Below are 55,910 nucleotides of genomic sequence, written 5' to 3' on the forward strand. Positions count from 1 at the left end.
GGCTGTCCGGGGGCCCGCCGTCGTGTCCGGGATCTCTCGCGGGGAGTCCGGCCGCTTCCGTGCCCGGTCCGGGCCTCGTCAATGGACGATGGACACGATCTCGCAGACGGCCTCCGCGAGTCGGCGCTCTCCTCGGATCCCGGCCCGGGCGAGGGCCGTCGCCGGGTCGATGCCGCGGGTGCACAGGCGCCAGGCGGTCTCCGCCGTCAGCCGCACGGACGCGGCCGGGCGCCCGTCCGGCGGTGCGGCCGGCGACCAGCCGTCCGTGCCGTCCGTTCCCGCGGTGACAGCGGCGCCGGCGGTGACGGTCCACGTGCCGCCGGCCGGCCCCTCCACGCTCACCTCGATCTGCGTCCCCTCCGGCGCGGGCGTGTGCCGCAGGGTGTGCGGCAGCGCCCGCATGAAGGTGTCCAGGACGGTGGACAGGGCGCGCGGTTCCGGGTCGGTTCCCCGGCCGAGCGCGTGGCGGATCTGCTGCCGGTGCGTCCAGTGCTCGGTGAACTCCCGGGCGGTGTCCAGCCAACCGGGCGCCGGGTCGACCCCCGCCCACGAGACCCCCAGCGCCGGCGCCTGTGGATCGGTGGCGGCGAAGTGCCGGGCGAGCCGTGTCCCGGCCGCCTCCAGGGCGTCGACGAGCGAGGCGGGGCTGTCCTCGGCGTGGAGATCGACCCACTCCTGGTTGGTGCGGTGGATGAACGCCTCCAGCGTCCCCCCGGGCGCGAAGACCCGCCGGTATCCGTCCGGTGCCTGCCCGAGCCGCCCGTAGCAGTCGCCGAGGAGGTGGACGGCGACGTCGTGCACGGACCAGCGCGGAAGCGCCGGCGCACGCCAGTCCGCGGGCCGCAGACCGCGCAGCGTGCCGAGCAGGGCCTCCAGCTCCGGGCGGAAGAGCGGACGCGCGTCGATCGGCTCGCCCAGCCAGGAAGTGCCGGGCGCACCGGGGGCCTTGGAACTCATGGCCGAAGCCTGCCAGCCGGGGCCGGAACCGGCCACGCCGTATCGGGCGGGCAGCCGCCGCACGCGGTTCCGCCCCCGCTCCGAAGACTGGCAGCCCGACTGTGAGCGCCCGCATGCTCAAGGTGTGTGGCAGCGCAGGAACCCGTCCCGGCTCGGCCGCCCGCGGACCCGGGCGGAGCGGGGGCCGGGGAGTGCTCGGACCTCGGTCAGTCCGGGGTCCGTTCCCGGAGGAGGTAGGTCGCGGTCAGGGCGACCGTGCGGTGCTCGTCGTGGGTCAGCCCGACCAGCGCCCGGGTCGCCGTCGGGCCGGGCACGGCGGCCAGTGCCTGGGCGAGCCGGCTGCGGACGGGCGGAGCTGCGGCGCCGTGGGCGAGACGGTCGAGGAGCCGGGCCACGATCCGTTCCGCCGTCGCCGGGTCGCTCGCCGGCACGCTCAGCGCGTCGGCCGCGTCGGTGTCCTGCGTTCCCTCCACGATCATGTCGATGAGCGTCGGCACGGCCTCGGGCGCTCCGCGTGCTCCCAGTTCCAGCGCCGCACACGCGCGGACCACGGCGTCGGGGTGTGCCAGGGCCCGGCGCAATTGGGCGGTGGCCTCGGGGCCGGGCAGTTCGGCGAGGGCGCGGACGGCGCGCTCCCGCACGGCGGCAGCGGGGGAGTCGAGGCCCTCGGCCAGCAGGGCAGGAGCACCGTCGCCCGACCGCGCCAGCGCCCACCGCAGCGCCCCGGCGACATTCGGCTCCGTCTCGTTCAACACCGCCTCGACCAGGGCGTCCACCGGCACCGGAACCTCCACCGGAACCTCGTCGGCCGGGGACGCCGGAGATGCCGGGGGAGCCGGGGAAGCCGAGGACGCAGACGACGCCGCCGACGACGAAGGGGCCGCCGACGCCGAAGGGGCCGCCGAGGACGACGGGCCCGCCGAGGACGCCGAGAGCAGGGCCGCGTGCTGGCGGGCGCCGGGGCTGGGGGAGCCGAGGGCCTGGAGGAGCGCGACGATCCGGAGGACGTCCTCCCAGCCGGCCGGGTCCACGGCGTCGATGCGGCGCAGCCGGGTGAGCAACTCGGTCTCGGCCGCGAGGCGTTCACGGGTCTGCCGGATGAGGTCGCCGACCAGCGCCGAGGGCGTGCAGCCGGGCTCGTCCAGCGCGCGGCGGATCTCCCGTAGCGACAGGCCCAGCGAGCGCAGGCTCTCGACGTGGAAGATCCGCCGGATGTCCGCCCCGGAGTACTCCCGGTAGCCGGAGCCCGTACGGCCCGAGGGGCGCACCAGGCCGAGCGCCTCGTAGTGCCGGAGCATGCGTGCGCTGACCCCCGACCGCCGCGCCACCTCACCGATCAACACACGCCCTCACCTTCCCTCTCGGCTCCCCCGGCCGTCCCCGAACCGGCTGGACTTCACTTCTCCTGATGCTCGTGCCCGCCGAGGGCCACGATCCGTTTCGCCTCCTCGATCGCCGGCTCGAAGCCCGCGTCCGGGTCGCGCAGCAGCCACTGGGTGGCGAGGGCGTGGGCCCGTACCCGTGCGTCGGGGAGCGCCGCCGCTGACCGCAGCGCGGGCAGGGCCGCCGCACCCAGCGCGACCAGCGCCCGGCTGAGGCTCAACTGCGTCTTCCGTCCCCCGCGCCCGAGCCGGGTCGCCAACGTCGCGGCCAGTGCGGGCTCCTCGCCTTCCGGTACGAGGACGACCGCGGCCCGCCAGGCGCTCCGTGCCACCTCGTCGTCGGCGTCGCACAGCAGTGCGCGGGTGATCGCCGGCCATGCCTGCCGGTCCCCGATCTTGGACAGGGTGTGCAGCGCCTGGCTGCGTGCCCGGGTGTGCCCCTCGCGGACTGCGCGGAGCAGCCCGGGGAGCGTCCTGGATGCCGGGTGGCGGGTGAGCGCCCAGGTCAGCATGTCCCGGACGAAGAACTCGGGTTCGACCGCGCACCGTGCGATGAGTGTGTCGACGTGGTGCGGCTCCGGCGTCGTGCCGAGCGTCAGCGCGGCGCTCAGCCGCACGGACACCCGGCCGTCCTCCAGCCCGTCGAGCGCCCGCCGCTCCGCCGCGTCCGGGGTGCCCCGCTCCTGGGGCGCCGCGTGCCGCGGGCCGGGTGCGTCCTGCGTGTGCTGCTGTGCGTGCTGTTGTGTGTGCTGCTGTGTGTTCTGCCACGGCCTTGCCATCGAGACCACCTCCTCGGCCCGCAGTGAAGCCCTTGTCACCGTGTCAAGGTCAACGCGGACCCGCACACGCACGCACCTCGCGCCCCCGCCTGTCCCGCTTCGAGGAGCGCCCGGCCTCGTCCGAGGAGCGCCCGGCCCTTCGGCGAGCCGGGAGGCACCCGCTCAGTGTTCGAGGTGGAGCCCGACCATGGGCAACGGGGTGTTCCGCTCGGTGACCGGGGCGCCGAGCGTCGTCTCCAGGATGGACTTGAACCGCTGCCACGCGCGGGGGTGCCGGGAGACGTAGTGGGCGAGGGCCTCGTCGGCCTCGTCCTGCGGGAGCAGGCGTGCGGTGGCCGCCGCCGGGCCGTGCCGTCCGACGGCGACGCGGACGCGGGGGTCGGCCCGGATGTTGCGGAACCACTGGGCCCGGTCGCCGAAGCCGGAGGTCACCACGTAGACGTCCGGCGTCGGATGGTCGATGACCTCCAGGACGACATGACGCCGGGCGCCGGTCTTCCGCCCGGTGTGTTCCAGCATCAGCGTCCGCGACCCGAACAGGAAGCCGAGCCTGGCCCGGTACAGGTGGATGGGGGCGCGCATCAGCCAGCGGGTGCGCAGGATGCGGGAGCCGTGCCGGGCGATCGCGCCGGAGGGTGCGGGGGGCTGGGACATGGGTCTCTCCTGGTGCGGATGTCAGGTGTGGTCCGGGCCGCCGCTCAGCCCGGTGCGGTAGATCGACAGCGTCTCGCCGGCCCAGCGCTCCAGGCCGTCGCCGGAGAGGGGGTCGACGCCGAGCACCTCGCGCAGCTGGTGGCGCAGCATCAGCACGGCGAGGTCGTTGACCAGCAGGACCGCCGCACGCACCTCGGGGTCGGCTCCGGCGTCGGCGGCGCCGGCCTGCACCAGCGTGGCCAGCGCGTCCTTGCTCGCCGTGTGCAGCCGGCGGAACAGCGCGGTGCCCACCGACCCGGGGGCCAGCAGGAGCCGGCCGAGATAGCCGGGGACGGGGGAGTCGGCCGGCAGGAACTCCGCCATCGCCTCGGCCAGGCTGGGCAGGCGTGTCGGGTCCAGCGCGCTGCTGTCCCCCTCCTCCCGCACGACCCGCGTCAGCATCGCTTCGAAGACGTCGGCCACGTGCGCGTCGACCGCCTCGCGCAACCCGTCCTTGGACTTGTAGTGCCGGATGACGAGCGCGGCGGAGACGCCGGCGGCCGCCGCGATGTCGCGGACGGTGACGGCGTCGGGGCCGCGCTCGGCGAACAGCCGCAGCGCCTCGTCACGGATCTTCGCGCGCGCTGTCCGGTCGTCGGGGAGTGAACGCATGTTTAGTAGGGTAAACAAACATTCACTCGCGTCAAGGCGCCCGCTCGGCCGGACGTCCTCGGGTGCCTCCGCTCCCGTTTCCGCTCGTGTCTACGGCTCGTCCGGCGGTCGTCTCCGCAGGGCCGGGCGCCAGCCGGGGCTCGTCGGGAGCTGCCAGCCCCGGTGGCGTGCGAGCAGGACGAGCGCGGCCCCCACGAAGGTCGCGCTGATCGAGCCGGCCATGGGGTGGCCCGCGCGCTCCAGCCCGGCCATCACGCCGCCGGCCACCAACGCGCAGGTCGCGTAGAGGGTGTTGCCGCCGAAGATGCGCGGCGCGCGCCGTATGACGATGTCGCGGACGAAGCCGCCCCCGACGGCGGTGATGACGCCCAGCAGGACGGCGGGCAGCCAGCCGAGGCCCAGCGCGAGGGTCTTCTGCGCGCCTGCCGCGGCCCAGCAGCCGAGGGCGAGGGCGTCGAGGAGGGGGAAGAGCCGGTCCCACAGCTTTCCCTCGACGCGCAGGACGAACACGAGGGCCGCGCCGCCCACGGCGGTGAGCAGGTAGGTGTAGTCGGTCAGCGCGATCGGCGTCCCGTGCTGGAGCAGTGTGTCGCGGATCAGCCCGCCGCCGAGCCCGGGCAGGATCGCCAGGCCCACGAACCCGACCAGGTCGAAGCGTTCGGCGCGGGCGATCACGCCGCCCAGCACCGCGTTGGCGAAGACGCCGGTCAGATCGAGCGCGCGCAGCAGGTCGGTCAGATGAGCCGTCGTGGTCACCGGCTCATTGTCCCCTTCGTGGGGATGCGCCCGGATGCGGGCGTCCGGTGGGCGCCGGGGCGGCCGGGGCCCGGGGCCGTCAGCGCCCGGCGGAGGCCGGGGCCGCTTCGTGCGCGGGGGTGTCGCGCAGGCCGAGACGCAGATGTTCCACGTGGTAGAGGGCCTGTTCGAGGAGTTCGGCGACGTGGTTGTCGTAGAGGGCGTAGACGATCGAGCGTCCGTGGCGTTCGCCGGTGACCAGGCCGAGGTTGCGCAGCAGCCGCAGTTGGTGGGAGCAGGCGGAGGCTTCCATGCCGACGGCCTCGGCGAGATCGCCGACGGCGCAGGGTCCTTCCTGGAGGCGGGCCAGGATGTGCAGCCGGGAGGGGGTGGCGAGGGCCTGGAGGGTGGCGGCGACATCCGCCGTGCCGACAGCGTCGAGGCGTTCGCGGCTGGTGGCGCCGCTGGTGGTGTCGCGTCCGTGGCCCATGCGTCCATCATACCGACGACACCTGAAGACCTGTTCAGGTATTCCTCTATAGTGGGGCCGTTGCCCTCGTCCCACCCGCGAAGGGGTGTCCTGCCATGTCTTCTTCCGTCCTCGACCAACGGGCGGCGCCGCCCGCCGACGGGCCGCGCCCGGCCGCCCCGCCGCCGCGCCGCACCCGCGTCCTGGCCCTCCCCGAGGCCCGGTGGGCGCTCGCGGCCCTGCTGCTGTTCCTCGCCGCGCTGCCCGTCCAACTGCTGGACGGGCCGGTGTGGTTGAGCGGGCCGCTGTTCGCCGCCGTCTACGTCGCCGGCGGCTGGGAGCCGGGCCTCGAAGGGCTGAAGGCCCTGCGGGAGAAGACGCTGGACGTGGATCTGCTGATGGTCGTCGCCGCGCTCGGGGCCGCCGCCATCGGCCAGGTGCTCGACGGCGCGCTGCTGATCGTCATCTTCGCCACCTCCGGCGCCCTGGAGGCCGTCGCCACCGCCCGCACGGCGGACTCCGTGCGCGGCCTGCTCGACCTCGCCCCGGCCACCGCCGCCCGGATCCTGCCGGACGGCACCGAGGAACGCGTCGGCACCGACCGACTCGCCGTGGGGGACACCGTGCTGGTCCGGCCCGGCGAGCGGATCGGTGCCGACGGCCGGGTGGTCGACGGGGCGAGCGACGTCGACCAGGCCACCATCACCGGCGAGCCGCTGCCGGTGGCCAAACTGCCCGGCGACGAGGTGTTCGCCGGCACCGTCAACGGCGCCGGGGCGCTGCGCGTACGCGTCGGGCGGGACCCGGCGGACTCGGTGATCGCCCGTATCGTGCGGCGGGTCGAGGAGGCCCGCGCGACCAAGGCGCCCACCCAGCTGTTCATCGAGAAGGTCGAACAGCGCTACTCGGTCGGCATGGTCGTCGCGACCCTCGCCGTCTTCGCCGTGCCGCTGGCCTTCGGCGACGCGCTGCGACCGGCGCTGCTGCGGGCCATGACGTTCATGATCGTCGCCTCGCCGTGCGCGGTCGTGCTCTCCACCATGCCGCCGCTGCTGGCCGCCATCGCCAACGCCGGGCGCCGCGGCGTGCTCGCCAAGTCCGCCGTCGTCATGGAACGCCTCGGCCGTGTCGACGCCGTCGCCCTGGACAAGACGGGCACCCTCACCGAAGGCGCACCGCACGTCACCGATGTGCGCCCGCTGCCCGGCAGCGGCCTGGACGACGACGCGCTCCTGGCGCTGGCGGCGTCCGCCGAGCACCTCAGCGAACACCCGCTCGCCCGCGCCGTGGTGGCCGCCGCCCGCGACCGCGGCCTGCCCCTCGCCGACGCCGCCGACTTCACCGCCGTCCCCGGGCAGGGCGTCACCGCCACCGTCGACGGCCGCACCGTGCGGGTCGGTGCGCCCGGCCGGCTGCCCGCGCCCGCCGCCCGCGCGCCGCAGCACGCGGTGGTGGCCGCGTTGGAGGACGCCGGGCGCACCGCGGTGCTCGTGCTGCGGGACGGGGCGCCCGTCGGGGTGCTCGGCCTGACCGACCGGCTGCGGCCGGACGCCGCGGCCACCGTCGCCGCACTCGGCCGGCTGACCGGCCGCCCCCCGGTGCTGCTGACCGGCGACAACGAGCGCGCCGCACGGCAGTTGGCCGCCGAGGCCGGGGTCACCGAGGTGCGCGCCGGGATGCTGCCCGAGGACAAGGCCGCCTTCGTCGAGGAGGCGCAGGCCCGAGGGCGGCGGATGCTGGTCGTCGGCGACGGCGTCAACGACGCACCCGCGCTGGCCGCCGCGCACGCGGGGATCGCGATGGGCACGGCGGGCTCCGATCTCGCCCTGGAGACCGCCGACGCCGTCGTCGTCCGCGACGAACTGGCCACCATTCCCTCGCTCGTGCAGCTCTCGCGCACCGCCCGCCGCCTGGTCGTGCAGAACCTGGTCGTCGCCGGGACGTTCCTGACCGTCCTGGCCGCCTGGGACCTCATCGGCACGCTGCCGCTGCCCCTGGGCGTCGCCGGGCACGAGGGCTCCACCGTCCTCGTCGTCCTCAACGGCCTGCGCCTGCTGCGCGAGGCCGCCTGGCCCCGGCCCGCCCGGGACGCCGCGTAGACGGACCCGACCCGCCGCGCCGGACCCTCACCGCAGGACGACGAGCGGTTGTTCGCGTCCGGTGTGCAGCCGCCACAACTCCCCTGCCACGTCGTCCGGTTCGTGCCGGGCGCCGGGGCCGACGGGGCCGACGATCGTCAGCTGCGCGACGTGCACGCCGCCGTCGGCGAGCGCGTCGTGGAGCATGCGCGTGTAGGCCGACTCGGCCGCGTAGGCCACGCCCGACACCGCACGGTCGCGGTGCGGTTCGACGGCGGCGCCGCCCGTGGTGAACAGCAGGGTGCCGCGGCCCCGGCGGCGCATGTCCGGCACGACCGCGCGGACGACCGTGGCGGCGGCCACCACGCTCAGCGCCAGCGCGCTCCGCACGTCGGACGGCGCGGTCTCCAGGACGGGCCTGATCCAGCCCAGGTCCGGCCGGGGGCTGAACAGCACCGCCTCGATCGGGCCGAGCCGCTCGCGCAGTGCGGCCAGCGCCCCGGTGAGCGCCTCCTCGTCGGTGACGTCCGCGGCTTCGGCCGCCGTGGTGAGACCCTCGGAGGCCGACGCGGCGGCGAGGCCCGCCAGGCGGTCGGTGTCGCGTGCGATCAGCCCGACCGGATGTCCCGCGCGGCCGAACCGCCGGGCCGCCGCGGCGCCCAGGCCGGGCCCGGCGCCGACCACGACGAACGCGCCCGCGCCGCTCACCGCGCCGCCCCGTCGACGCTCACCGTCAGCGCCTCGTGGGCGTCGATCTCCTCGCGCAGCCGCTCCAGCCGGGCGCGGGCACCGGCGAGCGCGTCGGAGCCGAGCAGCAGCCGCAGCGGCGGCGCGTCGCTGTCCACGGCCGTGGCGAGGGCCGCGGCGGCGCGGTCCGGATCGCCGGGCTGCCGGCCGGAGACGGCGAGTGTGGCGTCGCGGCGCTTGCCGGCGGTCTGCTCGTAGTCGTCCAGGCGTACCGGCGACTGCCGCATGGACGTGCCCGCCCACTGGGTGCGCAGACCGCCCGGCTCGGCGATCGTCACCGCGATGCCCAGCGGGGCGAGTTCGGCGGCCAGCGACTCCGACAGCCCCTCCAGGGCGAACTTCGTGGCGTGGTAGTGGCCGGTCGCGGGGAAGGCGGCCAGGCCGCCGAAGGAGGAGATGTTGACGACGTGTCCCGAGCGGCGCGCCCGCATACCGGGCAGCGCGGCCTTCAGGACCGTCACCACGCCGTGCACGTTGGTGTCGTACAGCGCGCGGACCGCCGCGTCCTCGCCCTCCTCGACGGCGGCCAGATAGCCGTAGCCGGCGTTGTTGACCAGGACGTCGATGTGCCCGAAGGTCTGCTCGCACGCGTGGACAGCGGCCGTCACCGACGCCGGGTCGGTGACGTCCAGGCGCAGAGCCAGTGCGCGGTCACCGTGCGCGGCGGCGAGATCGCGCACCGCCGCGCGGTCCCGGGCGGTGACGGCGACGCGGTCGCCCCGCTCCAGTGCGTGTGCGGCCAGGGCGCGGCCCAGCCCCTGGGAACAGCCGGTGATCAGCCAGGTGCGTGCCCCGTTCCTGCCGTGGCGCACGTCGTGCTGCATCTCGTCGTGCGCGTCGCTGTGCATGTCGTTGTGCTGGTCGCTGTGCCGGTCGTTGTGCATGCCTCCATGACAGTTCCGGTCCGGGGGACGTGCCACACCCTGCTGAGGGTGGCCCTCGCAGGGCCTGCCTCGCCGGGGGACCGCCGCGGAGGGCACGGCGGTGCGCAGTACCGTGTGACCGGATGGCACACGACGACAATCAGCTCGGTTCCTACCTGCGCAGCCGCAGGGAGAAGGTCGACGCCGCCTCCGCCGGCGTCGTCGGCCACACCCGGCGGCGGGTGAAGGGCCTGCGCCGCGAGGAACTGGCCCTGCTCGCCGGGCTCAGCCCCTCCTACTACGCCCGGATCGAGCAGGGCCGCGACCGGCGCCCCTCCCGCGAGATCCTCCAGGCGCTGGCCCAGGTGCTGCGCCTGGACGACACCGAGCGCGCCTATCTGTGGTCCCTGGCGATGCCCTCGCTGGCCCCTGCGGAGGACGACCCGGAGGCCGTCCGCACCGTGCGGCCCGGGGTGCTGCACCTGCTGGAGAGGTGGGCCGATCTGCCCGCCTTCGTCGTCGGCCCCGGCCGGGACGTGCTGGCCGGCACCGCGCTCGCCGCCCGGGTCAACCCCGCGTGGAGCCCGGGGCACAACCTCGTCCGCTTCACCTTCCTCGATCCGCGTGCCCGCACGGTGTACCCGGAGTGGGACGCGATCGCCCTCCAGGCCGTCGCCGGTCTGCGCACCACCGCCGCCGCACGCCCCGGCGAACTCGACGCTCTGGTGGCGGAACTGCGTGAGCACAGCGGGACGTTCCGGTCCCTGTGGGACTCCCACGACGTGTACGAGCGCACGACGGGTGAGAAGCAGCTGCGCGTCGACGGCGTCGGCGTCCTCCGGCTCCGGTTCGAGACCTTCGCGCTCACCGGCCCCGAGGGGCACGTCCTGTATGTGTACTTCGCCCGGCCCGGCAGCCCGGACGACGAAGCCCTGCGCGGTCTCATCTGAGAGCGTCCCCGAGCACCTGAGAGCCGTGGAGCGGGCCCGGCGGGCGGCCACGGACCGAACCGGCCCCGCCTCCTTGTGCGTTGACCACCCAATGTAGCGAATCATGCTGATCAACTGTGGAGAGTCGGCTGCGCGTGGGCCAAGGTGGGACGCGTTCGCGGGGCCCGGCCCCGCTCTCCAATTTCCCTCCCGAGGTGCCGATTTGATGCTGCCTCAGCGTGCCGAGGCGCGGCGGAACCGCCACGGAACCCCGCGGCGCACCGGCCCCGGCGCACCCCCTCCCGGTCACGTTGCGTATGTGTACGGGCAGGGCTGACGCCCGCGGCGCCTTGCTGTCCCACTCCTCTCCTCCGATGCGGACAACCCTCCGCGATTCCAAGGGAGTTTCGTGAACACTTCCCTCGCTGCGGTGGCCGGCGACCACATCGTCGAGCCGTACAGCCCCAACTGCGAGCGGCTGCTCGAAGCGGCCGATCACCTGCTGATCGGGGTCAGTCCGGGGAACAGCTACTTCGGGATTCCCACCCTCACCCGGATACTGACCTGGGCACACGCCACGTTCCGGCGGATCGACGTCATCGTCCCCGACCGTTCCCTGGCGGCCAACTACCGCGCCCAGGGCTACTCGGAACAGGTGGCGCACAAGAAGGCACGCACCGAGATCTCCAGCGTGCGGCGGCGGATCCGGCGTGCCTGGGAGCGCAGCGGCATCCCCGAGCACGAGCAGCGCACCCATCTGCTGTCCGAGCTGGCCCTGCTGCCCGCCTACGAGAAGCTGCACCGGCGGGTGCGGGAAGCGCTCGCCTCCGACGAGCAGGTCTTCGACGTCTGCCAACGGACGACCTCGCGGGCCGTGCCCGTCGCGGAGCAGACCGGCGAGGGCACGGGATCCGCGGCCGTCCCGGCCCCGGGCCCCCACCTCGCGCTGGACTATCTGATCGACGAGATGCCCTTCTTCATCGACACCCCGAGCATCCTCGGCGTCCCCTCCTCGCTGGTGAACTACCACATGCCGGTGCCGTTCGCCGGACTGCTCTACACCGGCGACGGCCCGCTGCGCGCGCCCTCCCACCAGGGCCTCATCCTGCTGCGGGACCGGGCGGCCGAACGCTGACGCGGCACGCCGACGCCCCTGCACCACGGCTCCGCGCCCGGCCTCCGGCGGGCGCGGAGCCGTCCCCGCCGCCCACGAAGGAGCCCACGCCGTGACCACCACCGCCACGCTGACCTACCCCTTCCACGACTGGAGCCAGGAACTCTCCCCGCGCTACGCGCAGTTGCGGGCGAGTGACGCCCCGGTCTGCCCCGTCGTCTCGGAGGGCACCGGCGACCCGCTCTGGCTCGTGACCCGTTACGCCACCGCCGTCAAGCTCCTGGAGGACTCGCGGTTCAGCTCGGAGGCCGCACAGGCGTCCGGCGCGCCCCGCCAGGAACCGGTCGAGCTGCGGGCGCCCGGCACCCGGGGCGACGCCATCGCGATGCTCCGCGAGGCCGGGCTGCGGTCCGTACTCGCCGACGGGCTCGGCCCCCGCGCCGTCCGCCGCCACCAGAAGTGGATCCACGAGTACGCCGAGACGCTGATCGGTGAACTGGTCGACCGCGAGGGGACGTTCGACCTCGCGCGCGAGTTCGCCGAGCCGCTCTCCTCGGCGGTGGTCTCCCGCACCCTGCTGGGAGAGCTGACATCCGACGAACGAGCCCGGCTCGTGGGCTGGGCCGACACCGGACTGCGGTTCTGCGGAGCCACACACGAGGAACAGGTGCGCGCCTTCACCGAGATGCACCGGTTCTTCCTGGAGCATGCGCGACGACTGGCCGCCGGGCCGGGCGAGCACCTGCTCAAGCACATCGCCGAAGCACCCACCCCCGCGGGACCCCTCAGCGACGAGGCGCTGGCCGAGGCCGCCGAACTCCTCGTCGTCGCCGGCTTCCCGACCTCGTCCGGATTCCTGTGCGGCGCGCTGATCACCCTGCTGCGGCACCCCGAGAGCGTCCAGGAACTGCACACGCACCCGGACCGGGTCCCCTCCGCCGTGGAGGAACTGCTGCGGCACACCCCCCTCGCCACCGGCGCGGCCAAGCGGATGGCCACCGAGGACCTGGAGCTCGACGGAGTGCGGATCGGGGCCGGGGAGGTGGTGATGGTCTCCTTCGAGGCCGTCAACCGCGACCCGGACGCCTTCGAGGACCCGGACCGCTTCCGGCCGGGACGCGAGGGACCGATGCACTTCGGGTTCGGCCGCGGCCGTCACACCTGCCCCGGCAACCGGCTGGCCCGCTGCCTCATCGAGGCGACGGTGCGCGCCGTGGCGTGCCACCCCGGGCTGCGGCTCGCCGTCGCCCCCGAGGAGATCCGCTGGCACGAAGGGCTCTTCTTCCGCCGTCCGCGGGCGCTTCCCGCCACCTGGTGAACCGCCCCGAGGAGAACCATGTCGACGAAACCCCCTGCCGGGCAGCCCGCGACGGCGGAGGTGTCCGCCCCCGCTCGGCTGTCCAGGGACCGGGCGCTGCTCCTGGCCGTCCTGGTGACCGCCACATTCACCATGATCCTCAACGAGACGATCATGAGCACGGCGCTGCCCCGGCTGATGGCCGACCTCCATCTCACCGCGTCCACCGCCCAGTGGCTGACGACCGGGTTCACCCTCGTCATGGCGATCGTGGCGCCCACGACCGGCTTCCTGCTCCAACGCCTCGGCTCCCGTACGGTCTTCCTCGCCGGAACCGGCGCGTTCGCCGCCGGCACCCTGCTGGCCCTGCTGGCCCCGGGGTTCGAGGTGCTGATGGCCGCACGGGTGACACAGGCGTGCGGCACGGCCGTGATGCTGCCGCTGCTGACGACGACCATCGCCCGGATCGTGCCCGCCGCCCGGCTGGGCCAGTACCTGGGACTCGCCACGATCGCGGTGAGCTTCGCCCCCGCCGTGGGCCCGCCGTTGTCCGGGCTCATCGTCGACGCGCTCGGCTGGCGCGGCATCTTCCTGGTGCTGCTGCCGGTCGGGCTCGCGGCCCTCGTGCTCGGCGCCGCGAAGCTCCGCGACCACGACGCCCCGGAGCGGGTCGGGCTCGACGGCTGGTCGATCCCCCTGTGCGCCCTCGCCTTCGGCGGTCTGGTGCACGGGGCGGCCGCGCTCGGCGAGGGCCACGCCGTCGCTCCGCCGTGGCTCCTGGTGGCGGTCGGCGCGGTCGCGCTGGCCGCGTTCGTCGCACGGCAGGTCGCCCGCGAACGACGCGGCCACAGCCCGCTGTTGAACCTGCGCCCCTTCGCCCGCCGCCCGTTCGCGCTCGCCACGGCACTGCTGAGCCTGAGCGTGCTGGGGCAGGCCGGCTCGATGATGCTGCTGCCGCTCCATCTCCAGGAGTCGCTCGGCGTCAGCACCCGCACGGCCGGGCTCCTGCTGCTGCCGGGGGGCCTCGCCCTGGCCCTTCTCGCGCCGCCCGTGGGCCGCCTCTGCGACCGGTTCGGCCCCCGCCCCCTGCTGCTGAGCGGCAGCGGGGTGCTCACCGCCTCGCTCGCCGGTCTCGGAGTGCTCGCCGGGCACGAGGTGTCGCTGCCCACCGTCGCTGCCGTCTATCTGGCGGTCAACACCGGCGTCATCTGCATCACGGGTGCGGCGATGTCGGCCGCCATGGGATCCCTGCCCCCGTCCCTCCACCCGTACGGCAGTGCGACGTTGAGCACGCTGCAACCCCTCGTCGCCGCCCTCGCCACCGCCCTGTACATCAGCGTCATGTCGCGGGCCCGCGCCGCCGGGCTCGGCGACGGACTGGGCCCGGCGGCGGCCGGAGCCGCGGGCGCCCGGGCCGCGTTCCTCCTCGGCGCCCTCATCTCGTCCCTCGGTATCGCCCTGGCCTGCCTCTTCCGGCGCCCCGCGCCCACCACGGCGTCCGCCCCGGCGCACTGACCGCACCGGCCGCCGGCTCCCCGGTCGCGTTCCCCGGGGAGCCGGCGCGGCCGGCCGTTCGGAGCCGCCCGGCAGGCCGTGCCCGGCGGACGGTCCCTCCCACCGACCGGGATCCGGGGCGGCACCGCCCCCGCCCGGCGCCGTATGTGTGGAGGCCGGCAGCCGTCGAGCACCCCGCCGGGTGCGGGAACCGGAGGGAACCGGATGACCACTGCTCCGCACGCCGTACCGCCGCTCCGGCGGGACCTCGGGCTGGGGACGACGCCGCGGGTGGCCGAGACGGCCGTGGCCGCCGAACGGCGCGGCGTGGACAGGATCCTCGTGCCGGAGACCGCCCAGGACCCCTTTCCCCCGCTGGCCGTCGCCGCCTCCCGCACAGAGACCGTCGAGGTGGCCACCGGCGTGGCCGTCGCCTTCGCACGTACGCCCATGACCCTCGCCTCCAGCGCCTGGACGCTCCAGCAGCTCTCCGGGGGCCGGGCCGTGATCGGCCTGGGCTCGCAGGTGAAGGCGCACATCACCCGGCGGTTCTCCATGCCGTGGTCGAGCCGGGCCGCCCGGATGCGGGAGTTCGTCACCGCCGTCCGCACCATCTGGCACAGCTGGCAGACCGGTGAAGAGCTCGACTTCCGGGGCGAGTTCTACACCCACACGCTGATGAACCCGGCGTTCGACCCGGGGCCGCTGGAGCACGGCGCGCCCCGCGTCCTCGTCGCGGCCGTCGGAGCGCGGATGGCGGCCACGGCGGGGGCGGTCGGCGACGGTGTGATCTGCCATCCGTTCAATACCGTCCCGTACGTCACCGAACGGGTCGCGCCCGGCGTGCTGGCGGCCCGCGCCGCCGCGGAGGCCGACGGGATGCCGTGGACGGGCCCGTCCGCCCGGCCCTTCGAACGCGTCGGCACCGTGTTCACGGTGACCGGCCGCACCGAGGAGGAGTACCGGCACAGCCTCGCGGGCATCCGTGCGCGCCTCGCCTTCTACGGCTCGACCCCGGCGTACCGGCCGGTGCTGGAGCATCACGGATGGGGCGCGCTCCAGGGCGAGTTGGGCACGCTCGCGCGGCAGGGGCGCTGGCCGGAGATGGGGCGGCTGATCGACGACGAGGTGCTGAACGCCTTCGCCGTGGTCGCGGAGGACCCCGCCGAGGCGGGCCGCCGGGTCCGGGAGCGCTGCACCGGCGTCTACCACCGGGTGTCGGTGTCGCTCGCGGACGGCGCGGATCCGGCGCTCGCGCTGGACGTCCTCGACGGCGTCCGCGCCGACGGCTGAACGGCCGCCGCCCGACGCCGTCCCCGGGGGATGAGGGGACTGATCCGGCCCGGTCCGAGGGCCGGATCGCGGCGGACCCCCGGCCGCCTATACTGGGCCGGGTAAAGAGTGCTCTCTATCGGGACAGTTGCCGAGGGCGGCCGGGAGCGGCCCCGGACTGCCGAGAGCAACGCGCCTCCCCGGACAGGACAGAGCCCGCCCATGACAAGCGACCGGAAGAGCGCCTCCGCGCCCGCGGGGCAGGGGAGCCGGCGGCTCGCCGAGACGGTGGCGGGGCTGATCGAGAAGGACATCGTGAAGGAGGGGCTGCCTGCCGGGGCGGTCCTCGGGTCCGAGCGGGAGCTGATCGAGCGCTACGGCGTGAGCCGTGCCGTCTTCCGCGAGGCCGTGCGGCTCGTCGAGCGCCACCAGATGGCGCGTATGCGGCGCGGGCCGGGCGGCGGCCTCGTCGTCACCGAACCGGACCCGGGCATCGTCCGGGACGCCGCCCGGGTCTATCTCCGGCACGCGGCCGTCAGCCGCCGCCAGTTGCTGGAGACGCGGACGGCCCTGGAGCTGGCGGGGGTCGCCACGGCGACGGAGCGGCTGACCGAGTCCGGCATCGCCCGGCTGACGGAGGCGCTCGACACCGAGCAGCGGCTCATGGAGCAGGGCGTGACGCTCGGGCACGCGCGGAACCTGCACAGCGTGATCGCCGAACTGGCCGGGAATCCGGCCGTGTTGCTCTTCGTCGAGGTGCTCGCGCAGCTCGATCAGGACATGGTGCAGGAGGAGTGGGAGGCGGGCGGGCCCCCGGAGGAGGGGGGCCGCGAGGCCGCCGAGCGGTCCCATGAGGCGCACCGGGCGATCGTGGCGGCCATCGTCGCCGGTGACGCCCCGCTGGCGCAGCACCGGATGCGGCGCCATCTCCAGGCCATCGCGGAGCTGTTGCCCGACGAGGCGTCCGAGTAGCTCCCCCTAGGGGCCGGGCCCGGCAGCCGCGGACCTCAAGAGGGCACTCTTTGCCGGGTGTTGCTCCTCCGATCGGTTCGGTGAGTCTTCCCCTGCTGGTGTGAGGTGCTTCGGCGCTGCACAGCCCTGGGCGTGCGGTCGGGTAATGAGTACACTGAATTGGTGTTGAGCTGCCGCTGAGCCGGCGTCATCCGATCGACGGCAACACCGGCGAACGCCGGGGCGCTCACCGCGACTCCTGAAAGGGACGTCCTCATGACCTCACAGACCCGGCAGACCCGGCCGCCCCACGGCCCGTACGCCCCGGACGGTCTTCTGCACCACCTCGGTCTCCCCGCCAGGGGCGCCGTCTACGATCTCTCCTCCGGCTGGTGGCGGCACATGCCCACCTTCGACGGCTATCCGCGCTTCGAGGTCGTCACCTACAACTCCCCGCACGGCGAACGGGTCTCCGAACGCTTCCCGTTCGACGAACCCGAGGAGAACCAGGTCCAGATGGGCTATGTCTCCGAGCTGATGTCGGGCAGCCTGCACACCGGCACCCATATCGACGCACTGTGCCATGTGACCTGCGGCGCGTACGACGAGTGGCACGGCGGCGTCCGGGCCGGCGACGCGCTGGGCGACCACGGCGCCGAACGCGACGACGCCGCGCAGCTGGCACCCGTCGTCGGCCGCGGCGTACTGCTCGACATACCCGCGGCCCTCGGAACCGACGTCCTGCCACCGCACTTCGCCGTGGGCGAGGAGCATCTGCGGCAGGCGGCGGACGCCGCCGGCGTCGTCGTCCACGACGGCGACATCGTGCTGGTACGCACCGGCCAGATGCGGTTCTGGCCCGACATGGAGCGGATCCGGGAGCGCAGCGGCGGCAGCGGCGTCGGGCTGGACGGGGCGCGGTGGCTCGTCGCGCAGGGCGCGCGGTACGTGGGCGCCGACACCATGTCGTTCGAGGTCCGGCCGTCGGCCGTGCCCGGCAACCAGCTCCCGGTGCATCTGTATCTGCTCCACGAACAGGGCATCCACATCATGGAATGGGTCGACTGCGAGGGCCTCGCGGCCGACGGGATCGCCGCATTCCTCTTCGTGGCCCTCCCGTTGACGATCCGCGGCGGCACGGGCTCCCCGATCCGCCCGATCGCCGTGGCGTGACCGGGCGGAGCAGCACCGGCGGACAGCCGGCCGGCACGAACGGACGGCCGACGGACAGCGGACGGACAGCGGACGGACACGGGAGACGGGGGCGCGATGCACCACGGGATGGCCTTCTCCGCACTGACACCGGTGGCGTTCGCCGCGCGCGCCGCCAAGGTGTACGCCGACCGGCCCGCGGTCGTCGACGGCGCGCTGCGCTACTCGTACGCCGAACTCTGGTCGCGGGCCCGGAGACTGGCCGGTGTGCTGGCCGGGCACGGCGTGCGGCCGGGCGACCGGGTGGCCGTCCTCGCGCCCAACACCCATGTGCTGCTGGAGGCGCACTACGGGGTACCGCTGGCCGGCGCGGTACTGGTCGCGCTCAACACCCGGCTGGCCCCCGCGGAGATCGGCTACATCCTGGAGCACTCCGGCGCCCGGCTGGTGCTCGTGGACGCCGCGTGCGGCGGCGCGCTCACCGAGACGCTGGGCAGGTGCGCGGCCCGGCCGCGGGTGATCGAAGCGGGCGGAGAACCCGAGGACGCGTACGAGTCGTTGCTCGCCGGCGCCGACGAGCACGCGGTGGAGGTCGCCGACGAGCGGTCCCTGCTGTCGATCAACTACACCAGCGGGACGACCGGCCGGCCCAAGGGCGTGATGTACCACCACCGCGGCGCCTACCTCCAGGCGCTGGCGATGGCGTACCACGCCAAGCTGGACACCTCGTCCCGGTATCTGTGGACGCTGCCGATGTTCCACACCAACGGCTGGTGCTTCCCGTGGGCGGTGACGGCGGCCGGTGCCGTGCACCACTGTCTGCGCGGGGTGAGCCCTCCGGAGATCTGGCGGGCCCTCCGCCGCGACGGCGTCACCCACTTCTGCGCCGCGCCCACCGTGCTGGCCATGCTGGCCGAGGACCCCGCGGCCCGGGTACCGCTGTCCCGGCCGGTGCGGGTGTTCGCCGGGGGCGCGCCGCCGTGGCCGTCGCTGCTGGCGCGTACCGCCGCGCTCGGTATCGAGGTGAGCCATCTCTACGGGCTCACCGAGACGTTCGGGCCGGCCGTCGTGTGCGAGCCGAAGCCCGAGTGGCGCGAGCTGCCGGCCGAGCAGCGGGCACCGCTGATGGCGCGCCAGGGCATCGCCAACGTCGTCGCCGAACCGCTGCGTGTGGCCGGGCCCGACGGCGCCGACGTGCCGGCCGACGGCGAGACGCTCGGCGAGATCCTGCTGCGCGGCAACGACGTGATGCTCGGCTACTACCGCGACGAGGAGGCGACCGCAGCGGCCACCACCGCCGACGGCTGGTTCAGGACCGGCGACCTGGGCGTCCTGCACCCGGACGGCTACGTCGAGCTGCGGGACCGGGCCAAGGACCTCATCATCTCCGGCGGCGAGAACATCACCTGCGTCGAGGTGGAGAGCGCGCTCGCGGAACACCCGGCGGTGCTGGAGGCCGCCGTCGTCGGCGCGCCGCATCCGCGGTGGGGCGAGGTGCCCGTGGCCTACGTCGTGCCGCGCACGGCCGTCCCGCCCGGCGAGCGCGAACTGGTCGCGTTCGTACGGGAACGCCTCGCGGGCTTCAAGGCGCCCCGTCGCATCGTCTTCGGCGAGCTGCCCAAGACCTCGACGGGGAAGATCCAGAAGAGCCGGCTGCGCGAGGCGGCCGCCCACCTCGCACTGGACCAGCCGGTCACAGGGCCGGAGGCATAGCGGCCGGACGGCCGGCTGACGGCCGCCGAGCCGGGGTGTAATGGGTGCACCCGGTGAGTGCTCCTATACTCGGACCCATGCAGTCCACGACGATCAGGCGTGCCGTCGCACGGGACGCCGAGTGCCTCACCTCGCTGATCCGGCAGTCCGGTGCCTACCGGGGGCGGTACGCCTCGATCGTCTCGGGCCACCGGGTCACGGCGGAGTACCTCGCCCGGCACCGGGTGTTCGCGGCCGTCGACGGGAGCGAGCGGATACGGGGCTTCTACTCCCTCGTACTGGAACCGCCGGAGCTGGACCTCGCGTTCGTCGCGGACGACGCGCAGGGGCTGGGCATCGGACGGCAGCTGATCGAGCACATGGTCGGCCAGGCCGGGGAGGCCGGGCTGACGAGCGTGCGTGTGGTGGCCCATCCGCCGGCGGAGGAGTTCTACCGGCGGATGGGCGCGGAGCGCGTGGGCACCGTCGCCCCGTCGCCGCCGAAGATCACCTGGGAGCGCCCGGAGCTGCGGTTCGCCGTCCCCGCGGGGGCGCGGGCCGGTGCGGGCGGGCCTCGGTGACGTCGAACGGGCGTCAGGGGCAGGGGAGTCGGGCCGTCACGCGCCGGGGCCTTCGGCCGTACGGGCAGCGGTGGACGTGCCGGGTGCCGCGCGGGTACCGGCCGGGTCCGTCCGCTGCGGCAGGTCGGCCAGGGCCGCGGCGCGTACCGCGCGGCGGTCGGGCTTGTTGTTGGCGGTGAGCGGGATCGCGTCGAGGAGCCGGAGCGTTTTGGGGATCTTGTAGCCGGCCAGGTCCGTCCGGCAGAAGGCGCGCAGTTCGGCCAGCTCGACCGTCGTGCCCCCGGCCGCCACGACGGCGACCTCGACCCGTTCGCCCCAGCGCTCGTCGGGCAGCCCGTAGACCACGGCGTCGGCGACGTGCGGATGGCTCAGGACGACCTCCTCCACCTCCCTGGGGTAGACGTTCTCGCCGCCGCTGGTGATCATCTCCTTCTTCCGGCCGGCGATGAACACCCAGCCGTCCTCCGTGCGGGAGGCGCGGTCACCGATGTGCACACCGTCGGCGCGGAACGTCTCCCGGGTCTCCTCCGGCAGCCCGTAGTAACCGCGGGTCCGCCAGGGGCAGTCGATCACCAGATCGCCGACGGCCCCGGCGGGCACCTCGTTCCCGTCCGCGCCGAGGATGCGGACTCTGGCGCCGGGCAGCGGCCGGCCCACCCCGGTGAACCGGCCCGCCAGCAGGTCCTCGTGGTCGAAGCCCAGGACGGAGCCGAACTCGGTGGCGCCGAACCCGGCACGGATCCTCGCCCGGGGGAAGTCGTGCAGCAGACCGCGTACGAAGCCGTCCGTGGACGGGGCGGAGCCGAAGCGGATGGCCGTCACGTTCTCGCGGCGGGCGGTGGCGAAGGACGGGTGTGCGCGCAGCGCGGTGAACATCGTCGGGGCGCCCATCAGCCGGCTGGCGCCCTCGTCGATGGCGGCGAGGGCCGCACCGGCGTCGAACCGCCGCTGGATCCACACCTCGCCGCCGGCGAGGAGCGGGGCCAGCAGGTTCGTGCCGAGCGTGATGTGGAAGAAGGGCGAGAAGAACAGCTCGATGTCGGCCGGGGTGCGCGGGTTGCCGTGCGCGCAGGTGTTCAGCCACAGCCACAGGCTCCGGTGGGTGTGGTAGGCGCCCTTGGGGGTCCCGGTCGTGCCGCCGGTCGCGAAGACGACGGCGAGGTCGTCCTCCGCCAGGGGCGGCAGGGGGCGGCGGTCGCCGCTGAGCGGCGCCGTCCGGTGTGCGACGGGCGCGGGTTCGGCGGCGGCGGGGAGTTCGACGACGCGGTGGCCCGTCTCGTGTGCGAGGGGCGCGTGGGCGGGGTCGGCGACCACGAGGCGCGGGCGCAGCGCGGTGAGGTAGGAGCGGGCCTCCGTCCCGGTCAGCCGGGCGTTGAGCGGTGCGGCCACCAGTCCGGCGGCGAGGGCGCCGAGGATCACCACGGTGTGCGGTATCGATGGTTCCATGGCGGTCACGACGCGGTCGCCGGGCTCCAGTCCGGCGTCCCGCAGCCCGGTGGCGACGGTGTCCATCGCGTCCGCCAGCCCGGCGAAGGTCAGTTCGCCGGAGTCGTCGCGCAGGGCGCGGCGGTGTGCTCCGTGCGGTTGGGCGCCGGTCGTGCGCAGCCAGTCCGGCAGTGTCAGTGCGTCGGCCACGAGGGTGCTCCCTTGCTCGTCAACTGCTCGTCGGTCGGTCGGTCGTCAGTCGGTCCTCGGGTGGTCGTCAGGTGGTCGTCGGCCGGTGCGCTCCGGGCGGGGAGCCCTCGGCAGATTAGCGGCTCGCACGGGAATTGAGTGCAAGCATCTGCTCATTGAGTGGACGCCCTTCTCTTCGGAGAGCCGCGGGGTGACCGGTCGGCGGGCGCGGTCGGTGTGCGGACCCTTCCGGCCTGTGGGACACGAGGTGTTCGGCGGGCGGCGGGTGGCGCAGGGTGGGGGAGCCGGGGTGCCGCCGGGCAGGCGGAGGCCCTTGTAGGCGATCGAATAAAGTGTACTCTTTTCAAAAATGAACCTCTCGCTCTCCTGCACGGGAGCGACCCGAGAACGGGGAGGGTGGATGGAGTTCGCCTTCGACGAAGCGGACGCGGCGTTCCGACGTGACCTCGTCGACTTCCTGGACCGCGAACTGGCCGACGGATGGGAGCGGTCCGAGTTCGGCCTCGGCAGCGCGGTCCACACCGACTTCTCCCGGAAGTTCGTGCGGACGCTCGCCGGCCGCGGATGGCTCACCCCGCACTGGCCCGAGCGCTACGGCGGTGGCGGCCAGGGAGCGTGGCAGCACTTCGTGCTCGGCGAGGAGATGTGGAAGCGGGGCGAGCCGCGCGGACCGCAGTACATGAACGTCAACTGGGTCGGCCCGTCCCTCATCAAGTACGGCACGGAGGAACAGAAGAGGACACTGCTGCCGCCGATCGCCCGGGGCGAGGTCTTCTGGTGCCAGGGCTTCTCCGAACCGGAGGCCGGAACCGACCTCGCAGCGCTGCGCACCCGCGCCGTACGGGACGGCGACGGCTATCTCCTCAACGGGCAGAAGATCTGGACGTCGTACGCCGACGGCGCCGACCACTGCTTCCTCCTCGCCCGCACCGGCACGGTCGCGGACGGCCGGAGAGGGATCTCCGTCTTCCTGCTGCCGCTGGACACACCCGGCGTCGAGGTCCGCCCGATCGACGGCTTCGTCGGCGACCACTCCTTCAACGAGGTGTTCCTGAAGGACGTGTGGGTGCCCCGCAGCCGTCTGCTCGGGGAGGAGAACAAGGGCTGGGACATCGTGCGCCGGACCCTCGCCTACGAGCGGGTCGGCGCCCCCCGGTACGCGCGCGCCGCCCTCGTGCTCGACGGGCTCGCCGACTGGAGCCGCACCCGCGGCCTGCTCCACGACCCCGGAGTCCAGGAGCAGTTCGGTGAGGCCCGGGCGCTCTGCGAGGCCGCGCGCCTCCTCGTCTACCGCGTCATCGACGAGCGGGCCAAGGACAAGGAGCCCTCGCCCAGGGCCAATCAGGCCCGCGCCGCCATGGTGCAGGCCGAGCGGGCCGTCGGCGATCTCGCGCTCGACGTCATGGGGAGCGAGGCCCTGGCCGAGGGCTCGCGGGGCGACGCGCAGTTCCGCAACTCGCTCGGCGCCGGCATCGCCGCGGGGAGCTACGAGGTCCAGCTCAACCTGATCACCCGCCTGATCCTGAAGCTGCCGAAGGAATAGCCGTGGATTTCGAACGATCCGACACCCAGCGCGCGCTGCTGGACGCGCTGGACACCCTGCTCGGCCGGTACGCCGGCACCGGGCGCAGCCGGGAGCCGGCCGCACGCGGCGCCTACGACCACGCACTGGAGTCCGAGCTGCGCACGGCCGGGTTCCTCGACCTGTTCGGCGACGACGGCGCCGGGCCGCTGGAGGCCACCCTGGCCGTCGAGCGGATCAGCGCGGCGCTCGGCGCCGTCACGCCGGTACCGCACCTCCTCGTGCTGCCCGCACTCGGACTGCCCGCGCACACCGGCCCCGTCGCCCTCGCGGCCCCGCCCGCGGGGGAGGAGCCGGGGCCCGTGCGGTACGGCGCCGAGGCCGGGCTGATCCTGCTCGCCGGGGCCGACCGGTGCGTGGCCGCCCCGCTCGACCCGGGGCAGGCCGAGCCCGTGCCCTCGGCGTACGGCTTCCCGCTGGCCCGGGTGGCCCCGGTCGCCTCCGGGCAGGGCGCGGAACTCCCGCCCGGCACGGCCGCGACCGTACGCGGCTGGTGGCGCGTCGGGGCCAGTGCCGAGGCCCTCGGCATGATGCGGCAGGCGTTCGACCTCACCGTGCGGTACGCCAAGGACCGCACCGTCTTCGGCCGCGCCCTCGGCTCGTTCCAGGCGCTGCAACACCGGCTGGCGGAGCTGAGCGTGCTCCTCGAAGGGGCCCGCTGGCTCGTCTACGAGGCGGCCTTCCTGGGCGCGCCCGCCGAGGCGTCGGCCGTCGCCGCGGCGCACACGACGGCGGCGCTGCGCCGGCTGACCCGCGAGACCCACCAGATCATGGGCGCCGTCGGGCTGACCCGGGAACACGATCTGCACCTGTGGACGCTGCGCCTCCAGGCGCTCCGGGCCGAACTGGGCGGGATGCGCGCACATCGGCGTGCCGCCTCGGCCGCGCGGTGGGGAGCGGCGGCGGCATGAGCGATCCGCTGGTTCTCACCCCGGAGCAGGAAGCGCTGGCCGACTCCGTGGGGCGCTACTGCGCCGACCACTGCACCGAGGAGGTGCAGCGGGCGGGCTCGGACGCGTTCCCGCTGCCCTTCTGGCGGGGACTGGCCGAACTCGGCGTCCTGGGCCTGACGTCGCCCTCGGAGGGCGGCGGCGCCGGCGAGGTCTGCGCCGTCGCCATGGAGCTGGGCCGGGCCTGCGCGCCGGGGCCGTGGGAGGGGACGGTCTTCGCGGCGCGGACGCTGCCGGACGCGGTCGCCTCGGCCGTCGCGTCCGGCAGCCGTCTGGTGTCGTTCGGGTCCCCGCCGCTGATGCCCTGGGCGCCGCTCGCCGGAGTCTTCGTCGAGACCGACGGCGTACAGGCGTGGCTGGCCCGGCCGGCCGGCGAGGTGACACCCGAGGAGACCCTGGGCAACGAGCCCTGGGGCCGGGTGGCGCTGGAACGCGTCGTCCCGCTGGACCGCGTCCGGGAAGCCACCGATCTGTCCCATGTGGCGCTCGCCGGATATCTGTGGGGCGCCGGGCGGCGGGTACTGGACACCGCGGCCGAACACGCCCGCACGCGGGAGCAGTTCGGCCGGCCCATCGGCTCCTTCCAGGCCGTCGCTCATCCGCTCGTGAACGCCGGTCTCGGGCTGGAGGCCGCGCACAAGCTGGTCCTCCTCGCGGCGCGTGCGCTCGACGGCGCGCACTGCCAGGCGTCCGGGCTCGCGGCGGCGGCGCGGCTGTCGGCCGGGCGGGCCGCCACGGAAGCGGCGTTCGTCGCACACCAGACGCTCGGCGCGATGGGCTACTCCGTCGAAGGGCCGGTCGGCCACATCGCACAGCGGATCCGGCACCTGTCCGTGGTGCCGGCGCACGCGCACGGAACAGGCGAACAGGTACTGACGATGTATGCGGGGAGCGGCCGGACATGACACACGAGCAGCGCACGAGCGGGCGGACCGACGAGCCGGAGGTGCTCTTCGAGAAGCGCGACCACATCGCCTGCATCACGCTCAACCGGCCGCACAGGGGCAACTCCCTGACCGGCGCGATGATGCCGCAGATGAGGGCGGTGTGGAGCGAGGTGCGGGACGACCCCGCGATCCGTGCGGCCGTCGTCACCGGCGCCGGCGACCGGCACCTGTGCACGGGCGCCGATGTGCACGCCGTCGCCGACCGGGGCGGAATGAGCACCGGCACGGGCCCGCTGACCGACGAGGTCTTCTGGTCGCCGCGGCAGAACCGGGTGTGGAAGCCGGTCATCTGCGCGGTCAACGGGCTGGCGGCGGGCGCCGGGCTGCACTTCGTCGTCGACGCGGACATCGTCGTCGCCTCCGAGCGGGCGGCCTTCATGGACACCCACGTCAACGTCGGCCTGGTCGGCGCGATGGAGAACATCGGCCTCGCCAAACGGCTGCCGCTGGGGTCGGCGCTGCGGATGACGCTGATGGGCAAGGGCTACCGGATGCCCGCCGACCGCGCCCACCAACTGGGTCTCGTGGACGAACTGACCGCCCCCGAGGACCTCATGGACACCGCCGAGGAGATGGCCCGGTGCATCGCCGCCAACTCGCCGGCCGCCGTCTCGCTCTCCCAGCAGGCCGTCTGGGGATCCCTGGAGATGAGCTACGCGCAGGCGTGCGAGTACGGCTGGGCGCTGCTGCGGATGCACTGGGCGCACCCCGACGCGAAGGAAGGCCCGCGCGCCTTCAGCGAGGGCCGCCCACCGCGGTGGACGACCCCGGCGGGCGAGGAAGGCTGACATGGCGGACACGGTCGGCACGGACGTCGGATTCACCGCCGAGGAGGAGGCGTTCCGCGGCGAGGTGCTCTCCTTCCTGACCGGCTACCAGGGCCTGGACGGCTACTTCCACCGCCGGGAGAGCAGCGCGGAGGGCGTGCGGAAGCTGTACCGGGCGCTGGGGGAGCGGGGCTGGCTGTCGCTGTCCTGGCCGCGGGAGTTCGGCGGCATGGGCCGGTCACCCGCCTACGAGTTCATCCTGTGGGACGAGATGGCCTACGCGCGGGTCGCCCGGCCGCCGATGGGCCCGGGCCTGGTCGCCAAGGCGCTCATGGCCCACGGGACGCCGGAGCAGTGCGCCCGCTTCCTGCCGGACCTGCGGCTGGGGCGGACAAACTTCTGCCTCGGCTACTCGGAGCCGGACGCCGGATCGGACCTCGCGGCCGTCCGCACCAGGGCGACACCGCTGGCCGACGGCCCCGACGGCCCCGGCTGGTACGAGGTCGACGGCGCCAAGTGCTGGACGTCGAACGCGCATTGGGCCGACCACATCTGGCTGCTGTGCCGCACCGGGGCCGCGGACAGCAGATCGCGCGGGCTCAGCGTGCTGATCGTCCCGCTGGACCGGCCCGGCGTCACCGTCTCCCCGATCCCGACGCACGACGGCGGACGCCTCAACGAGGTCCGCTTCGAGGGCGTACGGGTGCCGGCCGCCGACCGCGTCGGTGCGGAGAACGACGGCTGGCGGGTGGTGGCCTCGGCGCTCGCCGTCGAGCGGCACGTCCAGTTCCCGCCGAAGCGGCTGCGGCGCGATCTGCGGGACCTCGTCGCCTGGACCGGGAGGACCGGTCTGGACGGTGATCCGGTCGTCCGCCGGCGGCTGTCCGGGCTCGCCGTGCGGGTCGCGGAGGTCGAGGCGCTGGCCCTGGCGCTGCTCGGTGAGATCATCAGCGGCCGGCCGTCGGCGGTCCCGGCGGCCCACCACAAGCTGGCCGGGACGCTGCTCACCCAGGACATCGCCCGCGCCGCCATGGAGTTCGGGAACAGCGAGGCGCTGATCAAGGACAGCGACGTCGAGTTCATGTGGCGGCAGGCGATCCTGGAGACCATCGGCGGCGGCACCTCGGAGGTGATGCGCGGCCTCGTCGCACGGCAGGCGTTCGGCCTGGACAGCAGAGGCTGACGGACGGCCGCCCGGGCGTGGCGGTGCGCCCGCGCGGGTGCGCCCGCGCGGGGTGTGGCCCGGGGGCGGCGGAAGGGCCACCTGCCCGCCGCCCCCGGGCCACCGGTCACCGGGTCAGGCCGAATCGCCCGGCAGCTCCCGGCGGACCGTGCGCGCGGCCGCGACCAGGTTCTCCAGCGAAGCCCTGGTCTCCGGCCAGCCGCGGGTCTTCAGACCGCAGTCCGGATTCACCCACAGCCGCTCGGCGGGGATGGCCTCAAGTCCCTTGCGCAGCAGGGCCGTCGCCTCCTCGACGCCGGGCACCCGGGGCGAGTGGATGTCGTAGACGCCGGGCCCGGCCCCGCGCGGATAGCCGTGCGCGGCCAGTTCGTGCGCCACCTGCATATGGGAGCGGGCGGCCTCCAGGCTGATGACGTCGGCGTCGAGGTCGTCGATGGCCTGGACGATGTCGCCGAACTCCGCGTAGCACATGTGCGTATGGATCTGGGTGGCCGCCCGCACCCCTCCGGTGGACAGCCGGAACGCCTCGGTGGCCCAGGCCAGATAGGCGTCGCGGCCCTCGGCGCGCAGCGGCAGCGTCTCGCGCAGCGCCGGCTCGTCCACCTGGATCACCGAGGTGCCGGCCGCCTCCAGGTCGCGCACCTCGTCCCGCAGCGCCAGCGCGACCTGGCGTGCGGTGTCGCCGAGCGGCTGGTCGTCGCGGACGAAGGACCAGGCGAGCATGGTGACCGGGCCGGTGAGCATGCCCTTGACGGGGCGTTCGGTCAGCGACTGGGCGTACGTCGTCCAGCGGACCGTCATCGGCTCGGCGCGGGAGATGTCGCCGGCGAGGATCGGCGGACGCACACAGCGGGTGCCGTACGACTGGACCCAGCCGTGCTGCGTGGCCAGGTAGCCGGTGAGCTGCTCGGCGAAGTACTGCACCATGTCGTTGCGTTCGGGCTCGCCGTGCACGAGGACGTCGATGCCCGCCTGCTCCTGGAACGCCAGCACGTCCCGGATCTCCGTGCGGATGCGCTCCTCGTACCCGGCCGTGTCGATCCGCCCGGCACGCAGCGCGGCGCGGGCCCCGCGCAGCTCCGCCGTCTGCGGGAAGGAGCCGATGGTGGTGGTCGGCAGCAGCGGCAGCCCGAGGTGTTCCTGCTGCGCCGCGGCGCGCTCGGCGTACGGCTGGGCGCGGCGGGTGTCGGCCGCGGTCACCGCCGCGGCACGGGAGCGCACCGCCGGGTCGTGGGTGAGCGAGGAGGACGCGCGGGACGCCAGATCGGCGCGGTTGGCCGACAGTTCACCCGCGATGGCGCCGGTGCCCCGGGCCAGGCCCTTGGCGAGGGTGACGACCTCGTCGGTCTTCTGCCGTGCGAAGGCCAGCCAGCGCAGCACCTCGGGATCGATGTCGCGTTCGGCCCGTGCGTCGAGCGGGACGTGCAGCAGCGAGCAGGAGGCGGCGACATCGACCCGGTCGGCGAGGCCGAGGAGCGTGCCGAGCCGGGACAGCGACTTCTCCAGGTCGTTGATCCAGATGTTGCGGCCGTTGACGACGCCCGCGACCAGGCGCTTGCCCGGCAGCCCGCCCGCGGCGGCCAGCGCGTCCAGATTGGCGGCCGCGGCCTCGGTGAAGTCGACGGCCAGACCGTCCACCGGTGCCTTGGCCAGCACCGGGAGGGCGTCCCCGAGACGGTCGAAGTAGGAGGCGACCAGCAGCTTCGGCCGGTCGGTGAGCCCGCCCAGCTCGGCGTAGGCGCGGGCCGCCGCCTCCAGCTCCCGCGGGGTGCGGTCCTGGACGAGCGCGGGCTCGTCCAGCTGCACCCACTCGGCGCCCGCGGCCCGCAGATCCGCGAGGACCTCGGCGTAGACGGGGAGGAGCCTCTCCAGCAGGCTGAGCGGCCGGAAGCCGTCCGCGACGCCCGGCGCGGGCTTGGCCAGCAGCAGATAGGTCACCGGGCCGACGAGGACCGGCCGGGCCGTCAGGCCGAGCGCCAGCGCTTCCGTCAACTCGGCGCGCTGCTTGGCGGAGTCGGCGGAGAAGACCGTCTCCGGCCCCAACTCGGGCACGAGATAGTGGTAGTTGGTGTCGAACCACTTGGTCATCTCCAGCGGCGCCACGTCCCGGGTGCCGCGGGCCATGGCGAAGTAGCCGTCGAGGGCGTCGGCCTCGACGGCCGCGCGGTGGCGTTCCGGTACCGCACCGACCATGACGCTGGTGTCCAGCACGTGGTCGTAGTACGAGAAGTCGCCGGTCGGCACCTCGTGGAGGCCGGCGTCGGCCAGCCGCCGCCAGTTGGCCTCGCGCAGACCGGCCGCGGTCCGCCGGAGCGCCTCGGCGCTGACGCGGCCCTTCCAGTAGCCCTCGACGGCCTTCTTCAGTTCCCGGTCCGGTCCCTGCCGGGGATAGCCGTACACGGTCGCCCGTGCTGCCGCGGCTGCGGACTTCGCTGTCACGGAGATCTCCTTCGCGAGATGTCTCGTCGGATCCCGGGACGGGAGGAGAACGCGAAGGAAACGAGAACGCCGGCGGACCGGTGACGCGTGGTGTGCGCCCGTCCGCCTGTGCTGTGTCGCCGACCCGCCCTCGAGGTCACCGGGATGTGCCGCACACGCGTGGGCGTGCGCGGGCAACGGGCAGGTCTTCGGACTCGCGGGCACACCTGCCGGTCACCGGATGCCGGTCTCCGGCGGGCTCCTACTGGCCGTCGCTTCCCGGGCCCGCTCTCGGGCCCAGTGCGTGATGACGGCGGTCGTTCCCGCTCACCGCTGCGGGGCAGTCCCGGATTCGCACCGGGTTCCCTCTTACGACGCGTCCCGCCTGGCGGACGGGGCGAACCAGTTGCACCGCCAGCCTAGACACCGACCACCCCACCTGAACAGTGCGCCGTCCCGGGACCGGCCGGCCCCGGCCTCAGTGCCGGATCAGGCCGCCCACCGGGACGGGCGGGACACGGCCGGTCGCCGGACGCGTCCGCGCCAGCGCGAGACCGACGTCGACCAGCGACGACCGGCGCAGCCGCGCCACCTCGGCCGGCGGCGTCCACACCGACTCGACGATCCCGCCGCCGGGTTCGGGCCGGAGCTCACCGCCGGTGATCCGCACCTCGTAGAAGATGCCGACGTTCTGGTGCTCCGGCAGACCGGGCGCGGGGCGCTCGGCCGCCGGCACCACCCGGGAGTCCGCGCCCAGCAGCCGCTCGACCACCGCCTCGCAGCCGGTCTCCTCGGCGACCTCCCGGACCACCGTGTCGAACGGGTCCTCCGCGTGCTCGACCCGGCCGCCCGGCAGCGTCCAGTTGCTCCCGTGCCGCGCTGAGACATGACGCCCGAGCAGCACCCGCCCGTCCTCCACGCACACGGCGTACGCCGCCAGCCGGAAACTCATCTCCCGCCCTCACCGCGGAGATTGCGGCTGCGGCTGCACCCGGTGGGCCTTCTTGCGCAGCCAGTCCCGCCGGTCGCCGTCCACCGGGACGTACCACTGCATGAAGCCGCACCCGGCACAGACCAGCACGGAGAACACCGTGTGCTTGACCAGCAGCGCCCCCGGCCCCCGCAACCCCATCTGCCCGCTCACCTCGGCCTGATGGACCTCGTCGCCTTCACACACCGCACAATGCCCGTTCCGCATATCAGTTCCCATGCCTGCCAACCTAGCGGGCGGGGGCGGCCGGTGCGGCCGGACGCCGGGACCGGGACCGGGACCGGGACCGGGACAGGATCACCACGGCGGCCAGCACCGCCGGGGCGGCAGCAAGCGGGAAGCACCAGGGAAGGGGCAGTCGACCCAGCAGCCACCCGGTCGCGGCGGTGGCCACGGCCGAGCCCGCGTTGAACGCGGAGTTGACCCAGGCCCCGGCCCGGGTGCGGGCGGCGGCGGTCGCGGACTCGTCGGCGAGCAGGTAGGCGGTCGACAGCGCCGGGGCGACGAACAGGCCCCCGGCGGCCGTCCAGACGGCGAGCGCACCCAGGTGCGGCGCGAGACCCGCGGTCGCCAGGGTCACGCCGAGTGCCGCAGCGAGGAGAGACAGCCGCGGCCCGGTCGCGGCACGCCACGGGACGGCACCGTGGGCGAGACCGCCGACGACGCTTCCGGCGGAGAGCGCGGCCAGGACCCAGGCCACGGTCTCCGGCCGGTGCCGGTCGTCCGCGAAGGCGATCACGAGGAGTTCCACGGAGCCCAGGCACATGCCCAGACCGGCCGCGACGATGATCGCCGCGCCCGTTCCGGGGCAGCCGCGCAGCCGTGGACGCCACCGCGCGGAGGACGCCGTGCCCGGCAGCGTGCTGTTCGCCGGGGCCGGAGGCCCTGGCGGGACCTCGGGCCCCATCGGACGGCCCCGGTGGCGCACCGGCGGGGAGGAGACCAGCGCGAGCGAGCCGGCCAGCGCGAGCGTGGCGCTCGTCACCAGTCCGACCGCCGGCACGGTCACCCTTAGCAGCGCGCCGACCAGCAACGGGCCGGAAACCAGCAGGAGTTCCTCGGCGACGGCGTCCAGGCTGTAGGCGCGCCGGAGCAGCCGGCGGTCGGGGAGCAGCTCGCTCCACAGCGTCCGCATCACCGGGCCGAGTGGTGGTGTCAGGGCGCCGGCGGCCATGGCCACCACGAGCAGCAGGACCCCCGGGGCGCCGCTGCGGGCGCACGTGAGGGCCAGCCCGGTCAGCAGCACGGCGTAGGCGCCGGCCAGCCAGGGCAGCGCGCGCCGTATCCCGTACCTGTCGAGCAGCGCCGCACGGGCCGGTGAGAGCGCGACGCCGGTCAGCCAGAAGGCGCCCATCACGGTGCCGGCCGTCGCGTAGGAGCCGGTGGCGTGTCCGACGGCCAGCACCCCGGACAGCGACAGCATGCCGTAGGACAGCCGGCCCGACAGCGCGGCGCCGAAGGTGCGACAGGCGTGCGGAGTGCGCAGCACGGCGGCGTACGACGACGTCGGCGAAGACGAAGAAGCGAGCATGGTCCCTCGAAAGCCCGTATGCGAGGCGGGCGTTGACGGAGCAGGGGAGCGGGGACCGCGGTCGGGCGCGGTCGGCGCCGGCTCCTATGCACCGAGGAGGAACATGCCGCCCACCCTAGCGGGGCCCGGGAGAAAGAGGGAGGGGGCGTCGTCGCTCCCCGGGCTGCCCGCGCTCCGGTGCCCCGTTCGTCGAGCCCTCCGGGTCCGTCGAGCCCTCCGGCGGCGGGGAGAGCCGCGCGGCCCGCCGCGGCGGTGGCGGCAACGGCCGTGGCGGCAGGCGCAGATGGGCGGCGGCTGTAAGTCAGGCAATTGACTTAACTTCGGCGGGCGGTGTTCACTCGTCCCGCGACAATCGCTCGACCGTCAGTGCGAAGGAGGATCCCGGTGGCAGAAGCGCGGGAAGTGGAGCCGCTGTCCTATCCGCTCACGGCGCCCTCGGCCCTGGAGCCGGCCCGGCGGTGGGCCGAGCTGCGGGAGACCTGCCCGGTGGCGCAGGTGCGGCTGCCGAGCGGGGACACGGCGCGGCTGCTGACCCGGTACGACGACGTGCGCACCGCCCTGTCCGATCCGCGCTTCAGCCGCGAGGGACTGGCCCGGCCCGACGCGGCGAGCGTCTCGGCGGCGGACGCGGAGAGCGTCTTCGACAGCCCGATGGCCAGGACGCTCAACGCGCAGGGGCACACCCGGTGGCGGCGCATGGTCGGCAAGTGGTTCACAGCGAAACGGATGACGGCGCTCCGGCCCGATGTCGAGGCCATGGCCGAGCAGCTCGTCGACGCCATGGTGGCCCGGGGCCGCCCCGCCGACCTCGTCACCGGGCTGGCGTTCCCGCTGCCGGTCTACGTCATCTGCCGGATGCTGGGCGTGCCGGAGAGCGACCGGGACCGGTTCAAGTCCTGGTCCGACATCTTCCTCACCACCACGCGCCACACCGCCGAGGAGACACGGGACGCCCAGCGGGAGTTCGCCGCCTACATGACCCACCTCGTCGAGGGCAAGCGCGCCGAACCCGGGGACGACCTGCTCACCCTGCTGATGACCGGCGCGGACGGCGCGGGTGAACCCATGGAGCACGACGCGCTGGTGGCCACCGGGCAGGCGCTGCTGCTCGCCGGCCACGAGACGACGGCCGGCTTCATCGCGCTGATGGTCGCGCACCTGCTCGCCGACCGGCGGCGCTGGGAGCGCGTACTGGCCGACCCCGGACTGATACGCACGACCGTCGAGGAGAGCCTGCGCTACGACCCCAACGGCGCCAACTTCGGCATGCTCCGCTACGCCGAGGAGGACACCGAACTCCCCGGCGGCACGGTGCCCGCCGGCACCACCGTCGTGTGCAGCATGGCGTCCGCCAACCGCGACGAACACGCCTGGGACGACGCGCACGCCATGGACCTGGGACGCAGGCCCAATCCGCACCTCGCCTTCGGGGTCGGCCCGCACTCCTGCCTCGGGCAGCCACTGGCCCGCACCGAGATGCAGGGCGCACTCGCCGTACTGCTGCGCCGGCTGCCCACCCTCGACCTCGCCGTGGACGCCGCCGAACTGCGGGCGCACGAGGGTCTGTTGACCGCGCCGCTGCGCGAACTCCCGGTGACCTGGTGAGCGCCGTGCAGACCGTCCGCGACGAGCGGACGGCCGGGACCCGGGACGCGCTGATGGCCGCGGCGGAACGGCTCTTCGCCGAACACGGCCTGTCCGCCGTCTCCAACCGGCAGATCGCCGAGGCGGCGGGGCAGCGGAACAACACGGTCGTCGGCTACCACTTCGGCAGCAAGACGGCGCTGGTGCGCGCCATCATGACCCGGCGCGGGGAGCAGACGGATGTGATCCGGCGGCGGCACGTGGCGGCCGTCGACGGCAGCGGCGACGTCCGGGACTGGGTCGGCGCCCTGGTCCGGCCCGTCACCGAACATCTGGCCTCGCTCGGCACCCCGTCCTGGAACGCCCGGATGACGGTCCAGGTCATGACCGATCCGACGATGCGCGAGCTGGTCTCCGAAGAGGCGTGCGCCCGCCCGCCGCTGCGGCAGATCCTCGACGGCCTCGGACGCTGCCTGCCCGGGGTGCCGGACGAGGTGCGCGCCGAACGCGGTGCCATGGCCCGCCACTTGATCAACCACACGTGTGCGGAGCGGGAACGGGCCCTGGCCGAGGGCACCGGCCCCCGGTACCGCTCCTGGCACCACACCGCCGACGCCCTGACCGACGCCGTCACCGGCCTGCTGACCGCTCCGGTGACCGCGCCCCGCGAGGAGTGCTGAGGGTTCGGCGCGGACGGCCGCACCGGCCCTCGCCGGCCGGCGCCCGACGCCGGCTCAGTGCGTCCCCGTCGGTACGGGCGCGAGGCGGTAGGTGTGCTCGTGGGGGACGACGTGGCCCGCTGTGGGGGGTGCGAAGTGGGTGCCCAGGACGAGGGTGTCCGTGGTGGCGAGGGAGGCGAGGAGGGCGCGGCGGGTGGCCTCGGACTGCTCGGGGTCGATGTCGACGCAGGCGCCGATGGCCGGGTGGGCGAGCTGGACGGGGTGGTGGACGCAGTCGCCGGTGATCAGTGCCGTCCGGCCGCGGCTGGTCAGCTCCACGGCGACATGGCCGGGGGTGTGCCCCGGGGTGGGGACGAGGCGCACGCCGGGCGCGACCTCGACGCCTTCGGCGGGGACGTCGACGAGGTCGAGCAACCCCGCCTCCTCGACCGGGATCACCGAGTCGCGGAACATCTGCGCGCGCGCCGCGTCCATGGCGTATCCGGCCCAGAAGTCGCGCTCGGTGCGGGAGGTGAGGTAGCGGGCGTGGGGGAAGGTGGGCACCCAGGTCCCGTTCTCCTTGCGGGTGTTCCAGCCGACGTGGTCGGCGTGCAGATGGGTCAGGACGACGAGGTCGACGGAGTCCGGGGGGAACCCGGCGTCGGTGAGGCGCCGGAGGTAGTCGGTGTCCAGGTCGTGCCAGGCGGGGTTGGCCCGCTCCTTGCCGTTGCCGATGCCGGTGTCCACGAGGATGCGCAGCCCGCCGGCGGTGAACGCGAAGCTGTGGCTGGCGAGGCGGAGGACGCCCGCTTCGTCGGCGAAGCCGGGGCGGAGCCAGTCCTGGCCGGTGACGACGTCCGGGGTGGCGTCGGGCAGCAGCCACGGTCCGGTGGCGGGCGGCAGCAGGATCTCGTCGACGCGGTGGACGGTGAGGTCGCCGACGGTCCAGGCGGGGGTGGCGGTCATCTCGTTGTCTCCTTCGGGTGAGGTGGGGCGAGTGGGGCGGTGGGGTCAGGCGGTGGTGCCGGGTGCGGTGCGCCCTCGGGGGTTTCTCGACGCGGCGAGCGCTCCCAGTGCCGCGAGGGCGAGCAGCGTGGCGACGACCGCGTAGGCGTGGGCGGTGGTGCGCAGCCCGTGGTGCTGGGTGGCGGCGCCCGCGACGACGGCGGGCAGGCTCATGGACAGGTAGCTGAGCACGTAGTAGGCGGCCAGTGCCCCGGCGCGGTCGGCTGCTTCGAGCGCGGTGAGCGTCATCCGCAGCGCGCCCTGGGTGACGGCCCCGAAGGCCACGCCGGCCAGGGCGGCACCGGTGTGGACGGCGGGCAGTCCGGCGCCGTGCAGCCCGAGCAGGCTGAGGGCGGCGGAGGGGACGACGGCCAGCGCGCCGGCGGTCGCGGCCGTGCGCGGCGCGGTGTGCCGCAGCGCCCAGACGGTGACGGTGGCCGCCGCGGTGAGCGCGAAGAAGACCAGCCCGCCCGCGATCCGCGGGGATCCGGGGGCGACGAGGTGGACGAGTGACGGCCCGAGCGAGGAGTAGAAGCCGCCCAGCGCCCAGACGGCGACGACGGCGGCGCCGACCACCGTCAGGGCCCGGCGGGCGGGTGCGGGCACGGCGAGCCGGGGGCGCAGGGAGCGCAGGGCGCCGGGGTGCGGCCGGGCCGTCTCCGGGGTGCACGCGACCGCCAGCGCCTGGGCGAGGAAGACGGCCGCGAGCAGGGCGTAGACCGTGACCGTCGGCCCGGGCGCGAAGCGGACGAGCAGGGTGGAGGCCAGGACGCCGACGGCCATGCCCGCGGGCGGGGCGATGCTGTTGGTCAGCGTCGAGCGGCCCGGGCGGCGGGGGTCCTGGAGGTCGAGGAGGCCGGCTCCCGCCGCGCTGGTGGCCGCGCCGGTGGCCGCCCCCTGGACGGCCCGCGCGGTGATCAGGGCGCCGGCGCCGTCCGCCGAGGCCATCAGCACCATGGCGGCGGCGGCCAGCAGCAGGGCGGCCATCAGGACGGGCCGTCGTCCGAGGTGGTCGGAGAGCCCTCCGGTGGTGAGCGACGCCAGCAGCAGCGCCAGCGCGTAGGCGCCGAAGACCACGGTGACCGTGAGCGGGGACAGCCCCCAGGAGTCCTGGTAGCCGGGGTAGAGCGGGGTCGGCGCGCTGGAGGCCGCGAGCAGCGCGGTGAGGACGGAGGCGTCCAGGACGAAGGTCGCCGCCCGGGCACGCGGGCCCCGCAGGGGGCGGTGCGCGGGTACCTCGGACAGGTCGCTGGGCATGGGACTCCCTCTCGTTAACGCAAAGCGTTCGCTTTAAGGGAGACTAGGGTGCGCGAGGGCTTAACGCAAACTCTTAGCTTTTTGGGGGTCCGGTGCCCCGTCGTCCGGGGCCCGGGTGGGCTCAGGGCCGGGACAGGGCCGGGATGGCGCGACGTTCGTCCACGGCCGCGTGGCCCTCGGCGGCGCGGCCGAGGGGGAGCCGCGACCGGGGGCGGTGGCGGACGGCCGGGGCGGGACCGGGCGCCGCGGGTTCGGCCGCGGGGCGGTGGCCTCGTCCGCCGGGGAAGCGTGGCCTCGTTCTCCAGGGGCACGCGGTTCGCGGACCGTCGGCCGCCAGCCGGTGAGGGCCGTACCGGCCGTGCGCCCCGCGTGCGGCCGGTGTCCGGCTACCAGCGGCGGCCCCCGCGGTCGCGGCGGGTCAGACCGCGGTGGAGGCGGGCCAGGACCGGGGTGCGGTGGCCGCGCAGGGCGGCCCGGGCGGCGTTGGCTCCGGGCGCACCGTGCACCCCGCCGCCCGGGTGCGCGGAGGCGGAGGCGAGATAGAGCCCGGGTACCGGGGTCTCCGGGCGGCCCGTGCCGGGGGTGGGGCGGAAGACGAGCTGCTGGTGCATGGCCGTGGTGCCGCCGTTGAGGGCGCCGCCGTGGAGGTTGGCGTCCATGCTCTCCAGCGTGGGCGGGGCGAGGACGCGCCGGGCCCTGATGAGGCCGCGGAAGCCGGGCGCGTACCGCTCGACCTGCGCCTCGATCCGGTCCGCCATCGCCTCCCGCTCCCGGGTGTCCCAGGCGCCGGTCAGCCCGTCGTCCCCGGCGTCGCCCCGCACCCGGTGCGGTACGTGCGTGTAGGCCCAGGCCGACTCGGTGCCTTCCGGTGAGCGGCCCGGGTCGGCGGTGGTCATCTGGCCGAACAGCGCGAAGGGTTCGTCGGGGACGCGGCCCGTGGCGATCGCGGCGGCGAAGCGGGTGAGGCCGTCGAGCCCGTCGGCGAGGTGGACGGTTCCCGCCTCCGCCGCCTCGGGGCTGTTCCAGGGCACCTTGCCGTCCAGCGCCCAGTCGACCTTGAAGGTGGCGAAGTCCCACTGGAAGCGCTTCAGATCGGCGAGCAGCCGCGGGGGAAGGTGCCGCTCGGCGACGAGGGAGCCGTACAGCGCGGGCGCCGACACATCGGCCAGGACGGCCCTGCGGGCCGGCACGTCCGCGTGGCCGGCGGTGCGGACGCCGACGGCCCGGCCGCCGCGGACGACGATCTCCGTGACGGGCTCCCCGCAGCGGACGGCGACCCCGCGCCGCTCCAGCCGCCGGACGAGGGCCGCGGTCAGCGCCCCGGATCCGCCGGCGGGGACGGGGAAGCCGTAGGTCTGGCCGAGCATGGACATCAGCCAGCCGAACCCGCCGCTGCCCGCCGCCTCCGGCGCGAGGTCCGCGTGCAGGGCGTTGCCGGCGAGCAGCAGCCGGCCGCCCTCACCGGCGAACTCCTCCTCGCCGAGGCGCCGCACCGGCAGCACCATCGTCCGGGCCAGCCGCAGCCCGCCGGCCGTCCGCAGCCGCCGCGCCAGCCCGGCCACGGCACGCACCGGCGGGAACGGCGTGAACAGGGCGTCGAGGATGCCGGGCCGCAACGTGTCCCAGACGGCGAGCAGTTCCCGCCAGGCGGCGCCGTCACCGGGGGCGAAGGCTTCCAGGCTCGCGGCCGTCTCGTCCGGGGCGCGGCTGAGCACCGCACAGCGCCCGTCCGGCAGCGGGTGGGCGAGGACCTTCGGCGCGTGGCTCCAGGTCAGCCCGTGCTGCTCCAGCGCCAGGCCGGCCAGTACGGGGGAGGCGGCGGCGAGCGGGTAGAAGGCGCTGAAGAGGTCGCTGGTGAACTCCGGGTCGACGCCCCGGTCGTGCCGGACGGCGCCGCCGGGCCCCTCCTGCGCCTCCAGGACCTCCACGCTCCAGCCGGCGTCCGCCAGGAGGTTCGCCGCGACCAGCCCGTTCGGCCCGGCTCCGATCACTACCGCGTCCGGCATGCGCTCTCCCCGGCTCGGTGGACGGCTGTACCCGGCGCGACGACTGTGCCCGGCGCGACGGCTGTGCCCGGCCCGCTGCCGCTCATACCCGGCGGTGGCGCGGCCAGGGCGGGAGGAGGTGGTGGGCCGGTGGCTCGCCGTCCTCGCACACCCGGGCCAGCCGGCGCAGCATCGCGCGGTGCCGCACCTGCTGGGCGGCGTCCAGCAGGCCGTTGTGCAGGACGCCGCCGGCGCCGCGCAGCGGATGCTCGTCGAAGATGAGGAGCGTGTCCTCGCCCCAGGGCCGCAGCTCCATGGCGATCCGGGCGGTGCCCAACGGCCCGCTGAACACCTCCAGTTCGAGGACGGTGTCGGGCTCGCTGCGGCGTACGACGGTCTGATTGTGCAGGGCGAACGGGCCGAGCTTGATCCGGTAGCGGAGCGCCGCCCCCGGTTCCGGCCACGTCCCCTCGCCCGTCTCGGCCTGTGAGGCGCCCACGACCCAGTCCCCGTACCGCTCGACATCGGCGAGGACCGCCCAGACGTCCTCGGGGGGCTTTCTGATCAGCCGGTGCCGTACGGCCATGTGCTCCTCCACCGCTCGGTGCCCGCGTCCCTTCCACGCTAGGTCCGTGCGCCCGTTCCCGCGCGGGCGCCGACGTCCCGGGGCGCCGTCCGGCGGGGCCGGGGGCATCCTGGAGACGGACGCCGGGGGCCGGGCCGTGTGCCGTAGGGAGGTGGCATGTCCGCTGCGAGTCCGCTGGAGGGCCGGACGGCGGTCGTGACCGGCGCCGCCCGCGGTATCGGCGCCGTGACGGCCCGTGCGCTGGTGGGGCGCGGGGCCCGGGTGGCGCTGCTGGGGCTGGAGGCGGAGGAGCTGGCGCGGACCGCCGCCGCGCTGCCCCCGGGCTCGGCCGACTGGTGGGCCGTCGACGTGTGCGACGAGGCCGCGATGGCCCGGACGGCGGCGCTGGTGCGCTCCCGGTTCGGCTCGCCCTCGGTGGTGATCGCCAATGCGGGGGTCGCCGAGGCCGGTCCGTTCCTGGAGTGCGAGCTGCGGGTGTGGCGCCGCGTCGTCGAGGTCAATGTGGCGGGCGGCGCCGTGACGGCGCACACCTTTCTGCCCGATCTCCTGCGCACCCGCGGCTACTTCCTCCAGGTGGCGTCCCTGGCGGCGCTGGGACCCGCGCCGTTCATGAGCGCCTACTGCGCCTCGAAGGCCGGGGCCGAAGCCTTCGCGCGGGTGCTCAGGGCAGAGGTGGCGCACCGCGGCGTCGGGGTGGGCGTGGCCTATCTGAGCTGGGCGGGGACGGAGATGCTGCGCGCGGGGGACACCTCGCGTGCGCTGCGTGCCCTGCGCTCCGCGCTGCCCTGGCCGGCCTCGCGGACCTACCCGGTGCCGCTCGTGGCCGAGCGCCTCGTCCGCGGCGTCGAGCACCGTTCCGCCTCGGTGCACGCCCAGCCGTGGCTGCGCGGCGTCCAACTCGCCCGCGCCGCACTGCCGCCGCTGGTCACGGCCCGCTCCCGGCGGCTGCTGCGCGACCTGGAGCGGGACGGCCGTATCCCGGCGACGGGCCTGCTGGGCGCGGGCGGTACGGCCGCCATGCGGGACGGGGACGCCGGCGGGGGCCCGGCGGGCGGGGCGCGGCGCGGGGAGTGAGCGGGGCCGGGGCGGCGGGGCCGCGGCTCAGTCGTCTCAGTCGTCGTCGGAGGCGGACGGGGCCTCCGGGGTGTCCGGGGCGGCCGGGCCGTCCGGGGTGAGGCGGTGGCGGATGCCGTCGAAGTGGGTGTGCATGGCGGCGGTGGCGCGGGGGCCGTCGCCGGCGGCGAGCGCCTCGACGATCTCCCGGTGCTGGGCGAGGGTTTCGGCCGCGTCCTGGTGGCCGTCGCCGGCATCGCCGCGCACCTGTTCCATGGCCGCCCAGAAGGCGTCGAGGACCTCGCTGAGCAGGTGGTTGTCCAGGGCGCGGTAGAGCGCGGCGTGGAAGGCGCGGTCGGTGGCGCGGGCGATCTCGCCCTGCGCGGCCTCCTGCTCCATGGTGGCGAGGACGTCCCGCAGGGCGGCGAGGTCCTCCTCGGGGAGGGAGGCGGCGACGCCGTCGATGATGCCGGATTCGAGTGCCTCGCGGACCCGCATGAGTTCGTAGAGGCCGGCCTCGCCGTTGCGGTGGCGGACGGCCGCGCGGAAGGCGAGCCCCTCGATCAGCGGCTGGAGGCTCAGCGAGCCGACGAAGGTGCCCGAGCCGTGCCGGATCTCGACGACGTGCAGGGACTGGAGGCCCTTGAGCGCCTCGCGGAGGGAGACCCGGCTGACGTCGAGGAGCTCCATCAGTTCGCCCTCGGTGGGCAGCGGGCTGCCGGGGGCCAGCCCGCGGTCGAGGATCAACTGCCGGATGCGGGCCTGGACATCCTCGAAGACCGAGCTGCGGGCCACTTCGTGCTCCTTCCGGGATCGCTGTGATGTACGCCGCTCTTGACCGTCCGCGTCAGGTGAGGGCTATCTTGAGCGGGACAGAAGACATCTTACGTCTTATGTGTGTTCCCGCTCCCGGCACCACTGGAGAACCCCCATGGCCCTGGCCGCCCCCCTCAGCGGGGTCGTACCGCCCGTCTGCACCCCGCTGGACAGCTCCGGTGAGGTCGACACCGCCTCGCTCGCCCGGCTCGTCGAGCATCTGCTCACCGGAGGCGTGCACGGCCTCTTCGCGCTGGGCTCCACCAGCGAGGTCGCCTACCTCACGGACGCACAGCGCGCCACCGCGCTGGAGACCGTGGTGCGCACCGCCGCCGGCCGGGTGCCGGTGCTCGCCGGGGTGATCGACACGACCACGCCCCGGGTCCTCGACCACGCCCGCAGCGCCGCCGCGCTCGGTGCCGACGGGCTCGTGGCGACCGCGCCCTTCTACACCCGCACCCACCCCGTCGAGATCGCCCGGCACTTCCGGCGCATCCGCTCCGAGGTCCGACTCCCGCTGTTCGCCTACGACCTGCCGGTCTCCGTGCACACCAAGCTCGCGCCCGGCCTGGTGCGGGAGCTGGCGGAGGACGGCACGCTCGCCGGGCTCAAGGACAGCAGCGGCGACGAGGGCGGGCTGCGCCGCCTCCTGGTCGCCCTCGGCGGGCGGCACGGCCGGGGGCGCGGCCCCGCGCCGGACTTCAGCGTGCTGACCGGTTCCGAACTCACCGTGGACGCCGCCCTCCTCGCGGGCGCCGACGGTGTCGTCCCCGGGCTCGGCAACGTCGACCCGGCCGGCTATGTGCGCCTCTTCGACGCGGCACGCGCCGGTGACTGGGCGCGAGCGGCCGAGGAACAGGAGCGCCTTGTGCGGCTGTTCGACATCACCGACGTCGGCCCGGAGGCCGACATGGGGCGCAGCTCCTCGGCCCTGGGCGCGTTCAAGGACGCGCTGCGGCAGCTCGGCGTCGTCGACCGCGGCGACACGGCCTTCCCCCAGGTGCTGTTGGACGAGCCGGCGCGCCACCGCATCGGACAGCTGCTGCGGGAGGCCGGAGTCCTCCGCACGCCATGAGACCGGCACCGCTCTCCCTGCCGGCGCCCGCCGTCGGGCTCGACCTCGGCGGCACGAAGATCGCCGCCGCGCTGGTCGGCCCGGACGGCGCCGTGCGGGCCCGGGACGTGCGTCCCACACCGGCGGCCGAGGGCGCCGAGGCCGTGCTGGACGCGCTGGCCGCGGCCGTGGCAGCGGTGGGCCCGGACGCCCGGGCCGTGGGTGTCGCGGCGGCCGGCGTCGTCGACCCCCGCACCGGGACGGTCACCAGCGCGACGGACTCCCTCCCCGGCTGGGCCGGCACCCCGCTCGGCCCCGCGCTGGCGCGCCGCACCGGCCTCCCCGTCGCCTGCGACAACGACGTACGGGCCGCGGCGGGGCCGGAGTCGGCCGCCGCTCCGGGCGGGCGCGCGAACCTGCTGTACGCCGCGGTCGGCACCGGCGTGGGCGGTGCGGTCGCCGTCGACGGGCGGCTGCTGCACGGCACGGACGGGCTCGCCGGGCACCTCGGCCATCTCCCGGCCACGGAGGCCGCCGGGCTGGACTGCCCCTGCGGCGCCACCGGGCACCTGGAGGCCGTCGCGTCCGGTCCCGGCATCACCGCCCTGTACCGGCGCCTCTCCGGCCGGACCGCCGACCGGTTGCAGACCGTCGCCGCCCGCGCCGCCGACGGGGAGGCCGCCGCGGTCCGGGCGATCACGACGGGCGCGCGGGCCGCCGGCGGCGTCCTGGGCGGGCTCGCCAACGCGCTCGGCTGCGACCGGGTCGTCGTCGGCGGCGGCGTACCCGGCATCGGACCGCTGTACCGGACCGCGCTCGCCGACGCCTTCGGCGCCGCACTCATGCCGCCGCTGCGCCGAGTGCGCCCGCGCGCACCGCTGTTCGGCGCCGACGCCGCCGTCCTCGGCGCCGCGGCACTCACCGCCACCGCCCCCCTGCACCCGCCCGCCGGGCATCCCGTTCCGCCTCTCGCCCACTCTTCCGGAGCTTCCTCATGACCCTCCCCGCCCTGCTCGTCCCGCTGGAGGGACGGCTGATCGTCTCCTGCCAGGCGCCCGAGGGCGATCCGATGCGGGAGACCGGCACCCTCGTCCGGCTGGCGCGCTCCGCCGCGGCCGGCGGCGCCGCCGGGATCCGCGCCAACGGCCCCGAGGTCCTGGCGGCCGTACGGCAGGCCGTCGACCTGCCGCTGATCGGCCTGTGGAAGGACGGCGCCGAGGGGGTGTACATCACGCCCACCGTCCGGCACGCCCGCGCGGTCGCACAGGCCGGCGCCGACGTGGTGGCGGCGGACGCCACCGCACGGCCGCGGCCGGACGGCAGCACCTTCGCCCGGCTCGTGGAGGCCGTGCACGCCGCCGGCGCGCTGGTGATGGCGGACGTGGCCACCGTCGACGAGGGCGTCACGGCAGCCGCGGAAGGCGCCGACATGGTGTCCACCACGCTCTCCGGCTACACACCGCAGTCCGTCCCGCGGGAGGGCCCCGACCTGGAGCTGGTCGCGCGGCTCGCCGCGCGGCTGGACGTCCCCGTGATCGCGGAGGGCCGTATCCGCACCCCGCAGGAGGCCGCGGCGGCGCTGGCGGGCGGCGCCCACAGCGTCGTCGTCGGCACCGCCATCACCGCCCCCACGGCGCTCACCCGGCAGTTCGCGGCCCACCTCGGCGCGTGACAGGCCGCCCGCTGCCGCCCCTTCGCCCGTGCTCGACGACGAGTCCGTTCGGCATACAGGAGACACCGTGCACAACCAGCCCACCACCGCTCCACGTTGGTACCGGCAGATCTCGCGTACCCAGTGGAAGTCGTTCTTCGCCGCCTGGGTCGGCTACACCCTCGACGGCTTCGATTTCGTCCTGATCACACTGGTCCTCACCGAGGTCAGCCGGGACTTCGGGCTCAGCGCGGTGGAGGGCGCCAGCCTGGTCTCGGCCGCCTTCATCACCCGGTGGATCGGCGGGGCCGCGCTCGGGGCGCTGGGCGACCGGTACGGGCGCAAGCTCTCCATGGTCGTCAGCATCCTGCTCTACTCGCTCGGCACCGTCGCCTGCGGCTTCGCCTGGGACTACACGAGCATGTTCGTCGCCCGGCTGGCGATCGGCATGGGCATGGCCGGGGAGTACAGCGCCAGCGCCACCTACGCCATGGAGAGCTGGCCGGCGCATCTGCGCAACCGGGCCAGCGGCTTTCTGATCTCCGGGTACTCGGTCGGCTCCGTCGTCGCGGGCCAGCTCTACCAGTTCGTCGTGCCCCACCTCGGCTGGCGCTGGATGTTCTACATAGGCATCGTGCCCATCGCGGTCGCCCTGTGGCTGCGCCGTGCCCTGCCGGAGGCCCAGGAGTGGACGGCGACGGTCGAGGAGAAGCAGGAGAAGCCGAACCCGTTCGGCGCGCTGTTCACCTCCCGGGGGCGCACCACCCTCAACACGGTGCTGATGGCGGTCGCCACCCTCACGCTGTTCGGGGTGTTCACCCCGCTCGGCGGCGGCGCCGTGCCGGTGCTGTCGGTGCTCGCCGGGGCCTGTCTGCTGGTGCTGGCCGCCCAGTTCGGCGGGCGGCGCAGCTGGCTGCTGTACGTGGCGATGACGGTGACCGTCTTCTTCGCCTTCCTCTACACCTGGCCGCTCCAGGCGCTGCTGCCCACCTACCTCAAGACCGATCTGCACTTCTCGCCGGGCGAGGTCAGCGACGCGCTGTTCTTCGCGGGCTTCGGCACCATCGTCGGCTGCTGTCTCGCCGGGTTCCTGGGGGACTGGCTCGGCACGAAGAAGGCGTACGCGTTCATCCTGCTCGCCTCGCTGGTCTTCGTCTTCCCGGTGTTCGCCGTGGGCAACAACCTGCTGGCGCTCGGGGCGCTGCTGTTCGTCCTCCAGGCGCTCAGCTTCGGCGTCTCCAGCCTGCTGCCGCGCTACATCGGCGGGCACTTCCCCACGGACAACCGGGCCGCGGCCCTCGGCTTCACCTACAACGTGGGCGCGCTGGGCGGTGCCGTCGCCCCCGTGCTGGGCACCACGCTGGCCTCGGGCATGTCGCTGGGCACCAGCCTGGCCCTCCTCACCTTCGCGGGCACGCTGCTGGTGGTCCTGCTGGTCGGCTTCGACGTGCCGGCCCGGCTCAACCGGCTGACCGACCCGCACGGCGTCCGCGACCACCTGGCGCCGGAGGCCGGACCCCGGTCCGCCGCGTCCGAAGCGGCCCGCCCGTCCGAGCGCGCCTGACGGCGTGTGCCGGTGTCCGGCCGAACCGCGCGGGGATCAGCGGAGTTTGACGGAGCCCCCGTCGGCCATGACGGTCTGCCCCGTCATGTACCGGGAGTCGTCGCCGGCGAGAAAGGCGACGACGGGGGCGACGTCCCGGGCCGGGTCGCCGAAGCGGCCGAGGGGGACCGCGGCGGCCGAGCGGGCGTACTGCTCGGGGCGCGCCTCCGCCCACCGGGCCACCCCCTCGGTCAGCGCCATCGGGCAGACCACGTTGACGCGGATGCCGTGCGGGGCCCACTCGTTGGCCGTGACGCGGCTCAGACCGCGGATGGCCTCCTTCGCCGCCGCGTAGGACGCCTGGTTGGGCTGGCCGTTGAGCCCCGCGCCGGAGCCGAAGTTGACGACGGACGCGTGTCCGGACTCGATGAGTGCCGGGAACGCGGCCAGCATGAAGTTGCGGGTGGCGTACAGGCCGGTGTCCATGGCGAGCCGCCAGTCGTCGTCCGTCTGCTCCTCGAACGGCTTCTGCCGGGAGACGCTCGCGTTGTTCACCAGCACGTCGAGCGCGCCGAAGCGTGCGACGGCGGTGGCCACGGCCGCGTCGGCGACGGCCCGGTCGGAGACGTCGCCGTGCACGAAGACCACGGCGTCGCCGTGCTCCCGGGCGAGCGCCTCCCCGGCCTCCTGCTGGAGATCGACGACCACGACGCGGGCGCCGCGCTCGACGAACAGCGCGGTGACGGCGGCGCCGATGCCCGAGGCGCCCCCGGTGACGAGCGTGGACCTGCCCTCCAGGCTGCGGGGCCCGGCGGGGGAGTGCGTGGGGGTGTGCATGGAAGGTCCTTCGTACGGAGGGGAACCGCTGTGCTCACAGCGGGAGTTGGGCGCGGCGGCCCTCGGCGGCGGGGGACTGCATGGTCATTCCTCCGTCGACGACGAGCAGTTGGCCCGTCATGTAGCGGGACTCGTCGGAGGCGAGGAAGACCATGGTGTGGCCGATGTCCTCGGGCGTGCCCAGGTACGGCAGCGCGGTGGTCCGCTGAAGGCTTGCGACGACGTCCTCGGGCACGTTGTTCTCCAGCGCGGGCGTCAGCACCGTGCCCGGCGCGACGGCGTTGCAGCGCACGTTCCGGGGCCCGTACTGGACGGCGATGGACCGGGTCATGGCGACCACGGCGGCCTTGACGGCGCCGTAGGACGTCTGGAGCACATCGCCCGCGAGCGCGGCGACGGAGGCGGTGTTGACGATCGATCCGCCGCCCGCCCGGATCAGATGCGGGAGCGCGTACCGCGTGCCCAGCAGCGTGCTGCGCATGTTGCGTGCGACGGCCCGGTCCAGCTCGTCCATGTCCATGCGCAGCACGTCGAGATCGCGCCGCGGGTCGGTGCCGCCCACGTGGTTGCAGAGCACGTGCAGACCGCCGAACTCGCCGACGGCCGAGGCGATCATGGCCGCGACGGAGTCCTCGTCGGTGACGTCCACGGCGACGGGCAGGGCGCGCCCGCCCTCCTGCTCGACGAGCGCGGCGGACTCCTCGGCCGTCTCGGCGCGGTGGTCGGCGACCACGACCCGTGCGCCCTCCCGGGCCATCAGCCGGGCGGCGGCCCGGCCGATCCCGCTGCCCGCCCCGGTGACGACCGCGACCTTGTCCTGAAGACGTTCCATGGCTGTTCCTGCGCTTCCGGTGGTGTGTGCTGGATTTCGGTGGTGCCGGGTGCCCGCACGGTGTGCCGTGCGGGCCGGTGGTTCAGCGGGCGGCGCCGGCGGCCGGGGCCGTCGCGGGGCCCGGCCCGGCGGGGGAGCGCCGGGCCCGGGGGATGAGGAGGGCTGTGCCGATGCCGAGGACGGCGGCGAGCGCCGCCACCACGAAGCTCGTCCGGAACCCCTGCTCGGTCGGTACGGAGGCGGAGCCCAGACGGGTGCTCGTGCTGGCCAGCAGCGCGGCCGTCACCGCGCTCGACGAGGACGTACCGACCGAGCGCATCAGCGAGTTGACGCCGTTCGCGGACGCCGTCCCGGTCACCGGGACCGCGTCCATGATCAGCGCCGGACCGGCGGCATAGGCGATGCCCACACCGGCGCTGACGATCAGCGACATGAGGACGATCTGCCAGACCTCCGCCATGAGGAACAGCCCGGCACCGTAGCCGGCGCCGATCACGCACAGCCCGGTCAGCAGGGTCACACGGGCGCCGTGCCGGGCCGTGAGACGGGCGGACAGGGGAGCGAAGGCCATCATGATCAGGCCGCTCGGTGCCAGCACCAGCCCGGCGGCGAGCGTCGACTGCCCCAGGCCGTACCCCGTGGCGGCGGGCGACTGGAGCAGCTGCGGCAGCACCAGCGAGGTGGCGTACATGGCGAATCCGACCAGGAGCGACGCCAGATTGGTGAGCAGCACCGGGCGGCGCGCGACGATCCGGAGGTCCACGAGCGGCTGGGCGACGCGCAGTTCGTACCTCCCCCACAGCAGCAGCGTCAGCAGGCCGCCGGCGAACAGCCCGAGGGTGGGGCCGCTGGTCCAGCCCCAGTCGGCGCCCTTGGAGGTGGGCAGGAGCAGACACACCAGTCCGGCGGCCAGTCCGAGGGCGCCCACGAGGTCGAACCGGCCCGGGGACCGGTTGGGCGATTCGCGCAGCAGCGTCGCCACGAGCGCGAGGCAGACGGCGCCCAGTGCGGCGGCGAGCCAGAACAGCGTGTGCCAGTCGGCGAGTTGGACGATGCCGGCCGAGGCGGGCAGGCCGACGGCGCCGCCGACGCCCAGGGCCGCGCTGACCAGCGCGACGGCTCCGCCGACCCGCTCGGCGGGCAGCACATCGCGGAGGAAGCCGATGCTGACCGGGATGACGCCGGTGGCAAGACCCTGGAGCGTGCGTCCGGCGACGACCGGTACCAGGTCGTCGGAGACGGCGCACAGCACGGACCCGACGACGACCAGGAGCAGACTCGCGAGGATGACGCTGCGCTTGCCGTACATGTCGCCGAGCCGCCCGGAGATGGGGGTGACCACCGCCGCCGCCAGAAGGGTCGCGGTGACGGCCCAGGAGGCGTCGGAGGGCCCCGTGTGCAACAGCCGGGGAAGCAGGGGGACGAGCGGCACGATCAGGGTCTGCATGAGGGAGATCACGACACAGCTCAGGGTGATCACGGCTGTGACGGCCCCCGCCCGCACGGGGCGGACGGCGCTGGCTGACAAGTAGCACTCCTTGACGAGGACGGGACCCGCGGTGAGCGGGCCGGTGCGCTGCCCGCCGGCGCCCGCACCGCCGGGCCGGCCGCGGACAGCGGGGCGCGGTGGCCCCGTACCGAAGGGGGCCGTGTGCCGGGGGTGCCCGGGGGCGCGCCGTAAGGTGCCTGGGGCGCACGAGGACCGCGGGAGGCGTTGTGCATGTTACATACACATCGGCATCGCGGACAACGACCCGGCAGGCACCCACCGGGCCGGGCGTGCGCGCCGGCACACCGCACCGACAGGGAAGGACGACGCAGCACATGCAGGAGCCGAACGAGCAGGACCGCCGACTGGGAGACCTGGAGCGCGAACTGACCCTGCTGTCCCGCCATTTCATCGCCGCACGCGGCCCGCGCATCGGCCAGAGCCTGGACCGTTCCGCCTACGTCCTGCTGACCCGGCTGGAGACGGGCGAACCGCTCACCCTCAAGGAACTGGCGCACACCTTCCAGGCCGATGTCTCCACCATCCACCGGCAGATGAGCGCGATGCTCAAGAACGGCCTCGTCGAGCGCATCCCGGACCCGGCCGGCGGCCCCGCGCGCAGGTTCCGGCCCACGCCCTACGGCCTGGAGCGGCTGGAGGCGGACCGCGCCATCTCCCGCGCGGGCGCGGCCCGGCTCATCGAGGCGGCGGGCTGGTCGGGCGAGCGGACCCAGCAATTCCTCACGCTGCTGGTCGAGTTCAACCACAGCATCGAACACCTCGAAGAGCTGGCGCAGCAGCCGCCCCGGACGTCGTAACGGCCGCCGCCGCCGATGCCGCCGCCGCCGACGCCCGCCGGGCCGCGCCCGGTGCGGACGGGCCCCGGCGCGGTGGGCTCCCGTCGCGCTACTTGATGAACTCCGGCGGCACCCGTGGCGGCCACTGGCCCACCGTCAGCATCCCCATGGAGTGGGCCCGGGAGACGAGCGCGGTCCTGCTGGGCGCCTGGAACCTCCGGAGCATCAGCCCGATGTGGTACTCGACGGCCTGCTTGCTCAGATGCAGCCGCGTGGCCAGTTGCACGGTGGACGCGCCCCGGGCGATGCCCTCCAGCACCTTCGCGTCGACCGCGCCGAGGAGCTGACGCCGCGGGCGCGGTACCGTCTCCGGCTCGTCCTGGGCGGGGCCCCTCATGTCGGGGTGCAGCTGGACGACGACACCGGCCAGGCGGCCCACGGTGTCGTGCACCGCGATCGCGGTCAGCTCCCCGGAGAACGCCCGGCCGGTGCCGCCCAGTCCCCTCACACGCTCGGTGAACTGGTTGCACCGTCCCTTCCGCATGTCCGCGAAGTACCGGTCCAGCGCGTCGGGCCGGTGGGGACGCAGCAGCTCGTGGAAGAGCCGTCCGCAGATGTCGGCGGAGCTGCGGCCGAGCTGCTGGGAAAGGCCCGGCGTCGCGGCGACGATGCGCTTCTCCTGGTCCAGGTAAGCCGCGCAGACGGCGGCGTTCACGACGCGGGGTATTTCGGAGGTCACTGCGACGCATCCTCTTTCTGCGTGCTGTGGGACGAACGTTGTCCTGGCGTGGACGTGGCGAGGGGCCGGGACGGAGGGCGTCCGGCACCGCGCCGGTCACGACGGCGGGGACGGGCTCGGCGGTCGCCCAGGAGCGGCGACTCGCCCGGTGGCGCCGGGCGCAGCCGCATGCCGTGGTCGACGGTCGGGCCACACAGGAGCCGGCGGGCTCCGACCGGCTCCGGCCGGCGGGTCGAGGGGCGGTCGGGCTGCCGCGTCGTCGGTGGAGCGGTGACGGTGTGCAAGGGGTCACCCGGGCCCCTTCCTCATTGCGACAGAACGAGTTTCGACAATTCCCGGAAGCTACGTCGAGTCGAGAATGGCTGTCAATTGTGGGGCGCCTTCGGGCACTTCGGCTATTCACGATGCCCGTTCGGGAGAATTGTGTGCCCGCCGGTGCCCGAAATCATCGGCGTCGCCGGACGGAAAACCCCCGGCCCCGCGACCGCGCGGCTCCCGCCCCCGCCCGCTGTTCGAGCCGCTCTGCCGGGCCCGCCGGCGCTCCGCCCGCCGGTGACGGACGCGGACTTCGGCCTGCCCGATGTGCTCGGGCCCGTCGGCGGAGTGACCGAAGTCATCGACGTACCGTGCCCTCATTCGGGGAAGCGGGCACGGAAACACCGTCGGACACCGCCCGACACCGCCCGACGCCGCCCGGTGCCTACGCGGCGGCCGGGACGCCGTCGCCGGCGTCTGCACGGGCACCGCCGTCTCCTCTGACCCCGGTTCCCACGGCCCCGCCCCGTCGCCCGGCAACCGCGATTCTTTGGGGCGAGCACCGCGAGAATCCCGCCCCCGCAATGCCGTGCACGGCACCGCATTGCGGTACGCGCATTGAGCGGAGCCCCACCGGCGGTGCGCATGTCCTCCCCGGCCGTCCGGCGAACCGTGGAGATGTGTGACACACACCGGCCGGAACCCGGACCCCGGAACACAGAACGCAGAAATTCCCGAACCGTCGCGCGGGAGCTGACTCCTTCTTCCGTCACGTTCTCCGGGGCGGGGCCGCCGCGGGGACCGTCGGAACGCGCCCTGCGGCGGCTCCCGGACCGGGCAGGCGTGGGCGGGGAACCCCCGCGCGCCCCACCGGCGAAGACGCGGCAAGAAGGCCGCCGGGGCGGGAATGACGGGCGGGGCCGCTGAGTTGAGGGGTGTGCAGCGGGGAACGTGTGCATCGTCAGCGGCCGGAGGGGAACCATCGATGACGCAGCCGACGGAACAGTCGCAGGGCGCCGCCGCGGGGCAGGAGCCGCAGCGGGCCGGCGGGCCGGGGGAGCGGTCGCCCCGCCGGGCGGCGAGACAGCTGATCGCGGCCTCCGTCGGGAACGCCGTCGAGTGGTACGACTGGTTCGCGTACTCGTTCCTCGCGACGTACATCGCGGACGAGATCTTCCCCAAGGGCACCGGCAATTCGCTCGTGCCGCTGCTGTCCACCTTCGCCGTCTTCGCCGTCGGCTTCTTCATGCGGCCGGTGGGCGGCCTGCTGCTGGGCGCCGTCGCCGACAGATCGGGGCGGCGGGCCGCGCTGACGCTGACGATCCTGCTCATGGGCGGCAGCAGCCTGCTGGTGGCCGTCACACCGACGTACGCGCTCGCCGGGGTGCTGGGCCCGGCCGTCCTCGTCGTCGCCCGGCTCGTCCAGGGCCTGTCGGTGGGCGGGGAGTTCGCCGCCTCGACGACGTTCCTGGTGGAGTCCGCCGGGCCCGGCCGCCGCGGCCTGTTCTCCAGCTTCCAGTACGTGTCGACGACGGCCGGGCAGCTGGTGGCCTCCGGCGTCGCCGCCGTGTTCGTCCGGACGCTCGACGACGGGCAGATGCACCAGTGGGGCTGGCGGGCGCCGTTCGTGGTGGGCGCGCTGCTGAGCCTGGTCGGCTTCTGGGTACGGCGCGGCGCGCAGGAGACGCGCAGCGAGAAGCACACGGCGGGGCCCCGCCCACGGCTGTTCGACGCGCTGCGCAGCCATCCGCGCGAGTCGGCACTGATCGTCGGCATCACGGCGGGCGGCACGATCGCCTACTACATCTGGACGTCCTATCTGCCGACGTACGCGCAGGTCAACGCCGGCTTCGACAAGGGCGACGCGCTCGTCGTCGGCACCATCTCGCTGGTGTTCTTCATGCTGCTCCAGCCGCTGGCCGGCATGCTGTCCGACCGGTACGGCCGCAAACCGCTGCTGCTGGGCTTCGCGTTCGGCTTCGCGGTGCTGTGTGTGCCGCTGCTGCACGCCATCAGCGACTCCTTCGTCTCGCTGCTGCTGGTGCAGTGCGCCGGCATGGTGCTGCTCAGCGGCTACACGGCGATCGCGGCCGCGGTGAACGCCGAGGTCTTCCCCGCCCGTGTCCGCGCCGCCGGCATCGGCTTCCCCTACTCCCTCGCGGTCGCCCTCTTCGGCGGCACGGCGCCCTATGTCGGCACGCTCTTCGAGGAGTTGGGCCTCCCCGACGCCTTCCCCTGGTACGTCGCAGCCCTGTGCCTCCTCTCCGCGCTGGTCTATCTGCGGCTGCCCGAGCGTGCGAAGGAGGAGCTGGAACGCTAGATGCCCGGCCGGTGCCGCCCCGTGGTCACGCCTCGTCCCAGGTGACGGGCAGGCGGGTCACGCCGTAGATGTTGTTGCGGTCGCGCAGGGGGACCTCGTGTGCGGGGACCGCCAGGCGCAGGGTGGGGAAGCGGGCGAAGAGCGCCGGGAAGGCGACGGTCATCTCGACGCGGGCGAGCTGTTGGCCCAGGCACTGGTGGATGCCGTGGCCGAAGGCCAGGTGTCCGGTGGCCCGGCGGTGGAGGTCGAGCCGGTCGGGGTCGGGGAAGCGGTGCGGGTCACGGTTGGCGGCCTGCACCGAGACGGCCACCGTCTCGCCCGCCCTGATGAGGCGGCCCTCCACCTCGATGTCTTCGAGCGCCGCTCGCAGCAGCGGGTCGGCGACGCTGAGGTACCGCAGCAGTTCCTCGACGGCCTGCCCGGCGAGCGCGGGGTCGGCCCGCAGTTCCCGGAGCCGGTCCGGGTCGCTCAGCAGGGCGAACGTGCCGAGGGCGAGCATGTTCGCCGTCGTGTCCAGCCCGGCGGCGAGCAACAGCCCGCCGATTCCGCTGAGTTCCTCGTCGGTGAGGTCGGAGCCGGTCAGGTCGCTGAGCAGATCGTCGGTGGGCTCGGCGCGCTTGGCGAGCACCAGTTCGTGCAGATACCGGTGCAGTGCCGTGAAGGCCGCGCCTTTGGCCTCCGCGTCGGCCGTCTGGTCGGTGAGCGTGGCCACCTCGCTGCGGAAGCGTTCCCGGTCGGTGTAGGGCACCCCGAGCAGTTCGCAGATCATGAGCGCGGGCACGGGGTGCGCGAACGCCTCCACCAGGTCGGCCGGCGGCCCGGCCTGCTCCATGGCGTCCAGACACTCGGTGGTGAACTGCTCGACACGCTCGCTCAGTTGGCGCATCCGGCGGACGGTGAACTTTCCGGTGAGCAGCCGTCGGAAGCGGGTGTGCGCCGGCGGATCGATACCGGTCATGTCGCCGACCGGGGCCGGCGGCAGCTCCGACGGCATGCCCGGTATCGGCATCGGCGGGTGCAGCAGCTCGTACCGGGAGCTGATGCGGGGGTCGGCCAGCACGGCACGGGCCGCGGCATGGCCGGTGACGAGCCAGCCGATGTGCCCGTCGGCGCAGCGCATACGGCGCAGTGGCGCGCCGTCCGGCGCGGCGAGTCCCGCCGGCGGGTCGAAGGGGCAGCCGGCGCGCCGCTCGGTGGGCAGGGCGGGCAGCACGGCGTCGGCTGACGGCTCGGGGGGAACCCCGGCCGCGGCCTCGGGTGTGGTCTGCGGGGTGGCCCGGTCGTGCGGCATGGCGTCCTCCTGCGGTCATGGCGGTGCGGACGGTGCGGTGCGGCGGGTGCGACGGTGCGGCGGCGAACGGGCCCCGGTGCGGCGGGGGTTCGTCCGGCGCCTCGGCGGTCGTGCCCGGCCGGGGCCGAGGCGCGTACGCCGGGCAGGCCGACGGGTGAGCGCCGGGGCCGACACGACAGCGACCACCGATGGCGCCATGGTGGCACACAAGTGGCGCTATGGCGACCCCGGTTGGGGACCGCGCCCGTGCCCGCGTCGGTGGCGCCTGCTCAACCGGCCGCGCGCTGCGGTGCCTTGCGCGGAGAGAGGCGCGGCGGCGTGCGTGGCGTCAAGGTGATGCCTTGATGGTGCCGCCGTGTGGTGGCAAAAGAGCCGCTGGGCGGCCCCGGAGGGTGCGGAGTCGGGCGGCCGTCACGGCTCCTCGGTGAGTTCCGCGCGCAGCCCGGCGAGCAGGACGCGCAGCCCGAAGTCGAACCGGGCGTCGAAGTCCAGGAAGTGGGCCGCGGACAGATGGGGATGGTCGACGGTCCTCGCGGCGATGTCGCTCTCGTCCCCGGCGTGGGCCGAGCCCTGCTGTTCGAGGGATTCGCCCAGGATGAAGCTGAAGACCGTGGTGCAGGGCCACAGGGCCCGTTCCGCGGAGAAGCCCGCCTCCAGCATCGTCTCGACCAGGGTGTCGGCGAGCGTCAGCGTGTGCGCGTGCCGCTTGGCGGCGAAGCTGCCGCCGACGATGCGTGCGCCGTCCCGTTGGGTGAGCAGACAGGCGCGGATGGCGTGGGCGATGGCCGCGAGCCGCTCCGTCCACCCTGCGCCGTCGGTCGGCCGCTTCCGTGCGGAGACGCCGGCCAGGATCGTCTCGGCCATCTCGTCGAGAAGTTCCTGCTTGCTGCCGAACAGCCGGTAAAGAGCGGGGAGTTGGACGCCGAGCGCGGTGGCGAGCCGGCGCATCGTCAGTGACTCCAGCCCTCCGCTGTCCACCAGGGCGAGCGCCGTGCGCGCCACGGTCTCCTCTCGCAGCGGGGTTCTCGTACCGGTCGCCGGCCGCTTCTCGCTCTCGCTTGACATGGTAACGACGTTATCACTAATTTCGATTTCCCCGCTGTTAACGCTGTTACTCAATTGGAGGTGGGCGAGCGTGACGACGAGTACGGCTCCCGCGCGGCCCGGAACCGCCGTGGACGAGCTCACGGTCGTGGTGCGCCAACTGCGCTGGGAGGCCGAGGGCGTGGTCTCGGTCGAGCTGGGCGACCCGGACGGGCGGGAGCTGCCGCCATGGCGGCCGGGTGCCCACGTCGAACTGGCGCTGCCCACCGGGATCAGCCGGCAGTACTCGCTGTGCGGCACCCCCGGCGACCGTTCGCGGTACCGCGTCGCGGTACGGCGCGAGCGGGCCGGCCGCGGCGGGTCGGAGTACGTCCACATGTTCCTGCGCCCGGGCCAGCGGCTGCGGTTGCGCGGCCCGCGGGACAACTTCGGCTTCGGGCAGGCGCCGTCGTATCTGTTCCTCGCCGGCGGGGTCGGGATCACACCGATCCTGCCGATGGTGCACCAGGCCGCCGCGTGGGGCGTGCCGTGGCAGCTCGCCTACGGCGGGCGCACCGCCGCTTCGATGGCCTTCGTCGACGAACTCCGCCCGTACGGCGACCGGGTGCGGCTGTACCCGGAGGACACGGACGGCCGGATCCCGCTCGCGCGGTGGCTCGACAGCCTGGACGCGTCGACCGATGTCTACGCCTGCGGCCCCGAGCCGCTGCTGGCCGGTGTGACGGACGCCGGTTCCGGGCTGCGCCCCGGCGCGCTGCACATGGAGCGGTTCAAACCGCGCCCGAAGCCCGCCCGGGAGGAGCGCCCGGTGAAGGTGGAGTGCGCCAGGTCGGGGCGGACGGTCGAGGTACCGGCGGGGCGCAGCATCCTCAGCGCGCTTCAGGAGGCGGACGTTCCGGTGGCGGCCTCCTGCCGGGAGGGCGTGTGCGGCACGTGCGAGACCCGCGTGCTCGACGGCGAGCCCGACCACCGGGACGACATCCTCTCCGAGGAGGACCGCGCCGCGGGCGACCGCATGTTCGTCTGCGTCTCCCGCGCCCTCAGTTCCCACCTCGTCCTCGACGTCTGAACCCCGCGAGCCCCCGGGCCCCGCAGGGTCCGAACTCCGCGAGGCCAGGATCCGCCGGGCCCGGACCCCGCGGGGCCCGCACTCCACGGGATCCGGGCCCCGCGAGACCTGCCCCCCGAGGTCCGGGCCCCGCGAGGTCCGAGCCTCCGGCGTCCGAACGACCGAGACAAGCCACCCGAGACGGAAGGCCGAGCAGATATGACCCTCACCGATACGCGCCCCGTGCACACCGACGGCCGGCGG

At 74.5% G+C, this 55,910-nt stretch carries 51 protein-coding genes and 1 riboswitch (1 of these 52 running past the window's edge); of the genes, 26 read left to right on the forward strand and 25 right to left on the reverse strand.

From position 1 onward, the window contains the following. Positions 1-78: 78 nt before the first annotated feature. The 7 genes from SCA03_RS11115 to SCA03_RS11145 form a co-directional block, all read right to left on the reverse strand. A complete protein-coding gene (locus tag SCA03_RS11115) occupies positions 79-957 on the reverse strand; it encodes a maleylpyruvate isomerase family mycothiol-dependent enzyme (protein ID WP_086814810.1) in 879 nt (292 codons plus the stop codon). Positions 958-1,163: 206 nt separating this feature from the next. Then, positions 1,164-2,300: a HEAT repeat domain-containing protein gene (locus SCA03_RS11120; protein ID WP_086814793.1), complete on the reverse strand. Its 1,137-nt coding sequence runs from the start codon at positions 2,298-2,300 to the stop codon at positions 1,164-1,166. Between the two features lie 53 nt (positions 2,301-2,353). Continuing rightward, entirely contained in the window at positions 2,354-3,118 is a 765-nt protein-coding gene (locus SCA03_RS11125; protein WP_086814794.1) for a HEAT repeat domain-containing protein, read from the reverse strand. Between the two features lie 162 nt (positions 3,119-3,280). Then, positions 3,281-3,772, reverse strand: a complete 492-nt coding sequence (locus tag SCA03_RS11130; RefSeq protein ID WP_030881025.1) for a nitroreductase family deazaflavin-dependent oxidoreductase — start codon at positions 3,770-3,772, stop codon at positions 3,281-3,283. A 21-nt stretch (positions 3,773-3,793) separates the two neighbouring features. Continuing rightward, positions 3,794-4,423, reverse strand: coding sequence for a TetR/AcrR family transcriptional regulator (locus SCA03_RS11135; RefSeq protein WP_086814795.1), 630 nt, complete (start codon positions 4,421-4,423; stop codon positions 3,794-3,796). Positions 4,424-4,513: 90 nt separating this feature from the next. Beyond that, positions 4,514-5,179, reverse strand: a complete 666-nt coding sequence (locus SCA03_RS11140) for a trimeric intracellular cation channel family protein (protein ID WP_086814796.1) — start codon at positions 5,177-5,179, stop codon at positions 4,514-4,516. A 79-nt stretch (positions 5,180-5,258) separates the two neighbouring features. Further along, on the reverse strand, positions 5,259-5,648 hold the full coding sequence (locus tag SCA03_RS11145; RefSeq protein WP_030881034.1) for an ArsR/SmtB family transcription factor: 390 nt from the start codon (positions 5,646-5,648) through the stop codon (positions 5,259-5,261). A gap of 95 nt (positions 5,649-5,743) precedes the next feature. On the opposite strand from SCA03_RS11145, the gene SCA03_RS11150 reads away from it, so the two are divergent. After that, the gene (locus SCA03_RS11150) at positions 5,744-7,726 is read left to right on the forward strand and encodes a heavy metal translocating P-type ATPase (protein ID WP_086814797.1); all 1,983 of its coding nucleotides are present in this window, start codon (positions 5,744-5,746) and stop codon (positions 7,724-7,726) included. 27 nt (positions 7,727-7,753) lie between these two features. Here the strand turns inward: SCA03_RS11150 and SCA03_RS11155 are convergent, their stop codons facing one another. Then, positions 7,754-8,413: an SDR family NAD(P)-dependent oxidoreductase gene (locus SCA03_RS11155; RefSeq protein ID WP_030888008.1), complete on the reverse strand. Its 660-nt coding sequence runs from the start codon at positions 8,411-8,413 to the stop codon at positions 7,754-7,756. Then, a complete protein-coding gene (locus SCA03_RS11160; RefSeq protein WP_051846171.1) occupies positions 8,410-9,276 on the reverse strand; it encodes an oxidoreductase in 867 nt (288 codons plus the stop codon). Before SCA03_RS11160 ends, SCA03_RS11155 begins: the two co-directional genes overlap by 4 nt. 182 nt (positions 9,277-9,458) lie before the next feature. Between SCA03_RS11160 and SCA03_RS11165 the strand changes: the two genes are divergently transcribed. The 9 genes from SCA03_RS11165 (at position 9,459) to SCA03_RS11205 (ending at position 19,797) form a co-directional block, all read left to right on the forward strand. After that, on the forward strand, positions 9,459-10,265 hold the full coding sequence (locus SCA03_RS11165; protein WP_086814798.1) for a helix-turn-helix domain-containing protein: 807 nt from the start codon (positions 9,459-9,461) through the stop codon (positions 10,263-10,265). 388 nt (positions 10,266-10,653) lie between these two features. After that, positions 10,654-11,379, forward strand: coding sequence for a tRNA-dependent cyclodipeptide synthase (locus SCA03_RS11170; protein ID WP_086814799.1), 726 nt, complete (start codon positions 10,654-10,656; stop codon positions 11,377-11,379). Between the two features lie 91 nt (positions 11,380-11,470). After that, positions 11,471-12,676 carry a cytochrome P450 gene (locus SCA03_RS11175; protein WP_086814800.1) on the forward strand — a complete coding sequence of 402 codons (1,206 nt, stop codon included), beginning with the start codon at positions 11,471-11,473 and terminating at the stop codon, positions 12,674-12,676. 18 nt (positions 12,677-12,694) lie between these two features. Next, positions 12,695-14,170 (forward strand): DHA2 family efflux MFS transporter permease subunit, encoded by a 1,476-nt coding sequence (locus tag SCA03_RS11180; protein ID WP_086814801.1) that lies wholly within the window; start codon positions 12,695-12,697, stop codon positions 14,168-14,170. Between the two features lie 204 nt (positions 14,171-14,374). Next, a complete protein-coding gene (locus tag SCA03_RS11185; protein WP_174864491.1) occupies positions 14,375-15,442 on the forward strand; it encodes a TIGR03617 family F420-dependent LLM class oxidoreductase in 1,068 nt (355 codons plus the stop codon). A gap of 201 nt (positions 15,443-15,643) precedes the next feature. Beyond that, positions 15,644-16,393 carry a FadR/GntR family transcriptional regulator gene (locus SCA03_RS11190; protein WP_086814802.1) on the forward strand — a complete coding sequence of 250 codons (750 nt, stop codon included), beginning with the start codon at positions 15,644-15,646 and terminating at the stop codon, positions 16,391-16,393. Positions 16,394-16,648: 255 nt separating this feature from the next. Continuing rightward, on the forward strand, positions 16,649-17,545 hold the full coding sequence (locus tag SCA03_RS11195; protein WP_030881057.1) for a cyclase family protein: 897 nt from the start codon (positions 16,649-16,651) through the stop codon (positions 17,543-17,545). 96 nt (positions 17,546-17,641) lie between these two features. Further along, complete coding sequence (locus SCA03_RS11200; protein WP_086814803.1) at positions 17,642-19,237, forward strand: AMP-binding protein; 1,596 nt, start codon at positions 17,642-17,644, stop codon at positions 19,235-19,237. Positions 19,238-19,314: 77 nt separating this feature from the next. Then, positions 19,315-19,797 carry a GNAT family N-acetyltransferase gene (locus tag SCA03_RS11205; protein ID WP_086814804.1) on the forward strand — a complete coding sequence of 161 codons (483 nt, stop codon included), beginning with the start codon at positions 19,315-19,317 and terminating at the stop codon, positions 19,795-19,797. Between the two features lie 36 nt (positions 19,798-19,833). Here the strand turns inward: SCA03_RS11205 and SCA03_RS11210 are convergent, their stop codons facing one another. After that, entirely contained in the window at positions 19,834-21,432 is a 1,599-nt protein-coding gene (locus tag SCA03_RS11210; RefSeq protein ID WP_086814805.1) for a class I adenylate-forming enzyme family protein, read from the reverse strand. Positions 21,433-21,832: 400 nt separating this feature from the next. On the opposite strand from SCA03_RS11210, the gene SCA03_RS11215 reads away from it, so the two are divergent. Genes SCA03_RS11215 through SCA03_RS11235 form a run of 5 tightly spaced genes read left to right on the forward strand, consistent with a single transcriptional unit; the run spans position 21,833 to position 26,861 of the window. Continuing rightward, a complete protein-coding gene (locus SCA03_RS11215) occupies positions 21,833-22,975 on the forward strand; it encodes an acyl-CoA dehydrogenase family protein (RefSeq protein ID WP_030881069.1) in 1,143 nt (380 codons plus the stop codon). A 2-nt stretch (positions 22,976-22,977) separates the two neighbouring features. Next, positions 22,978-23,925: an acyl-CoA dehydrogenase family protein gene (locus SCA03_RS11220; protein ID WP_030881071.1), complete on the forward strand. Its 948-nt coding sequence runs from the start codon at positions 22,978-22,980 to the stop codon at positions 23,923-23,925. Beyond that, the gene (locus tag SCA03_RS11225; RefSeq protein WP_086814812.1) at positions 23,922-24,869 is read left to right on the forward strand and encodes an acyl-CoA dehydrogenase family protein; all 948 of its coding nucleotides are present in this window, start codon (positions 23,922-23,924) and stop codon (positions 24,867-24,869) included. The genes SCA03_RS11220 and SCA03_RS11225 overlap by 4 nt, the downstream gene beginning before the upstream one ends. After that, entirely contained in the window at positions 24,866-25,699 is an 834-nt protein-coding gene (locus SCA03_RS11230) for an enoyl-CoA hydratase/isomerase family protein (protein ID WP_030887973.1), read from the forward strand. Before SCA03_RS11225 ends, SCA03_RS11230 begins: the two co-directional genes overlap by 4 nt. Before the next feature lies 1 nt (position 25,700). Further along, on the forward strand, positions 25,701-26,861 hold the full coding sequence (locus SCA03_RS11235) for an acyl-CoA dehydrogenase family protein (RefSeq protein WP_030881077.1): 1,161 nt from the start codon (positions 25,701-25,703) through the stop codon (positions 26,859-26,861). Between the two features lie 114 nt (positions 26,862-26,975). Here the strand turns inward: SCA03_RS11235 and metE are convergent, their stop codons facing one another. The 4 genes from metE to SCA03_RS11255 form a co-directional block, all read right to left on the reverse strand. Beyond that, positions 26,976-29,300 carry a 5-methyltetrahydropteroyltriglutamate--homocysteine S-methyltransferase gene (metE, locus tag SCA03_RS11240; protein WP_086814806.1) on the reverse strand — a complete coding sequence of 775 codons (2,325 nt, stop codon included), beginning with the start codon at positions 29,298-29,300 and terminating at the stop codon, positions 26,976-26,978. Between the two features lie 162 nt (positions 29,301-29,462). Continuing rightward, positions 29,463-29,701, reverse strand: a riboswitch (cobalamin riboswitch). 56 nt (positions 29,702-29,757) lie between these two features. Next, entirely contained in the window at positions 29,758-30,231 is a 474-nt protein-coding gene (locus tag SCA03_RS11245) for an NUDIX hydrolase (RefSeq protein ID WP_086814807.1), read from the reverse strand. A 9-nt stretch (positions 30,232-30,240) separates the two neighbouring features. Continuing rightward, the gene (locus tag SCA03_RS11250; protein WP_141275346.1) at positions 30,241-30,489 is read right to left on the reverse strand and encodes a hypothetical protein; all 249 of its coding nucleotides are present in this window, start codon (positions 30,487-30,489) and stop codon (positions 30,241-30,243) included. Between the two features lie 10 nt (positions 30,490-30,499). Next, positions 30,500-31,801: an MFS transporter gene (locus tag SCA03_RS11255; RefSeq protein WP_086814808.1), complete on the reverse strand. Its 1,302-nt coding sequence runs from the start codon at positions 31,799-31,801 to the stop codon at positions 30,500-30,502. A gap of 384 nt (positions 31,802-32,185) precedes the next feature. On the opposite strand from SCA03_RS11255, the gene SCA03_RS11260 reads away from it, so the two are divergent. Further along, entirely contained in the window at positions 32,186-33,406 is a 1,221-nt protein-coding gene (locus tag SCA03_RS11260; protein WP_086814809.1) for a cytochrome P450, read from the forward strand. Between the two features lie 5 nt (positions 33,407-33,411). After that, a complete protein-coding gene (locus SCA03_RS11265) occupies positions 33,412-34,065 on the forward strand; it encodes a TetR/AcrR family transcriptional regulator (RefSeq protein WP_371863919.1) in 654 nt (217 codons plus the stop codon). A gap of 54 nt (positions 34,066-34,119) precedes the next feature. Here SCA03_RS11265 and SCA03_RS11270 read toward each other — a convergent pair whose 3' ends face one another. The 4 genes from SCA03_RS11270 to SCA03_RS11285 form a co-directional block, all read right to left on the reverse strand. Then, positions 34,120-35,010 (reverse strand): MBL fold metallo-hydrolase, encoded by an 891-nt coding sequence (locus SCA03_RS11270; protein ID WP_141275347.1) that lies wholly within the window; start codon positions 35,008-35,010, stop codon positions 34,120-34,122. Positions 35,011-35,055: 45 nt separating this feature from the next. Continuing rightward, a complete protein-coding gene (locus SCA03_RS11275; RefSeq protein WP_086818442.1) occupies positions 35,056-36,306 on the reverse strand; it encodes an MFS transporter in 1,251 nt (416 codons plus the stop codon). Positions 36,307-36,692: 386 nt separating this feature from the next. Further along, the gene (locus SCA03_RS11280; RefSeq protein WP_030881113.1) at positions 36,693-38,312 is read right to left on the reverse strand and encodes a phytoene desaturase family protein; all 1,620 of its coding nucleotides are present in this window, start codon (positions 38,310-38,312) and stop codon (positions 36,693-36,695) included. A gap of 82 nt (positions 38,313-38,394) precedes the next feature. Further along, complete coding sequence (locus SCA03_RS11285) at positions 38,395-38,877, reverse strand: SRPBCC family protein (RefSeq protein WP_086818402.1); 483 nt, start codon at positions 38,875-38,877, stop codon at positions 38,395-38,397. A gap of 156 nt (positions 38,878-39,033) precedes the next feature. On the opposite strand from SCA03_RS11285, the gene SCA03_RS11290 reads away from it, so the two are divergent. Continuing rightward, a complete protein-coding gene (locus SCA03_RS11290; protein WP_030881118.1) occupies positions 39,034-39,951 on the forward strand; it encodes an SDR family oxidoreductase in 918 nt (305 codons plus the stop codon). A 36-nt stretch (positions 39,952-39,987) separates the two neighbouring features. Here the strand turns inward: SCA03_RS11290 and SCA03_RS11295 are convergent, their stop codons facing one another. Next, on the reverse strand, positions 39,988-40,725 hold the full coding sequence (locus tag SCA03_RS11295; RefSeq protein WP_141275348.1) for a FadR/GntR family transcriptional regulator: 738 nt from the start codon (positions 40,723-40,725) through the stop codon (positions 39,988-39,990). A gap of 136 nt (positions 40,726-40,861) precedes the next feature. Between SCA03_RS11295 and SCA03_RS11300 the strand changes: the two genes are divergently transcribed. The 4 genes from SCA03_RS11300 to SCA03_RS11315 all read left to right on the forward strand — a co-directional run bounded on the left by SCA03_RS11300 (position 40,862) and on the right by SCA03_RS11315 (position 45,015). Next, positions 40,862-41,821, forward strand: coding sequence for a dihydrodipicolinate synthase family protein (locus SCA03_RS11300; RefSeq protein ID WP_086814953.1), 960 nt, complete (start codon positions 40,862-40,864; stop codon positions 41,819-41,821). Next, positions 41,818-42,798 carry an ROK family protein gene (locus SCA03_RS11305; RefSeq protein WP_030887939.1) on the forward strand — a complete coding sequence of 327 codons (981 nt, stop codon included), beginning with the start codon at positions 41,818-41,820 and terminating at the stop codon, positions 42,796-42,798. The genes SCA03_RS11300 and SCA03_RS11305 overlap by 4 nt, the downstream gene beginning before the upstream one ends. Further along, the gene (locus tag SCA03_RS11310; RefSeq protein WP_030887938.1) at positions 42,795-43,472 is read left to right on the forward strand and encodes an N-acetylmannosamine-6-phosphate 2-epimerase; all 678 of its coding nucleotides are present in this window, start codon (positions 42,795-42,797) and stop codon (positions 43,470-43,472) included. Before SCA03_RS11305 ends, SCA03_RS11310 begins: the two co-directional genes overlap by 4 nt. Before the next feature lie 67 nt (positions 43,473-43,539). After that, complete coding sequence (locus tag SCA03_RS11315; protein ID WP_086814952.1) at positions 43,540-45,015, forward strand: sialate:H+ symport family MFS transporter; 1,476 nt, start codon at positions 43,540-43,542, stop codon at positions 45,013-45,015. Positions 45,016-45,051: 36 nt separating this feature from the next. Here the strand turns inward: SCA03_RS11315 and SCA03_RS11320 are convergent, their stop codons facing one another. From SCA03_RS11320 to SCA03_RS11330, 3 genes are all read right to left on the reverse strand, one after another. Beyond that, positions 45,052-45,831, reverse strand: coding sequence for an SDR family NAD(P)-dependent oxidoreductase (locus SCA03_RS11320; protein WP_086814951.1), 780 nt, complete (start codon positions 45,829-45,831; stop codon positions 45,052-45,054). A 34-nt stretch (positions 45,832-45,865) separates the two neighbouring features. After that, entirely contained in the window at positions 45,866-46,663 is a 798-nt protein-coding gene (locus SCA03_RS11325; RefSeq protein ID WP_030887934.1) for an SDR family NAD(P)-dependent oxidoreductase, read from the reverse strand. A gap of 82 nt (positions 46,664-46,745) precedes the next feature. Then, the gene (locus SCA03_RS11330; RefSeq protein WP_230988594.1) at positions 46,746-48,191 is read right to left on the reverse strand and encodes an MFS transporter; all 1,446 of its coding nucleotides are present in this window, start codon (positions 48,189-48,191) and stop codon (positions 46,746-46,748) included. Positions 48,192-48,487: 296 nt separating this feature from the next. Between SCA03_RS11330 and SCA03_RS11335 the strand changes: the two genes are divergently transcribed. After that, the gene (locus tag SCA03_RS11335) at positions 48,488-48,970 is read left to right on the forward strand and encodes a MarR family winged helix-turn-helix transcriptional regulator (protein ID WP_030881148.1); all 483 of its coding nucleotides are present in this window, start codon (positions 48,488-48,490) and stop codon (positions 48,968-48,970) included. 88 nt (positions 48,971-49,058) lie between these two features. Here the strand turns inward: SCA03_RS11335 and SCA03_RS11340 are convergent, their stop codons facing one another. Further along, on the reverse strand, positions 49,059-49,688 hold the full coding sequence (locus SCA03_RS11340) for a helix-turn-helix transcriptional regulator (protein ID WP_230988595.1): 630 nt from the start codon (positions 49,686-49,688) through the stop codon (positions 49,059-49,061). 1,240 nt (positions 49,689-50,928) lie between these two features. Between SCA03_RS11340 and SCA03_RS11345 the strand changes: the two genes are divergently transcribed. Beyond that, positions 50,929-52,263: an MFS transporter gene (locus SCA03_RS11345; protein ID WP_030881153.1), complete on the forward strand. Its 1,335-nt coding sequence runs from the start codon at positions 50,929-50,931 to the stop codon at positions 52,261-52,263. A 25-nt stretch (positions 52,264-52,288) separates the two neighbouring features. Here the strand turns inward: SCA03_RS11345 and SCA03_RS11350 are convergent, their stop codons facing one another. After that, positions 52,289-53,554: a cytochrome P450 gene (locus SCA03_RS11350; protein WP_086814950.1), complete on the reverse strand. Its 1,266-nt coding sequence runs from the start codon at positions 53,552-53,554 to the stop codon at positions 52,289-52,291. Positions 53,555-53,965: 411 nt separating this feature from the next. Continuing rightward, positions 53,966-54,619 (reverse strand): TetR/AcrR family transcriptional regulator C-terminal domain-containing protein, encoded by a 654-nt coding sequence (locus SCA03_RS11355; protein ID WP_030881156.1) that lies wholly within the window; start codon positions 54,617-54,619, stop codon positions 53,966-53,968. Positions 54,620-54,689: 70 nt separating this feature from the next. Between SCA03_RS11355 and SCA03_RS11360 the strand changes: the two genes are divergently transcribed. Beyond that, positions 54,690-55,667, forward strand: coding sequence for a PDR/VanB family oxidoreductase (locus tag SCA03_RS11360; RefSeq protein WP_230988596.1), 978 nt, complete (start codon positions 54,690-54,692; stop codon positions 55,665-55,667). Positions 55,668-55,865: 198 nt separating this feature from the next. Next, positions 55,866-55,910: the 5' portion of an MSMEG_1061 family FMN-dependent PPOX-type flavoprotein gene (locus SCA03_RS11365; protein ID WP_030881162.1), read on the forward strand. It continues 657 nt past the right edge of the window; the window shows 45 of its 702 coding nt (coding positions 1-45); its start codon is at positions 55,866-55,868; the stop codon falls past the right edge of the window.

Source organism: Streptomyces cacaoi, assembly GCF_006539165.1.
Lineage (GTDB): Bacteria > Actinomycetota > Actinomycetes > Streptomycetales > Streptomycetaceae > Streptomyces > Streptomyces cacaoi.

Bases quoted from the DNA above. Each gene is read 5' to 3' on its own strand.
- SCA03_RS11115 (WP_086814810.1), bottom strand. From the start codon at position 957: ATGAGTTCCAAGGCCCCCGGTGCGCCCGGCACTTCCTGGCTGGGCGAG.
- SCA03_RS11125 (WP_086814794.1), bottom strand. From the start codon at position 3,118: ATGGCAAGGCCGTGGCAGAACACACAGCAGCACACACAACAGCACGCA.
- SCA03_RS11130 (WP_030881025.1), bottom strand. From the start codon at position 3,772: ATGTCCCAGCCCCCCGCACCCTCCGGCGCGATCGCCCGGCACGGCTCC.
- SCA03_RS11135 (WP_086814795.1), bottom strand. From the start codon at position 4,423: ATGCGTTCACTCCCCGACGACCGGACAGCGCGCGCGAAGATCCGTGAC.
- SCA03_RS11145 (WP_030881034.1), bottom strand. From the start codon at position 5,648: ATGGGCCACGGACGCGACACCACCAGCGGCGCCACCAGCCGCGAACGC.
- SCA03_RS11150 (WP_086814797.1), top strand. From the start codon at position 5,744: ATGTCTTCTTCCGTCCTCGACCAACGGGCGGCGCCGCCCGCCGACGGG.
- SCA03_RS11160 (WP_051846171.1), bottom strand. From the start codon at position 9,276: ATGCAGCACGACGTGCGCCACGGCAGGAACGGGGCACGCACCTGGCTG.
- SCA03_RS11165 (WP_086814798.1), top strand. From the start codon at position 9,459: ATGGCACACGACGACAATCAGCTCGGTTCCTACCTGCGCAGCCGCAGG.
- SCA03_RS11180 (WP_086814801.1), top strand. From the start codon at position 12,695: ATGTCGACGAAACCCCCTGCCGGGCAGCCCGCGACGGCGGAGGTGTCC.
- SCA03_RS11185 (WP_174864491.1), top strand. From the start codon at position 14,375: ATGACCACTGCTCCGCACGCCGTACCGCCGCTCCGGCGGGACCTCGGG.
- SCA03_RS11190 (WP_086814802.1), top strand. From the start codon at position 15,644: ATGACAAGCGACCGGAAGAGCGCCTCCGCGCCCGCGGGGCAGGGGAGC.
- SCA03_RS11195 (WP_030881057.1), top strand. From the start codon at position 16,649: ATGACCTCACAGACCCGGCAGACCCGGCCGCCCCACGGCCCGTACGCC.
- SCA03_RS11200 (WP_086814803.1), top strand. From the start codon at position 17,642: ATGCACCACGGGATGGCCTTCTCCGCACTGACACCGGTGGCGTTCGCC.
- SCA03_RS11205 (WP_086814804.1), top strand. From the start codon at position 19,315: ATGCAGTCCACGACGATCAGGCGTGCCGTCGCACGGGACGCCGAGTGC.
- SCA03_RS11215 (WP_030881069.1), top strand. From the start codon at position 21,833: ATGGAGTTCGCCTTCGACGAAGCGGACGCGGCGTTCCGACGTGACCTC.
- SCA03_RS11225 (WP_086814812.1), top strand. From the start codon at position 23,922: ATGAGCGATCCGCTGGTTCTCACCCCGGAGCAGGAAGCGCTGGCCGAC.
- SCA03_RS11230 (WP_030887973.1), top strand. From the start codon at position 24,866: ATGACACACGAGCAGCGCACGAGCGGGCGGACCGACGAGCCGGAGGTG.
- SCA03_RS11235 (WP_030881077.1), top strand. From the start codon at position 25,701: ATGGCGGACACGGTCGGCACGGACGTCGGATTCACCGCCGAGGAGGAG.
- SCA03_RS11245 (WP_086814807.1), bottom strand. From the start codon at position 30,231: ATGAGTTTCCGGCTGGCGGCGTACGCCGTGTGCGTGGAGGACGGGCGG.
- SCA03_RS11250 (WP_141275346.1), bottom strand. From the start codon at position 30,489: ATGGGAACTGATATGCGGAACGGGCATTGTGCGGTGTGTGAAGGCGAC.
- SCA03_RS11255 (WP_086814808.1), bottom strand. From the start codon at position 31,801: ATGCTCGCTTCTTCGTCTTCGCCGACGTCGTCGTACGCCGCCGTGCTG.
- SCA03_RS11270 (WP_141275347.1), bottom strand. From the start codon at position 35,010: ATGACCGCCACCCCCGCCTGGACCGTCGGCGACCTCACCGTCCACCGC.
- SCA03_RS11275 (WP_086818442.1), bottom strand. From the start codon at position 36,306: ATGCCCAGCGACCTGTCCGAGGTACCCGCGCACCGCCCCCTGCGGGGC.
- SCA03_RS11280 (WP_030881113.1), bottom strand. From the start codon at position 38,312: ATGCCGGACGCGGTAGTGATCGGAGCCGGGCCGAACGGGCTGGTCGCG.
- SCA03_RS11285 (WP_086818402.1), bottom strand. From the start codon at position 38,877: ATGGCCGTACGGCACCGGCTGATCAGAAAGCCCCCCGAGGACGTCTGG.
- SCA03_RS11290 (WP_030881118.1), top strand. From the start codon at position 39,034: ATGTCCGCTGCGAGTCCGCTGGAGGGCCGGACGGCGGTCGTGACCGGC.
- SCA03_RS11300 (WP_086814953.1), top strand. From the start codon at position 40,862: ATGGCCCTGGCCGCCCCCCTCAGCGGGGTCGTACCGCCCGTCTGCACC.
- SCA03_RS11305 (WP_030887939.1), top strand. From the start codon at position 41,818: ATGAGACCGGCACCGCTCTCCCTGCCGGCGCCCGCCGTCGGGCTCGAC.
- SCA03_RS11310 (WP_030887938.1), top strand. From the start codon at position 42,795: ATGACCCTCCCCGCCCTGCTCGTCCCGCTGGAGGGACGGCTGATCGTC.
- SCA03_RS11320 (WP_086814951.1), bottom strand. From the start codon at position 45,831: ATGCACACCCCCACGCACTCCCCCGCCGGGCCCCGCAGCCTGGAGGGC.
- SCA03_RS11325 (WP_030887934.1), bottom strand. From the start codon at position 46,663: ATGGAACGTCTTCAGGACAAGGTCGCGGTCGTCACCGGGGCGGGCAGC.
- SCA03_RS11335 (WP_030881148.1), top strand. From the start codon at position 48,488: ATGCAGGAGCCGAACGAGCAGGACCGCCGACTGGGAGACCTGGAGCGC.
- SCA03_RS11345 (WP_030881153.1), top strand. From the start codon at position 50,929: ATGACGCAGCCGACGGAACAGTCGCAGGGCGCCGCCGCGGGGCAGGAG.
- SCA03_RS11350 (WP_086814950.1), bottom strand. From the start codon at position 53,554: ATGCCGCACGACCGGGCCACCCCGCAGACCACACCCGAGGCCGCGGCC.
- SCA03_RS11355 (WP_030881156.1), bottom strand. From the start codon at position 54,619: ATGTCAAGCGAGAGCGAGAAGCGGCCGGCGACCGGTACGAGAACCCCG.